The organism is Hafnia sp., from assembly GCF_036648275.1.
Classification (GTDB): Bacteria; Pseudomonadota; Gammaproteobacteria; order Enterobacterales; family Enterobacteriaceae; genus Hafnia; species Hafnia alvei.
In genome coordinates this window covers 288358-346028 of the sequence record NZ_JAVXIQ010000002.1, presented here as the reverse complement: position 1 = coordinate 346028, position 57671 = coordinate 288358, and the positions used below count along the sequence as shown (strand labels likewise).

General features: G+C 46.9%; 48 protein-coding genes (1 of these 48 running past the window's edge). 33 read left to right on the top strand and 15 right to left on the bottom strand.

Translation table 11 applies throughout. From position 1 onward, the window contains the following. The 22 genes from tssG to RSC70_RS03955 form a co-directional block, all read left to right on the top strand. Window positions 1–542 carry the 3' portion of a type VI secretion system baseplate subunit TssG gene (gene tssG, locus RSC70_RS04060; RefSeq protein WP_332541774.1) on the top strand. Its footprint begins 421 nt before the window's first position, so the window shows 542 of its 963 coding nt (coding positions 422–963); its start codon lies beyond the left edge, outside the window; the stop codon is at window positions 540–542. Between the two features lie 4 nt (window positions 543–546). Next, window positions 547–1830: a type VI secretion system-associated FHA domain protein TagH gene (gene tagH / locus RSC70_RS04055; protein ID WP_332541773.1), complete on the top strand. Its 1284-nt coding sequence runs from the start codon at window positions 547–549 to the stop codon at window positions 1828–1830. Further along, on the top strand, window positions 1830–2339 hold the full coding sequence (gene tssJ, locus RSC70_RS04050; RefSeq protein WP_332541772.1) for a type VI secretion system lipoprotein TssJ: 510 nt from the start codon (window positions 1830–1832) through the stop codon (window positions 2337–2339). Before tagH ends, tssJ begins: the two co-directional genes overlap by 1 nt. A 2-nt stretch (window positions 2340–2341) precedes the next feature. Then, window positions 2342–3682, top strand: a complete 1341-nt coding sequence (gene tssK, locus RSC70_RS04045; protein WP_332541771.1) for a type VI secretion system baseplate subunit TssK — start codon at window positions 2342–2344, stop codon at window positions 3680–3682. 5 nt (window positions 3683–3687) lie between these two features. Then, complete coding sequence (gene icmH / locus RSC70_RS04040) at window positions 3688–4491, top strand: type IVB secretion system protein IcmH/DotU (RefSeq protein WP_304185229.1); 804 nt, start codon at window positions 3688–3690, stop codon at window positions 4489–4491. Between the two features lie 65 nt (window positions 4492–4556). Continuing rightward, a complete protein-coding gene (tssH, locus tag RSC70_RS04035) occupies window positions 4557–7157 on the top strand; it encodes a type VI secretion system ATPase TssH (RefSeq protein ID WP_304185232.1) in 2601 nt (866 codons plus the stop codon). Next, complete coding sequence (locus RSC70_RS04030) at window positions 7157–8665, top strand: sigma 54-interacting transcriptional regulator (RefSeq protein ID WP_332541768.1); 1509 nt, start codon at window positions 7157–7159, stop codon at window positions 8663–8665. The genes tssH and RSC70_RS04030 overlap by 1 nt, the downstream gene beginning before the upstream one ends. Then, window positions 8662–9363, top strand: coding sequence for a type VI secretion system-associated protein VasI (gene vasI, locus RSC70_RS04025; RefSeq protein WP_063586603.1), 702 nt, complete (start codon window positions 8662–8664; stop codon window positions 9361–9363). Before RSC70_RS04030 ends, vasI begins: the two co-directional genes overlap by 4 nt. 51 nt (window positions 9364–9414) lie before the next feature. Further along, window positions 9415–10848 carry a type VI secretion system protein TssA gene (gene tssA, locus RSC70_RS04020; RefSeq protein ID WP_332541766.1) on the top strand — a complete coding sequence of 478 codons (1434 nt, stop codon included), beginning with the start codon at window positions 9415–9417 and terminating at the stop codon, window positions 10846–10848. Then, window positions 10845–14537 (top strand): type VI secretion system membrane subunit TssM, encoded by a 3693-nt coding sequence (gene tssM, locus RSC70_RS04015; RefSeq protein WP_332541765.1) that lies wholly within the window; start codon window positions 10845–10847, stop codon window positions 14535–14537. The genes tssA and tssM overlap by 4 nt, the downstream gene beginning before the upstream one ends. A gap of 54 nt (window positions 14538–14591) precedes the next feature. Continuing rightward, the gene (locus tag RSC70_RS04010; RefSeq protein WP_332541764.1) at window positions 14592–15944 is read left to right on the top strand and encodes a VasL domain-containing protein; all 1353 of its coding nucleotides are present in this window, start codon (window positions 14592–14594) and stop codon (window positions 15942–15944) included. 47 nt (window positions 15945–15991) lie between these two features. Continuing rightward, window positions 15992–16405, top strand: a complete 414-nt coding sequence (locus RSC70_RS04005; protein WP_332541763.1) for a molecular chaperone — start codon at window positions 15992–15994, stop codon at window positions 16403–16405. Window positions 16406–16413: 8 nt separating this feature from the next. Continuing rightward, a complete protein-coding gene (locus tag RSC70_RS04000; RefSeq protein WP_332541762.1) occupies window positions 16414–16554 on the top strand; it encodes a hypothetical protein in 141 nt (46 codons plus the stop codon). A 3-nt stretch (window positions 16555–16557) separates the two neighbouring features. Continuing rightward, complete coding sequence (locus tag RSC70_RS03995; RefSeq protein WP_332541787.1) at window positions 16558–18465, top strand: type VI secretion system Vgr family protein; 1908 nt, start codon at window positions 16558–16560, stop codon at window positions 18463–18465. Between the two features lie 13 nt (window positions 18466–18478). Beyond that, window positions 18479–18757, top strand: a complete 279-nt coding sequence (locus tag RSC70_RS03990) for a PAAR domain-containing protein (protein WP_282813879.1) — start codon at window positions 18479–18481, stop codon at window positions 18755–18757. A gap of 10 nt (window positions 18758–18767) precedes the next feature. Then, window positions 18768–19694, top strand: a complete 927-nt coding sequence (locus tag RSC70_RS03985; RefSeq protein ID WP_332541760.1) for a DUF4123 domain-containing protein — start codon at window positions 18768–18770, stop codon at window positions 19692–19694. Further along, a complete protein-coding gene (locus tag RSC70_RS03980) occupies window positions 19691–22126 on the top strand; it encodes a hypothetical protein (RefSeq protein ID WP_332541759.1) in 2436 nt (811 codons plus the stop codon). Before RSC70_RS03985 ends, RSC70_RS03980 begins: the two co-directional genes overlap by 4 nt. Window positions 22127–22225: 99 nt before the next feature. After that, window positions 22226–22780, top strand: a complete 555-nt coding sequence (locus tag RSC70_RS03975; protein ID WP_332541757.1) for a hypothetical protein — start codon at window positions 22226–22228, stop codon at window positions 22778–22780. 99 nt (window positions 22781–22879) lie between these two features. After that, entirely contained in the window at window positions 22880–23203 is a 324-nt protein-coding gene (locus RSC70_RS03970) for a hypothetical protein (RefSeq protein WP_332541756.1), read from the top strand. A 295-nt stretch (window positions 23204–23498) separates the two neighbouring features. Then, window positions 23499–24476 carry a hypothetical protein gene (locus tag RSC70_RS03965; protein WP_332541755.1) on the top strand — a complete coding sequence of 326 codons (978 nt, stop codon included), beginning with the start codon at window positions 23499–23501 and terminating at the stop codon, window positions 24474–24476. A gap of 207 nt (window positions 24477–24683) precedes the next feature. Beyond that, the gene (locus tag RSC70_RS03960) at window positions 24684–25955 is read left to right on the top strand and encodes a RidA family protein (protein WP_332541754.1); all 1272 of its coding nucleotides are present in this window, start codon (window positions 24684–24686) and stop codon (window positions 25953–25955) included. 459 nt (window positions 25956–26414) lie between these two features. Further along, on the top strand, window positions 26415–26933 hold the full coding sequence (locus tag RSC70_RS03955) for an Hcp family type VI secretion system effector (RefSeq protein WP_004096682.1): 519 nt from the start codon (window positions 26415–26417) through the stop codon (window positions 26931–26933). 89 nt (window positions 26934–27022) lie between these two features. Here the strand turns inward: RSC70_RS03955 and dxs are convergent, their stop codons facing one another. From dxs to xseB, 3 genes are all read right to left on the bottom strand, one after another. Then, a complete protein-coding gene (gene dxs, locus RSC70_RS03950) occupies window positions 27023–28888 on the bottom strand; it encodes a 1-deoxy-D-xylulose-5-phosphate synthase (protein WP_103010236.1) in 1866 nt (621 codons plus the stop codon). Window positions 28889–29056: 168 nt separating this feature from the next. Beyond that, complete coding sequence (gene ispA, locus RSC70_RS03945) at window positions 29057–29962, bottom strand: (2E,6E)-farnesyl diphosphate synthase (protein WP_332541753.1); 906 nt, start codon at window positions 29960–29962, stop codon at window positions 29057–29059. A 3-nt stretch (window positions 29963–29965) separates the two neighbouring features. After that, window positions 29966–30208, bottom strand: coding sequence for an exodeoxyribonuclease VII small subunit (gene xseB / locus RSC70_RS03940; protein ID WP_040044353.1), 243 nt, complete (start codon window positions 30206–30208; stop codon window positions 29966–29968). Between the two features lie 259 nt (window positions 30209–30467). On the opposite strand from xseB, the gene thiI reads away from it, so the two are divergent. Continuing rightward, a complete protein-coding gene (thiI, locus tag RSC70_RS03935) occupies window positions 30468–31916 on the top strand; it encodes a tRNA uracil 4-sulfurtransferase ThiI (RefSeq protein WP_332541751.1) in 1449 nt (482 codons plus the stop codon). 121 nt (window positions 31917–32037) lie between these two features. Here thiI and yajL read toward each other — a convergent pair whose 3' ends face one another. Together yajL and panE are read right to left on the bottom strand one after the other, a co-directional pair. After that, window positions 32038–32631 carry a protein deglycase YajL gene (gene yajL, locus RSC70_RS03930; RefSeq protein WP_040044355.1) on the bottom strand — a complete coding sequence of 198 codons (594 nt, stop codon included), beginning with the start codon at window positions 32629–32631 and terminating at the stop codon, window positions 32038–32040. After that, window positions 32594–33508, bottom strand: a complete 915-nt coding sequence (gene panE / locus RSC70_RS03925) for a 2-dehydropantoate 2-reductase (protein ID WP_234618592.1) — start codon at window positions 33506–33508, stop codon at window positions 32594–32596. Before panE ends, yajL begins: the two co-directional genes overlap by 38 nt. 187 nt (window positions 33509–33695) lie before the next feature. On the opposite strand from panE, the gene RSC70_RS03920 reads away from it, so the two are divergent. Beyond that, on the top strand, window positions 33696–34187 hold the full coding sequence (locus RSC70_RS03920; protein ID WP_282813885.1) for a YajQ family cyclic di-GMP-binding protein: 492 nt from the start codon (window positions 33696–33698) through the stop codon (window positions 34185–34187). 89 nt (window positions 34188–34276) lie between these two features. On the opposite strand, the gene RSC70_RS03915 is transcribed toward RSC70_RS03920, so the two are convergent. The 8 genes from RSC70_RS03915 to RSC70_RS03880 all read right to left on the bottom strand — a co-directional run bounded on the left by RSC70_RS03915 (window position 34277) and on the right by RSC70_RS03880 (window position 43499). Continuing rightward, window positions 34277–35647 carry an MFS transporter gene (locus tag RSC70_RS03915; protein WP_332541747.1) on the bottom strand — a complete coding sequence of 457 codons (1371 nt, stop codon included), beginning with the start codon at window positions 35645–35647 and terminating at the stop codon, window positions 34277–34279. A gap of 268 nt (window positions 35648–35915) precedes the next feature. After that, the gene (gene cyoE, locus RSC70_RS03910) at window positions 35916–36806 is read right to left on the bottom strand and encodes a heme o synthase (RefSeq protein WP_025800005.1); all 891 of its coding nucleotides are present in this window, start codon (window positions 36804–36806) and stop codon (window positions 35916–35918) included. Between the two features lie 13 nt (window positions 36807–36819). Further along, window positions 36820–37170, bottom strand: coding sequence for a cytochrome o ubiquinol oxidase subunit IV (locus RSC70_RS03905; RefSeq protein ID WP_004091690.1), 351 nt, complete (start codon window positions 37168–37170; stop codon window positions 36820–36822). Then, window positions 37170–37790, bottom strand: coding sequence for a cytochrome o ubiquinol oxidase subunit III (locus RSC70_RS03900; RefSeq protein ID WP_025800001.1), 621 nt, complete (start codon window positions 37788–37790; stop codon window positions 37170–37172). Before RSC70_RS03900 ends, RSC70_RS03905 begins: the two co-directional genes overlap by 1 nt. Beyond that, a complete protein-coding gene (gene cyoB, locus RSC70_RS03895; RefSeq protein WP_040044358.1) occupies window positions 37780–39771 on the bottom strand; it encodes a cytochrome o ubiquinol oxidase subunit I in 1992 nt (663 codons plus the stop codon). The genes RSC70_RS03900 and cyoB overlap by 11 nt, the downstream gene beginning before the upstream one ends. 3 nt (window positions 39772–39774) lie before the next feature. Beyond that, window positions 39775–40704 (bottom strand): cytochrome o ubiquinol oxidase subunit II, encoded by a 930-nt coding sequence (gene cyoA, locus RSC70_RS03890; RefSeq protein ID WP_025799998.1) that lies wholly within the window; start codon window positions 40702–40704, stop codon window positions 39775–39777. Window positions 40705–41322: 618 nt separating this feature from the next. Next, a complete protein-coding gene (gene ampG / locus RSC70_RS03885) occupies window positions 41323–42804 on the bottom strand; it encodes a muropeptide MFS transporter AmpG (RefSeq protein ID WP_234618594.1) in 1482 nt (493 codons plus the stop codon). Window positions 42805–42920: 116 nt separating this feature from the next. Beyond that, complete coding sequence (locus RSC70_RS03880; protein ID WP_025799994.1) at window positions 42921–43499, bottom strand: lipoprotein; 579 nt, start codon at window positions 43497–43499, stop codon at window positions 42921–42923. 499 nt (window positions 43500–43998) lie between these two features. Between RSC70_RS03880 and bolA the strand changes: the two genes are divergently transcribed. From bolA to RSC70_RS03835, 9 genes are all read left to right on the top strand, one after another. Continuing rightward, entirely contained in the window at window positions 43999–44328 is a 330-nt protein-coding gene (bolA, locus tag RSC70_RS03875) for a transcriptional regulator BolA (protein ID WP_172625154.1), read from the top strand. Between the two features lie 578 nt (window positions 44329–44906). Beyond that, window positions 44907–46211: a trigger factor gene (gene tig, locus RSC70_RS03870; RefSeq protein WP_332541741.1), complete on the top strand. Its 1305-nt coding sequence runs from the start codon at window positions 44907–44909 to the stop codon at window positions 46209–46211. Between the two features lie 244 nt (window positions 46212–46455). Continuing rightward, the gene (gene clpP, locus RSC70_RS03865) at window positions 46456–47076 is read left to right on the top strand and encodes an ATP-dependent Clp endopeptidase proteolytic subunit ClpP (RefSeq protein ID WP_025799989.1); all 621 of its coding nucleotides are present in this window, start codon (window positions 46456–46458) and stop codon (window positions 47074–47076) included. Window positions 47077–47353: 277 nt separating this feature from the next. Then, on the top strand, window positions 47354–48625 hold the full coding sequence (clpX, locus tag RSC70_RS03860; protein WP_025799987.1) for an ATP-dependent protease ATP-binding subunit ClpX: 1272 nt from the start codon (window positions 47354–47356) through the stop codon (window positions 48623–48625). A 190-nt stretch (window positions 48626–48815) separates the two neighbouring features. Further along, the gene (gene lon / locus RSC70_RS03855; RefSeq protein ID WP_040044362.1) at window positions 48816–51170 is read left to right on the top strand and encodes an endopeptidase La; all 2355 of its coding nucleotides are present in this window, start codon (window positions 48816–48818) and stop codon (window positions 51168–51170) included. A gap of 218 nt (window positions 51171–51388) precedes the next feature. Then, on the top strand, window positions 51389–51661 hold the full coding sequence (gene hupB, locus RSC70_RS03850; protein WP_008814266.1) for a nucleoid-associated protein HU-beta: 273 nt from the start codon (window positions 51389–51391) through the stop codon (window positions 51659–51661). A 319-nt stretch (window positions 51662–51980) separates the two neighbouring features. Continuing rightward, window positions 51981–53864 (top strand): peptidylprolyl isomerase, encoded by a 1884-nt coding sequence (ppiD, locus tag RSC70_RS03845; protein WP_332541739.1) that lies wholly within the window; start codon window positions 51981–51983, stop codon window positions 53862–53864. A 140-nt stretch (window positions 53865–54004) separates the two neighbouring features. Continuing rightward, entirely contained in the window at window positions 54005–54385 is a 381-nt protein-coding gene (locus tag RSC70_RS03840) for a ComEA family DNA-binding protein (protein WP_332541738.1), read from the top strand. Between the two features lie 146 nt (window positions 54386–54531). Beyond that, window positions 54532–54942 (top strand): YbgC/FadM family acyl-CoA thioesterase, encoded by a 411-nt coding sequence (locus tag RSC70_RS03835; RefSeq protein ID WP_025799978.1) that lies wholly within the window; start codon window positions 54532–54534, stop codon window positions 54940–54942. 191 nt (window positions 54943–55133) lie between these two features. On the opposite strand, the gene queC is transcribed toward RSC70_RS03835, so the two are convergent. After that, window positions 55134–55820 carry a 7-cyano-7-deazaguanine synthase QueC gene (gene queC / locus RSC70_RS03830; RefSeq protein WP_025799977.1) on the bottom strand — a complete coding sequence of 229 codons (687 nt, stop codon included), beginning with the start codon at window positions 55818–55820 and terminating at the stop codon, window positions 55134–55136. Between the two features lie 101 nt (window positions 55821–55921). After that, window positions 55922–57625, bottom strand: a complete 1704-nt coding sequence (locus RSC70_RS03825) for an SgrR family transcriptional regulator (protein WP_332541737.1) — start codon at window positions 57623–57625, stop codon at window positions 55922–55924. Window positions 57626–57671 lie beyond the last annotated feature (46 nt).

Sequence of the window (57671 nt, the reverse complement as noted above, 5' to 3'; positions counted from 1 at the left end):
TTTCGTTAGTTGGCTTAGGGAGCCGAACTTTAAGAGATGTTATCCCTGTTAATCACAGCAAAATGTTGGCCTATTCTGGCCTGCTTGCTGCACCGGGTCGATCACCTGACGTCGTGTCTGGGTTAATTTCTCATTGTTTTGATTTGCCTAATGTTGAAGTAGAAAGCTGGCAGTATCGCCGAGTCTCAATCGTGCCACATCAACAAAATCGTTTAGGCGAATTAAACTCGGATCTGCGTGGAAATTTTGTCATTGGTGATTACTCACCTGATGTTTGTGGAAAATTTACGCTGTGCATTCATGATCTTTCTCATGCTCACTTTTTGCGTTTTTTGCCTAATGGTGACCTTTTTCGCCCTCTAGTCACTTTTGTCGCATTTATTCTGCGAGACCAATTAGCTTGGGATCTACAGCTTGGCTTGGCGCCAAAGCAGTCAGTAAGAACCTGCTTGGGTCATGATAAAGGTTGCTTATTAGGATGGACGACATTTCTTGGTCAGCCTCCAGTCATTCCCCGTGTCATTATTAGCGTTCAGGAGTAACAACATGGATGGTTCTACATTTTCATCTGCGACATTAACTCTTTATATCAAAGATATTAAATCGTTGCGTGGAAGTATTGATAGGATGCATGTATTTACAACCGAAGGGGGAAGCTTTGGCTGTGAACCTATTAGCGTCGGTAACCATTGGTTATTGCAAGACTCGGCGCAGAAAGTTAAACCGCTAAATGCCAATATTATATGGAGTGATGGACAATTCTGTTTACAAGATCTTGTTGGTAATTGTCTTATTAATCATTCTAGCCATGGTTGCCCTTCTGAGACACTTATTGCTCTATCCCAGAGTGATTCTATCAGTATTGGAGAATTAAATCTTAGTGTTCATTTGCAATTAAATGAGCATTCCCCAGCGGCACCAGACTATTTACAGTTACAAAATATTATTAGCACTGAAGAGATGAATAATGTTAACCGTGTCATCAATGAATCAACAAATCTAGCTTCTTCTCAATATAATCTAAGCACATCAATAAAAGAAACAAATATGCAATCTTTTGAACCCAATACATTAGGTGTTAACCATAATTCTGTAGCCGATAACTCATCCTCCCATTTATTAGATAATCCATTAATGTCTCGTACAGAGCCAGTTGTTACTTCACAAGAAGAACATATGATGGATGATGAGTATCTTGATGTTCCATCCTCTTTTTATTCAGCGCCATTGAGTGAAAGCAATGCGGATATCTTTGAAAATGTTGCTTTGACGCCCGTACTGCGTGGTTTAGGTGAATTTTTACCTTTTAGAGATAGTCAGGCTGCAAATAGTTTTCTTGAGGAAGCGGGGAGAACATTGCATTCGACTATTCAAGGGTTATTAGATCTCCATCAAGCTCAAAAAGATACAAATAAACAGCTACAACCTATCGAAGATAATCCACTGCGTTTGGGACTGAACTATAAAGAAACGGTCGAGACTCTTTATGGAGATCAAAAAAGCCAGGTTCATCTTACTCCTTCAGCGGCAGTTGCAGAAAGTCTTACTCACATGCGATTGCATTATCAGGCTTCAAATCGGGCTATTGATGCGGCCCTTTCTTCTGTGATTCAGAGCTTTTCGCCTTCCGTTTTAATGGCTCGATTTCAACGTTATCGCAGAGACCATATAACGAGTATCAATGATCCAAATTGGGTCTGGGAAATGTATCAACACTATTTCAATGAGCTGCTCTCTGGGCGCCAAATTGGCGTAGAAAAATTATTTCATGAAGTCTATGAGCAGGTTTATGACCAGACTTTGCGTCAGCTTCAAGGTGAGGAATCTTGATGACTCTATGGCGAAAAATACCCGCAATTCTGCTATCGATATTGCTATTGAGTGGATGCGGAAAAGGGCCTTGGTTTGGCAAGGAAGAACCGGATGCAAGTAAGTTGTCATCTACTTTGGGATTAACATTGTTGGCAGACGATGACATAAACCCAAATAGTGATAATGAAGCCTCTCCGCTGGCTTTTCAGGTGATATTGATGTCTGAGGATTCGAAATTGCTAGCTGCGGATTATGACCAACTGACAGCAAAAGATATGAAAGAGGTTCTGGGGAAAAACTATATTGATCATCAAGACTTCACGTTATTACCGGGTCAGTACAAATATATTTATCCTACTGAGCTTGATAGCAAAGTTCACTACATCGGTGTGGCTGCTTATTACAGTAAGCCAAATGGCGCTCAGTGGAAGAAAGTATTAAAACTAGCTCCCATCGGACACAAATACCAAGTGCTAGTGCATTTGCGCAAGGCAGATATTGATGTACGCAAGGAAAGCGAGGATTAATTATGTTGACACGTAATCGTATTATTTGGAGTGAGGGCTTATTTATTAAGCCGCAGCATTTCCAACAGCAACAACGTCATATTGATTATCTATTATACAGCCGATTTTCTGCTTTAGGCGAGCACTTCTCGGGTGTTACCGAATTGAAAATCAATGATGATCATCTCAGCTTTGGCCGAATTACACTGAGTAGTGCCTCCGGTGTTATGCCAGATGGTAGTGTTTTTAGTCTACCCTATGACGATGTGATGCCTCTGCCGCTCGAAATTAATGATGCCAGTTTAGTCGGACAAACTGTTTATTTAGTGCAAGCATTGGCGAACGACCATGTTGCAGAAGTTAATCTGCAGAATCATTCTGGGCCAAACCACTCTCGTTATCAATCACACCAAGAAGATGTACGCGATCTCTATTCGCTGAGTGCTGATATAACCGAACTCCCGCTGGCAAAAGTGAACTTACGCCTTATGCTGGAGAGCCAAGATAGAAGTACCTATGCGGCGTTGCCAATTGCAAAAATTGCGGATAAACGTCCCGATGGCAGCATTCTGCTGGATAGTGAATTTATTCCAACGTGTCTTTCTATTAGTGCGACACCACGATTAAAAAGTTTCTTATCAGAAATTAGCGGGTTAATAACAGAAAGAGCCAAAAACTTAGCTGAGCGAATTGGCTCACCTAATCAACAAGGCGTTGCTGACGTTGCCGAATTTATGCTGCTGCAAATGCTAAATAGAGTTCAACCGCGGTTGCAGCATTTAACGCGTCGGGCAACGCTTCACCCTGAGCCCTTATTTCATGAATTGATCGGTCTTTGTGGCGAGATGATGACATTTACTGATGCTTCTCGATTACCCATAGATACGCCTGTTTATCGGCATGACAATTTACAACTTAGCTATACACCGCTGATGTTAGCGCTCCGCCAAGCATTGAGCACCGTACTTTCGCCGCGAGCGGTGTCATTGCAACTGCGCGAGCAGCGCTTTGGTGTGCTGGTTGCGGTAGTCGGTCAAGTTGAATTGTTGCAAGAGGCTGAGTTTGTATTAGCCATTCGTGCCAACATGCCGTTAGACATATTGAGCAAACAGTTTGTGCAACAAAGTAAAGTGGCCACGCCAGAGAAAATTATGCAACTGGTTAGCTCACATACCCAAGGTATCCAACTTCGTCTACTTACCTCAACGCCAAGACAGCTTCCTTACCACAGCGGTTATATCTATTTTTCTCTCGATCGTCAGAGTCCTCATTGGCCTGAACTGACTAAAGATAGTGGGTTTGCATTTCATATCGGAGGGAAATTCCCAAACATTGATATGCAGTTCTGGGCGATTAGGAGATGACATCAATGGATATCGTTAATAGCGACAAAGCGGGGAAAAATAGCGCTGAGTTTGTTGTGGGAGCGGCTGGTTTAGAGCATGCGACCAGCGACGATGCACTTTCTTGTCTCGTGCATCGAAACCCACTGATTGAAGCCTCTGCGCCGCTACTGGGTCTTATTAATCGGATTAAGTCATTGAATGAACCGCCGTTGATCCCTCCTTTGATTGCTCAAGTGGAGCAAGAAATTAGAAATACGCTCCAGAGGCTTGAGGTTGAAAACTATGAGCCAGGTATTTTGCTGTCTTGGAGTTACTTTTTTTGCACTTTCATCGACGAAATGGTGATGGCTAGACCGTGGGGGGTTGATGGTTGGGCGCAACATACATTATTAGTCCGTTTTCACAGCGAGACTTGGGGAGGGGAGAAGTGTTTTCAATTGATAGATCGGCTGCTTCTTGAACCGTCTCGGTATCGTGATTTGTTAGCGTTTATACATTTATGTTTGTGCTTGGGTTTCCAAGGGCGCTATCGGATGACAATGCAATATCAAGAAGATAGAGAAAAGATTCTGCGCAATATCCACCAAAAGCTACAGGTGTTAAATAAAATTGACCCAACGCGAGGCTCGGAGATCCTGAATGCTACCGTAGTGCATTTTGGGAAATCCAACGGTGAATCTCGATATCGCTTGAATCGATATTTAACCGGGAAAAAAGTTTTCTGGGGGCTGGTGACAATGGCCTTATTTGGCTACGGGGTTTTTGCGTGGGGCTTACACAATCAGACTCAAGACATTATTACTCGGTTAAATGATTTGTTGCCATAAATTGTTCATGGATGAGGAGAAGCGTGTATATCCCGCTTACCCCGTATTTTCACAAGGAGAAATACGTGATTAGAATCGATCTTCCTGCCTTAGTTGAGCGCCTTAACCCGGTAGCTCGCAATGCTTTAGAAAATGCTGCGGCTTCGAGTTTAAACCAGCAGGCTACGGAAATTACGGTAGGGCATTTTTTATATCAGCTGCTAGATACGCCTCTGTGTGATCTGTGGCTGATATTTGGTCAACTCGGCGTAAACATAGATTCCTTAAGGCAAAGCTTGTTAAATCAGCCGGTCGACCATTCACCATACCCACAAAGTTATCCGAGTTTTTCGCCTTTGCTTGTCGAGTGGCTACAAGATAGCTGGCTCCTTGCTTCTATCGAGCTAAAGCATGAAAACTTGCGTAGTGGCGTGCTACTTCTTGGATTATTGCACCATCGTCACCGTTATTTACCGATTGAAATTAGCTATCGTTTGGATGAATTAAATCGAGAGCAAATTGCGAAGGATTTTATTGCATTAACTCAAGACTCGGCAGAGATGCCGATGGTTAAAACTCAGGAAGAATCAACGCCATCATCTGTGAAAAATGGGAGCCCAGACGGCTCGCTTTTATCACGCTTTACCTTGAATGTGACTGAACAGGCTCGTACAGGAAAGTTGGACCCTGTGTTATGTCGTGATGCTGAAATTGATTTAATGATCGATATTTTGTGCCGCCGGAGGAAAAACAACCCTATCGTGGTGGGTGAGGCTGGGGTAGGGAAAAGCGCACTCATTGAAGGGCTGGCATTGCGCATTATTGCAAATCAGGTGCCTGAAAAAATACAAGGCAGTGAGCTGCTGAGTTTAGACCTCGGTGCAATGCAGGCAGGGGCATCGGTAAAAGGTGAATTTGAAAAACGTTTCAAAGGGCTTATGCAAGAGGTCCTAGAAGCTGAACATTCTATTATTTTATTTATTGATGAGGCTCATACATTAATAGGCGCTGGAAACCAACAAGGTGGGTTAGATGTATCAAACTTACTTAAACCAGCATTGGCGCGCGGCGAGCTTAAAACGATAGCGGCGACAACGTGGCATGAATATAAAAAATATATTGAAAAAGACGCTGCGTTATCAAGACGTTTCCAAGTCGTGCAGGTTAAAGAGCCTTCAATTGAGCAAGCAACGATTATTCTGCGAGGTTTACAGTCTCACTATGAAGAGGCTCATGGTGTCCTGATCAATGAAGATGCTATTCAGGCTGCAGCTCAGCTCAGTGCCCGTTATCTATCGGGGCGCCAGTTACCCGATAAAGCGATAGATGTATTAGATACAGCCTGTGCACGGTGTGCAATAAATATGACAACGCCACCTCGCAATATAAGCGCGTTGCAAACACAGCTATGTGAATGCCAGCTTGAAATCTCCAATATTGAGCGTGAACAGCGTATTGGATTAAACGATCATTCCAGTCGATTGAGCGATCTTTATCAACTTCAGCAGGTATTAAAAAATGAACTTGATGAACAGCATGCGGCTTGGCAAAAACAGCAAGCGTTGGTCATTGATATTATTCAACAACGACAAGCTATTTTAGCGGGTGAAAGCACGCCGCAGTTGGCTGAAAACCTAGTCAGGCTTGAGCATGAATTAGCTGAATTGCAGTCGCAAAACGTCAGCGTTTCTCCTCATGTTGACCGGCTTCTTATCGCCTCTGTTATTGCCGAATGGACTGGTGTTCCCCTAAATCAAATCTCGCGCAGTGAGCTTAAGGTTATTACTGAGCTACCTGACTTTTTGGGGGAAGATATCAAAGGGCAAAGTTTAGCCCTAAGTCATTTGCATCGTCACTTATTAACCGCGCGTGCAGATTTACGTAAAACGGGACGGCCTCTAGGCGCATTCTTGCTGGTAGGGCCAAGTGGCGTAGGCAAGACGGAAACCGTTTTACGCATTGCCGATCTGCTGTTCGGCGGGCGAGCTTGGTTAACCAGTATTAATATGTCGGAGTTTCAGGAAAAGCATACCGTCTCTCGGCTTATTGGCTCACCTCCAGGCTATGTTGGCTATGGAGAAGGCGGTATTCTCACAGAGGCTATTCGCCAAAAGCCATACTCAGTTGTATTACTGGACGAGGTTGAAAAAGCACACCCTGATGTTCTGAATCTTTTCTATCAAGCCTTTGATAAAGGGGAGCTTGCTGATGGTGAAGGTCGAATTATTGATTGCAAAAATATCGTCTTTTTCCTGACCTCAAACTTGGGATATCAGGTTATCGATGAATTGCACCATCGACCTGAAGAGATTCAAGATGCCCTTTATCCTGAACTCGCTGCATTTTTTAAACCTGCATTATTGGCACGCATGGAAGTGATCCCATATCTACCATTGTCTCCTGACGTCCTCAGGGAAATTGTTGCAAATAAATTGGCTCATCTGAATAAAACGTTGGCAGAGCGTTTTCATGCAGAAGTTGTCATTGACGAGGAGGTACATGAGGAAATATTGCAACGTGCTCACCGCAAAGAGAATGGCGCTCGTATGTTGGAATCGGTCATTGACGGCGTGTTATTACCTCCTGTATCGCTAGTTTTATTGCAGCGCCTGGCCTCCGGTGAAGCTATAACGAAAATTCATTTCGGTGTGAAAAGCGGAGAGTTCAGCATTGAGGTAGATAGCTGATGAATCTTTCAGTGCAGCAGGCCACGTTGGCACTGTTGTCATGTGAATGTTTAGAAACGTTAGGACAGGCGCTTTGCGAATGTATTTTGCAATGGGCGCCTGAGGCATATTTAATTGTGGGATATATATCGCCGAGTAAGCAAGATCTTGCGTGCTATTCAAATGGAAAAGGTGAATCGATATTAACGTTGCAGTTTGACGATTTTAGTCATCCATTCGCTCAAGTAATGCGTACGGGAAAGTCAGCTGTCTGGTCAACGTTAAACTATGGAGTGCGTATTGAGCATCCTGAGTTTAGAGCGCTAGTACAAAATATGGGGAAAGAGTGTGGCTTATCCGTTCAGCCTTTCTTTGATAATCAGCAGAGGCTCGTAGGGGTATTTGCTATTTTCGATATGCCTAAGGTTCTTAATACGTTAATGCAGCCAGAGCATGCGTTTCTCTATTTATTACAGGTGTACTTATTACAAGTTAAGAATTTAAAAAAAAACGCTGATTTAGTCTCAAAAAATAATGTCCGTTATGAAACTTCATATGTTCAACAGGTAGAAAAAAACAATATGTCGCATGTGGTGCACAAAGCATTCGTCGGCAGAAGTTCTTATGTTTGCCAATTACGCAAAAAAATCCAGGTGGCTATAACGCATGAAGCTCCTATCAGTATTGAAGGCGAAAGTGGCAGTGGTAAAAGCAGGCTGGCGGTTTTGCTACACACGTTATCTGGGCGGAAAGGCGCTTTGGTTATTGTCGATTGCAATAGCTTAGATGTACAGCAACAGGGTAGGCGCCTTTTTGGTGCAGATAATGTTAGTGAAAGTGCTTTGATAGAGGCAAACAACGGAACATTACTACTGGAGAATATTGATCAACTTGCGCCTTGTTGGTATGGCCGATTACAGCATGCTCTTGATTGTGGGGAGGTGCATTCAAGCCAAAAATATAATTTCGCTGTAAGCCAATTTCGCATGCTAACTACGAGTTGCCAATCCTTATCAGCTCTGGCAGCAACGGTTCCATCTTTTCACTCTTTATATTTACGACTTAATCACTACCCGCTGATGCTGCAACCGCTACGTTGTTGGCGTGAAGATCTCGAACTTCTGGTACCAAATATTATTTCAGAGCTTTGTCAGCAGCATCATAGACCGGTGTTTGTTATCCCTAACGAATGGCTTGCACCTCTTCATGGTTATCACTTTCCTGGCAATATCTTAGAGCTGAAAACATTGCTCGAAATTCTGATACTCGAATATTCGGATGCGGAATTATCAGCAGTTCACGAAATCCTCGCAGAACGATTAACTCATAGCCTGAGCACAGAGCCTATTGCCATGCCTGATTACACACAATCTGGCACTTTGAAAGAGGTGATTTCTGTTTTTGAAAAGGCCGTGATTAGTCATCGACTTATTAGAAAAAACTCAAATAAAGAGAGGGTTGCTAATAGTTTGGCAATTTCCCGCCGTTCATTAGATATGAAATGTAAGAAATTAGGGCTATCCAAATGACAATAAAACTAAGAAGAGGCCTGCTTTTTATTGCACTCATTCCGTGTTTGGTTTTTGCTGCGGAAAAACCTAAAAAGCCAGATGCCAACGCATCACTATCAGCGGATGTGCAGCGAGCAATGGAAGCGTGCCGTAATGAGCCTTTCCCGTTGCCACGTTTGCAGTGTTATGACCAAGCATGGCATCCCAAAATGCAGAATGTAGGTATACCCCTTGGTAAAACGAAAACAGATAAGCCTGATGAAACATGGCAGTTGGTGATGACTCAAGAACATCAACGCTCTGTAGATGCCCCTACCTTGCTATTGCGTGAGTTCAATAATACCAGTGGCGAGCCCGTTTTAATGATGACAACTCCGAGCCAAGAGGGAAGCACGGTGCCCGCTATTTTAGCCATAAGCTGCGTAGAGAATATTACTCGAATGCAGCTGGTATTTAGCCAGCCATTAGGCGATGGAGAAAGTCCTTTAACACTAAGAACCAGTAAGAATGACATTGATACCCGCTGGTTTTGGCGCTCGAGTGGCTATCGTCTCGAATCTAGCCGTGGACTTAGTGGCATAGCCGAAATTCAGCAGTTATTGGGTAGCACAACGCTCACTATCATTGCGGATAACAAGGCGCTAAACGGGCTCACCTTTCAACTCAATAATCTCCAAACAACGCTACAGCCGCTACGTAAGGCGTGTCACTGGTAATAACAAAATACTGGCAGGATAAGCCGGTAACTACAGGGATATGTAATAAAAATGACCACAATTGAAAATACGGTATTGATGGAGCATCCATGGCGTCAGCGGGTTTTGGCGTTATTACCAGAAGCAAATATCGTTGCTCGGATCCCTGATGATTTTCCTGAATGGGAGTTTATTGATACTGAGATAGCTAAGCTTGGATCATTGTCGCATGAGCAGGTAGATATTGCAGCGCTGCAAAATGGATGTTTGCGCTTGCTGGAGTCGGAATGTAAAGACATGCGGATCATGGTTCATTTACTACGGACGTTGCAGCATGGTGGTGAACCATCAAACATTGCCCTCGCTTCTACCTTGCTCGTTGATTATGTCAGTCATTTGGGGTCGCAAGCATGGCCTCAAGATAGCAAATTACGCCATCGCCTATTACTACAGGTTATTAAGCGCTTTGCGAGCAGTGCTGGGCATTTCTGTCAGCAGGCTGATGCCCATTCTCGTGAGCTGGTACGTAATGGCTTACTTCAACTGCAAAAGCTATTTGAGTCGACAGACCCTGCATTAGCAAATGAGGTCGATCATCTCATACCTCAGTTTGGACAGGTTGTGGCAGAGAAGGCCGATATGCCAGCACCGCAAAGCCAAAGTAACAGCAGCGCTGCGTCTTATACAGTCCAAAATGCTGCTACCTCACTGATGCCTAAAGTCGAAATTCAGCACGATTCAGATCGAGTTTGGAAACAAACATTGTTGAAAGTCGCCGAACTGCTTTGTGAAAACCAGCCTGATGATCCCGTCGGTTATAGCCTACGCCGACATGCAATCTGGTACACCTTAAAGACCGCCCCGCTGTGTAAGGATGGGCGGATTACTCAGCTTGCCGCTGTTTCTCACGACCGTGTTGCTGATTATCGAACTGCGCTAGTGAATGCTGGATTGCCTCTTTGGCAGCAGATAGAAACGAGTATCACGCTGGCTCCATATTGGTTTGATGGGCATTTTCTTTCGGCGCAGATTGCTCGCCAACTAGGGTATAGCGTCGTTGCTGAATCAATAAGGCAGTCGGTACAACGGTTGCTCGAAAAAATACCTGCGCTGAACGCCATGACATTTAGTGATGGAACGCCGTTTATTGGTGATGACACGCGTCAGTGGCTTGAGGAAAAACAGAAAAATACTGAGATTTCAGCGGGCTCTTATGAAAATGTTTGGGCGCAATATCGTGAAAATGGCTTAAGTGCGGCCTTAAAACAATTAGAAAATCAACAATCGCGTGAACAGGAACCTCGTGAGCAGTTTTATAACCAACTGACAATTGCACAACTGCTTATGGAAGCAGGGATGACGACATTATCCAACCAACATTTTGAGAATTTATGGCGTAATAGCCATGGTGTGACCCTTGCGGAGTGGGAGCCTTCATTGCTGTCACAGCTAGAAGAACACGTTGCTGAGCGCACTGTTGTTACCGCTGAGGAGTCAGTATCATGAATGTTCTTTCAATTATCTCGTCTATTTCCTCATTTGCCTCTAACGTGCTAACACCGGTGCGTTATTTACGTAATTTATTGCGTTTTCGGATTCCTTTTTCGTTACCACGCCCTACGTTTTCATTAACGATTCTCTGGGTATTATGGATTATTGGTCTATTTAGTATCTGGTGGTGGGGGCCTCGGTGGCATATCGGCGATATATCCCCGCTTAGCACGCCAAGCCGCCAAGTCGTTGCGACATTAAGTATGTTGTTGCTCGCGCTGGTGGTTATTCTTGTTTATCTCTATTCGCAAATTTCCAAAACGGTCTCTATTCATCAGCAGGATGAATCCGAACCCTATAAAAACAGCATGGAACAACAATCTGGATATTTGCAAACATGGTTAGCGCAATACCAGCAGCGAAGTCATCGTAGAAATGCAATGTATGCACGTCCTTGGTATATCGTGATGGGGGAAAGTTTAAGTGGGAAAACGAGCCTGATTCAAAAGTCTAATCAAATTATTCCCATTGGCACCGCTGATACACCCACTATTGCGAATAAAGAAGGCTCCGGCGTAAAAACATTACAACTTTGGCTAACACAGCAGGCCGTAATAATAGATCCTCCGGGTGAGTTTTTTGGCCAGAATAGTTCCGATGAAAAAAATAATGAAATTACTCGAGGGCATGCATTACGTTTGAACTTGCAAGACTGGTTAATGAAAGTGCGCCAGCGCCAGCCTCTCAATGGGGCGATTTTGACCATTAATATCCAAGAGATTATGGAGATGACGGCAGAAGCGCGACGTGAATGGTCCCAGAAATGGCAGGCTTATATTCTGGAAATGAGCGATCGTTTTGCTTGCCGTATACCGGTCTATTTAGTTTTCACTAAGTTAGATGTTATGACCGGTTTTGAGACAATTTATCCTGTTCTTGAGCGTTCACGACTTGATGAGACATTGGGGATCACGTTTGCATTAGACACGGTTGATGATGATTCGTGGCGCAAGGAACTGACTCAATTTTGGGGAGAGTGGCAGGAAAACTTTAATAATCTGATGCCGGATCAAATGGTGCATCGTACGTCGCTCGACCTTCGTTCTGCACTATTCAATTTTGTGGGGCAAATTGCGGGCGTGAAACTGGTTGTTGAAGAGCTAATTACAGGATTAAAACGACATTATAATCGTGACCCTGGCCGGCAAATGCTTATACGTGGCTGTTATTTTACCTCTAGCTTGCAGCAAAACAGACGCAGCGATTTTTTCAGTGACGCGGTATGCCGTCATTATAAGCTCCATGTTAGCCATAAAAACGTGTGGGCAAACCAAGATAATCAGCGCAGCTATTTCATACCTCAACTCTTTAATCAGGTTCTTTTTTCTGAGCCTAATTTAGCGGGGGAGAATCATGAGCATGTTAAAATTCGGCGTCATAACCTGACGCTTATTGCCGTGATTTCAGGTGGCTTTGCTCTGCTGCTACTGAGTGGCTGGTATTATTATTATTTGAAAAACTATCATGCTGGAGAAGTTGCGCTCAATAAGGTAAGTGAATTTCAGAAGCTAGGTGAACCGGTGAGCAAACTGCCACTGGGCGCCGATTGGTTACCTCATATGGATCTTATTCGTGATGCGACGATGTCTTACGGTGACTATCGTGAGAAAAATCAGTTCATGTCAGATATGGGGTTATATCAAGGGGCTAAAATTGGCCAATTAGTAGAGAAAACTTATTTACGATTGCTTGAATCGCGCTTCTTGCCCGTGCTGATGAAAGACCTCCAACAGCATCTTGATAGCGCTCCGGCAAATAGCGAAGAGAAGCTCGCTCTGCTGCGTATTATGCGCATGATTGATGATAAGAGTGGCCGTAATATCCCGCTAGTGGAAGATTATATGCGTGCGCGTTGGCAAACTGCATATACCGGTCAGCGTGATGTACAAGAGCGCCTGATGACGCATCTTGATTATGCATTGCAGCATACGGATTGGGCTCAGGATCGCAGCCAATCAAATGCAGAAGCTATCAAAATGTATGAGCCATTTGCTTCTTCAATTCGTTCTGCTCAGATTGAATTAAGCAAATTACCTCTGTACCAACGTGTTTACCAAAACCTCATTATTAAGGCGAAAACTCAGCTCCCTCAGGATATGGATTTACGCACGGAAATTGGCGCTCAGTTTGATACTGTTTTCGTTGCTGACAACGAAGATCTTCTTAAAGTACCTCAGTTCTGGTCTCGTTATGGTCTTAGCCGTTTCTTTGTAAAACAAACTGATAAGCTGGTTTCTATTACGGCGCTTGATTCGTGGGTCTTGGGCTTAACCGACAACGTCGATTATAGCGATGCCGATAAGGCCGAGATAGAACGTCAAATCACAGAGCGTTATGTCGGTGATTACACTAGCACCTGGCGTAATGCGGTCAATAATCTGAGTATTAGGCCTTTTGATGATGTTGAGCAGGCTTCAGATGCGTTAGATGCGGTACTCAACAACGGTCAACCGCTCTGGCGCACGCTTGTTTTGCTTGGTGATAATACTCAGCCTCATTTAGTGGCTGCGCTATCGAGCGAAGTCAAAACACCGTCAGTGGTGGTAGCCAAAGGGCAAAAAGACAACTCTGTTGCGAGTAAAGTTCTGAATTCAGCCCAAAAAGAATCGCTTAATCAGCTCGACAATCAGCCAGAGTACCTGCTACTCAATCGTATTAGCCGTTCGTTCTCCGAGCAAAATGCATTGGTCGAAAATGGGGATGATCAAAACGGTCAAGTCCAGCAGGCTTACAAAGCGCTCAATGAAATGAGCAATGAGCTGCATCGAATCAGTAATGCCCCAGAACCGGGTAAAGCAGCGTTGCTTCTGGTGCAGATGAGGTTGCAGCAGAATAATGCTGATGCCTTCTTTACCGCTCAACAACTCTCTAAGAATTTGTCTGATCCACTTGGGCGCTGGGTCGAGCAACTGGCAGAAAACAGTTGGAATACCGTAACCGCGTTGGCTTTAAAATCGCTCGAGGCCGAATGGTCTAAAACTGTTGTCACGCCATTCACAACGCAAATGGCCGACCGTTATCCGTTCGATCCTAAAGCAACTAAAGAAGTTGCATTGAGCGATATGGAGCGTTTCTTTGCGCCAAATGGGACTTTAGATAGTTTCTATAAAAACAACCTTAAAGTATTTATTGAAGACAGCGGTTCTTTGGATCGCGACGGTAATAGCCTTATTCGCCCTGAAATATTAACGGCGTTAGAACAGGGTGAAAAAATTCGCTCAACCTTCTTCTCTGCACAAAATGGTTTTGGTATCCAGTTTGCCGTTGCTCCGGTTGATTTGAGTTCAAACAAACGTCGTGCGGTGCTAAATCTGGACGGACAACTGCTGGACTACACCCAAGGAAATAGCCATACGGCGCATTTGGTTTGGCCAAATACTATGCGTGCGGGAAATGAAAGTAAGTTAACGCTGGTGCCTGACATCAGTGGAGGATCTCCGCGCAGCATGGGTTATGTTGGGCCATGGGCGATGTTCCGTTTGTGGGATAAAGGTGAACTGACCAACGTGCAGGATAGCAGTTTTGATGTCCGTTTCTCTGTAGATAGCGGCACGATGACCTACCGCGTATTTATGGATGCATCAAACAATCCGTTTGCTGGTGGCTTATTCAGTCAGTTTACCCTGACTGACCAACTTTACTGATGAGGAGAATATCAGTGTCGTTGGTGATGTATCGGCGGCACTGATGCTACGTATATGGCTAATATCGATTATCAACAAGTAGCAACAGGGAAAGATCCACGCGATTTTGATGAATTTGAGCGCATCCGAGGTGAGATTAATAAAATGACCCACCCTTTGCATCCTCCGGTTGATTGGAGTTTAGTGCAACGGCTTGGGGTTGCTCTATTTACTAAGAACGGCGTTGATTTACAAAGCGTGGTTTATTACTCGATGGCTCGAACGCGTTTAAATGGATGGAATGGGTTTGCCGAAGGGTGTGAGCTGATGGCGGTTCTTATTGTGTCTCAGTGGGATACTTTCTGGCCAAGCACGAGCGCGATGAGAGCACGTAATGAGATGCTTGATTGGTTTGCTGCCCGAGTGGGCGCACTGGTGCGGCAGCTCGTTCGTTCACCGGAAACGATGCAAGATGTATTTCGAGCCGAATATGCGCTTAAACGCGTGAGCGATAAATTACAACAACACAAAGAGATCAACGTTATGTTGATCAATAGTTTGCTCTATTTTTTGCAAGAGTGTGTTAAAGAAAGTAAAGCGGCAGCGAGTACGTATTCCAATGAACCCCCCGTTGTATTGCCGCTGGTTTACCTGCCTCAGCAAGAAGCCTCAACCAGCTCCTCTTTTTCCTCCTCGATACCGACCGCGGCAGATACCCAACAAGTCTTCACTTCGATTCATGCTCTGAAAACCAAAAAGCGTTTCCCCTGGATCCCGGTGCTATCCGGCGCGGTGGCGGGGTGTGTGCTAACGCTTGGGAGCGTATTGGCGTATCACATGTGGGAGCCGGAAGCGCCGGTAGCGCATTTTTTAGCGGCCGCACAGCCAGAGCCTGAGCTTATGCCAATTAATCAGGCTATGACATATAACGCTGAATTGCAGCAGCAAGAACAAAAGATTCTTCGTGTTTACCAGCAAAAATTAATGGATATCGCTCAAGCCTCTCCGGTGAGTGACTTACAGCGTGGACAAGAGATAAGTCAATTGCTACAAAAAGTTTATCCACAAAACAGCGTTTCTACTCAATGGCGACAGCAGTTAGATAACTTATCGGCAGTAGCCAAAGATACGGGTTATCTCTCGACACAGCAGGCCGTACAAGCCTTGCTTAATGAGCTCTTAGAATCAGAGAAGCTACACCGCGGTTATATGACGATCTCTAGCCTTAAAACAGGGCTATATAATATTCAAAGTCAATTAAGCGCCTCTCCACCGATTGCCTATTTACTCACGCAAATAGAACAGCAAAATCAGCAAGGCATTAAACCTTCTCCTGCCCAGTTGCATCAAATTGATGACCAACTGAAGGGACTACAGGCGCGTTATTTATTATTACAAGCGGTAAAAGAAAGAGAACTCCAAGAATAGAGTTTTAAATAATGTCACATAGCATATTTATTAACGAGGACGAGTTAATGAAAAAGAATACATGGATAAAAATAGGTGCACTGAGTTTGGCTATTTTAGCCAGCGCTAGCCAAGCGGAGAGCGGTACAACGCCATCCGTGCAAGAACAAATGAATGGATTGGCCGATTTAATCGGTAGTGCCGCTTTTCTGCGCGATCACTGTGGCGTGACAGATATACCCGCTAATAAATCCCTGAGCATGATTGCTATTGTTACCGCCATGGATATGGGATGGGATAGCCGCGAATACTACCCGAACGGTGAATCTACGGGGATGTATAATGCCAAGCTCGATCAGATGGGACAAAAGGTTGAGCAGAGTATAACCGTTGACGGCGTTGATGTTTCCGGCACCTGCCAATCGCTGGCAGCTAACCAGCATATCGCTGCATTCGTCGCCTTGGCTAAAGCCAGAGGCTAGGAGGTGATATGTCTGATAACACGGGATTACAGTTCACCTTCACCACTCAATCATTGCCTGAGCACACATTTAACGTAGTCAGCTTTGCCCTTAACGAAGGGCTTTCTCAGGTTTATTCATTATCGGTTGAGCTGTCGAGCATATTGTAGGAAATCAGTTTTGGTCGAATGCTAGATAATACCGCTGAGCTACAAATTTGGTTCAACGGCGTGCTTCAGCGGCGGATAAATGGGGTGATTAGTCGCTTTTCCCACAGCGATACGGGCAATGAGCGCACGCGATATAGCGTCACATTACGGCCTGCGATATGGATGCTGTCGTTAGAGCATTCGTCGCGTATTTTTCAGCAGCAAACGCCACAACAGATTATTACTACACTATTGCGCAAGGCTAATGTCATCCAGTTTAGTTTCCAGCTTCGTTATGAACATCCAATGCGTGAATATTGCGTACAGTACCGTGAGTCAACGCTGGCATTTATTGAACGATTAGCCGCTGAAGAAGGTATTTCTTGGTATTTTCGTTTTGAAAATAATAAACAGGAAATTGTATTTGTTGATGATTGTGCCTTTTTACCGATGGGAGAAATGCTTCCCTATAATCCACATCAGCGGGGATTGAATGAGGGCGCAAGTATTCAGCGTTTTAGCTATGAAGAAAACGTGCGTGCAGCGCAGGTATTGCTTAAGGATTACACCTTCAAAAATCCGGCTTGGGAAATGCTCTATCAAGAACATAGTCGGGGCGATCATCAGCGGAGTGAAGCGCTGCATTATGATTTTCCTGGGCGATATAAAACGGATTTCAATGGTCAGGCTTACACTGGATATCGTCTAGATGCGCTGCGTCAAGACGCGATGCAAGCGCAGGGGCGTTCAGACAGTCCTGCTCTGATGGCGGGTCAGTGCATTGCCATGACGTCTCACCCGCATGAGTCATTCAATCAAAAATGGCAAATTGTTTCACTTCAAACTGAAGGGCGACAACCACAATCACAAAAAGAAGAAGCCGGCGTCTTGGGGACTTTTCTGGAAAGCCACTTGGTCATGATTCCCGATGGTCAAACGTGGCGGCCTTTACCCAATGCGCGTCCGCGTGTTGACGGACCGCAGATGGCGGTGGTGGTTGGGCCTGAAAATGAAGAAATCTACTGCGATGAAGTCGGGCGAGTCAAAGTTCAGTTTCCTTGGGATCTTGAAGGCAAGGGCAACGAAACCAGCTCTTGCTGGATCCGTGTCGCCCAAGGTTGGGCCGGAAGTCGTTATGGTGCCATGGCGGTGCCACGTATTGGGCACGAGGTTATTGTTGATTTTCTTGAAGGTGACCCCGACCAGCCGATTATTACTGGTCGCACTTACCACGTGGTTAATGTTCCACCACACGCCCTGCCGATACATAAAACACGCACCGTGCTGCGCACCGCTACCCATAAAGGAGCGGGTTATAACGAGCTCTCATTTGAAGACGAGCAGGGGCAACAGCTTGTTTATCTACACGCGCAAAAAGATCAGCAGACTGAGGTTAAAAACAACCAATACCTCGTAGTAGAGCAAGATCGCTCTAAAACGATCAAACACGATCAGGTTGAGGAAATTGGTAACGATAAAACCAGCGACGTTACTCACGACCATATCGAACGCATCCATCACGATCAGATGATAAATGTGATGAATAATCAACAAATACAAATAGATAATCAGTATTTGTTTCATGTTCTTAATCAGCGTAAAGATAAGATGGGTGCTGATTTTTCCGAGGAGGTTGCGGGCGATCATCACCACACGGTAGCGGGAACCTATGAATTACTGGCCAATAAAAAGGTGCTGATCAACACCAATGATTTGGTGTTGCAGGGGGCAAAAAGCGTTGTACTGCAAGGCCCCGGCGGCAAGATTGTCATCGATAGCTCAGGTATTTCGCTATCGTCGAATTTGGTCAATATCAAGGCCGTTATGCATATTACCAGTGGAGGGAGCAGTTCAATGTCGGCCCTAAGCGCCACGGCGATGAACGGCGATCCGCTTTCAGAAATTTGTCCAATTTGTTTACAGTCATTGTGATAGGGAGAAAACAATGGGCGTACCCGTTGCACTACTTGGTCATCAACATGTTTGTCCGATTCCTTTTCATGTCGGCGGGCCAATCATACAAGGCGATCCTGCACTCACGGTTAATGGCATACCGGTTGCGCTGGTTGGTCACAAATGTGTCTGTGTTGTCGGCGGCCCTGATGTTATCGCTACTGGCAGTCCGTTACTAACGGTAAATGGGATTGCAGTAGCCGTTATGGGCTCATCAACAAAGCACGGCGGTGTGATCGTACAAGGCGATCCGGGTTTAATCATCGGCTAGGGACAGCGTGATGGAAAAGAAACACTGGTATTTGAATGCGCAGGATCAAGAAAACCTTCAGAGAGGACGCGAGAGAACGCTGATATGGAATGCGTTGCGTACGGTGATGGCCATACAGGATATTCCTCCCATATTGCTCGGAGAGGAGGGGGAAAGGTGGCTAGAGAGCATTATTACTTTGGCTCAACGCTACAAGGTAATGGATGATTACCGGCTCCCAATTTGGATTGAAATATCACACCGAGGTGGTGAGTTATTTTGGCAACTTGATGATGTGCGAGAGGTGCTACATACAGGGGAGATGGATAGCGTACGGCTAAACACGTTGCTACAAATGGCAAAGCTAGAACAGCTTAATACGGCTAAACAGACACCAACGGTATTAGATGTGACTCGCAGCGCTATCTATCGCTGGTGTGAGGCTGGATTGCCGCTGTGGGCCATCATTGACGGCGCATTAGATGCGGCTCCGCAAGGTTTTGCTAGCGGTTTGGATGTGGCCCATTATTCGTTGTTCAATGCGGCAGACCGCTCCTTGGAAAGCCATGGCCCGTGGCTGATAGCTGCATGGACTAAACCACGCATGGTGCAATACCTGCTATCACGCCCAAACTATGCAATTAATACCTTATGGCTGGTCGCAGACGGTGATGCCAACGACCTTGTTACCCATCTGCAAGGCCTGCTCTATGTCAAACAACACGATGACCAGAATAGTCGGTTTCGTTTTCACGATCCGCGCGTATTCTCTCATTGGCTTAATACGCTCGCCCCTCTCCGATTAACGGATTTCTTTGGCCCAATACAGCGCTGGATAAGCCCAGATCCTAATCCCTTGTGGTCACATCAACGACTCCATCGTTACAGTTTGATTGACGAGGCACTGGAGCATCAAACCTTAATGATGTATCCGCAGGACAAGGAGGTAACGGTATGAGCGATCATGAATGTCGCGGCGAATGCCAGTGTAAGAAAGTGGTTATTCCGGTGATTTTTGTGCCGGATATTTTAGGCACGCGTTTATCTAATGCCAGAGATCATAAGACGGTGTGGGATCCGATGGCGGGAATGGGCAGTTATCACACGCCGCTAGGGACCGCCGCGATTGATTTAAGCGGGATGATCACCAAACAAACAGCGATGGCTAATGCCTCCCCTTTGGTCAAAAAGCTGCTGGCGCTGCAGGAAAAATTGACCAAGTTACACGGTGCGTTGATGGCGCTGTATCAGATGAGCCAGAAAATTGCCAAGGCACTCGGCCTTAATAGCCTCAGTAAGCGGCTTGAGGGCGCTAGCACCGATGCGGTGGGAGACACCAAAGAAACCACCACCAAGCTTAAAGCTCAGCTCGCAGAGATAAAAACCAAAATTGCCCATATCGAAAAAGAGATCACTCATGTGTTCGAGGCGATGGGGAAAACTGAAGATATATTACGTATTGGGCGTAACGTGTGGGGAGCCATTTCGGTATTGGAATGGATGTTTCGCGATGCGAGCAAGCGGCGCGAAATGTTGGTTGGAGACAGCAGAAAAGTCATTGGCCGCGATGATAGCCTGCTTGAAATCAGCCAAGATGCAACTAAAGGCAGCGCAGATACCCTCTATTTCAGCACCATGACCTCGGTGCGCGTGCAGGATATTGACCAGCGATTTAAGCAGGGATGGGGAGAAGTGTGCTGGCATCAATACGGTGAATTTTTGATGACGCTGCAGCGGCATTTGGATGCGCGTTTTAATATCAAAGACGTTAGCGTTGCGGGGCAGAATTTGCCGGGTGATATCCCCCAGCCAGTGATGCCAACGGGAAAAGCGCTTAAAGACTTGTTGGCTGCCATTGAAGCTCTTTTTGATTTCGGCGATAAACCGGCATCCAAGCCTGCCGCGGCGGCCACTCCTAAAACGGTCACCTCCGTGTCAACGCCAACGCCAGCCCCTTCGGCAGAGCCTACGAGCAACTCAAGCAAACAATCGGCCCTGCCTTGGGGAGCGGATGCCAACTTTGCCAAGGTGATGGGAGGCTACGCGTTTCCTTTACACGTGGTGGGGTTTAACTGGATGCAAGGCTGTGCCGACGGTGCTCAGCGACTGACGACCCGTATTGCACAGATTATGGCGATGTACAAAACCTCAGATGACGGCGGCGACGGTACGTGGATGACCAAAAAGCCGGTTGAAAAGGTGCTGATTATTTCGCACGGGGCGGGTGGGCAAGTGGTGCGAGCGATGCTGGCGGATTTATCACCGGAGACGTCGGGTGGGAGTAGTTCCGGCGAAAATTCGTCTCCGAAGGATTCAAACTCGAAGGGGAATTTTGATAATGCTGATAGCCAAAATCACCCGGCGGCAGCAGCCAGTGATAAAAGCACACCGCGTGGCAGTACTGCTGTTATCAAAAAGGCTATTCCCCCTTTCAATAAGGAAAGCCTGCTTAAAGCAGTGCATGTTGGCCTGCCGATAAATGGTATGCCAGATATCTATTGTTGGTTCCGGGCAGGGATGCAAACGCCGGTATCGGTGGATTGGAGTAAGCCCGCTCAGGCTGCGAAAGACAAGACCTTAGCCTATATCAGTAATCAAGTGCTCGGTGCTAACGCGGCAGAAATTACCATGGTACTGAGCTATAGCCAAAGCGCGCTAGAAGTGTTGCCCAATAATAGCTATGAGAAGGGATGGATTTGCTATCAACCGCCGTCCATTTCGTTGGTGGAGGGCGAAAAAGCGCCAGCTCCCGTGGCGATGTCTGTGGAAGAGGATATTTATTCGGAGTATCAGAACAATAAACATTGGTATCAAACTATTAATGGGGAGTTACTCTGTCGCGATCCAGCTTCTATAAAACATAATTTTTCATCTGTGGCTGATTATTTTAAAAGAGCTTCATCATTTTATTCTATGTTGGGCGCTGGTGGTTTAGATAAAACTCAGCAACTGAGTGGTAAAAACAGCAAACCAATGTCGCGAGATAAAGCGGTTTGGCAGGCACAGAGCGTGACTCCACCGGGAACGCCGGATAGCTGGCAAAAGTTTGGTCAACGAGTGGCTAACGCCAGCTTTCTGCTCAACGGCATTGACTCCGTGTTAGGTACGCAACTGTTTAGCTCATTGGCAGATAGCGGGCAGGGTACGATGTATCTTACCGGAGCAACGGCGAGTTTAAGCGTGTTGCCAACCGAGTTTGTATTGCAAAAAGGCAGCAGCATCGGCGACGGCGAGCTGCCGCTGTCGGCGGCGAAAGGGGCTACGGAAGTCGAATGCAGTGAATATCACGACAGTCTGTATCAAGACGAGAAAATCCGCGCAGCGGTATATAAGGAGCTGCAAACCGCCAGTTGGGCCTATAACGCTGAAATTAGCGCGCCTAAAAAATAAAAGGAATTAGCTATGCGGCATTTATCGTGGTTATTACTTGGCACTTTGGTGTTATCAACAACCGGCTGTGGGCCACACTCTCTTCGTAAGGATACTGCTATGAGTACTCAACTTCCTACACAGAAGCACTGCTTTGGACGTTATGAAATTGAGTTGCCTAACTTTATGTATATGAATAGTGGAAGTTATTCATTTGAAAATTTTAATATTGAAATTGTAAGGGCTGTAAGAGCTGATTATCCCACTATTGAAAAAGACTGGGTTAATTATATTAATGGAAAAATTGCAACGGACGCAGTATCTCGACCTGGAAGTCGATTGGTTCATCAGAATATGAAAATTAATCCAAGAGTAATATTAGAATATTTTGATACATCAAAAGATATCTCCACTATGCTAAATGGGTTTTATATGTTTAGTCCATTTTATTTGAAAGCCTTTCCTGAACGAAATGAGTGGATGCTAGCGACAGGGGCATCCATTGAAATTCCACGCCCACAGCCTTCAGATAAACTCGATACTGAAGTCAAACGCCGGATGGATGCACAAATGCGTGATGTGGCGAAAATTGCTTACCATGCCTACCCGCACTATGAGCAAGGCTATTGTCTTGACAACGAGTATCAATATTATCCGGGGCGTCTTGAGAAGTAGGATAGTTATGGTATCACATGGCGTGGAACAACAGGACATGCCGATACAGCGAGCCGTATAACTATTGATGTTCAAAGTCTTAATAAAGATGAACAATCAGTGTTAGAAGACCGCACTTCTAAAGGCAAATTACTCAGAACCTTCTTCCCTAGCACCACGGTTGTTGTCGGTGGGATTAAAGGGGAACTCTATACCAGCCATGACAAACTTAACCCAACCGCTCGAGAGTTTCAGTGGCTGCCTAGCGGCACCGAACTGGGCAATCGCCTCAAGCCGCTGATTATGATCGACGGCAGAATTGATACTCGCGATCTTCCTGCTGAATACCGCGACAAAATCAGCGGCGAGGAGCTGATCCTATGGATACTGGAAAGCATCAAAATGCGGGTGGGTGGTGATGAAGATATACTGTCTCATCGATAAATAGTCTGCTTTTAGATAACGCCATTGTTTATATACATGGCGTTAGCGACTCAAACGTATATTTTTCTTTAATAGCTATATGACTAATGAATTTGTCGGATTGTAATATAAAATTGTATCGAACAGTCTTCTTATAGAGTCCATGCAAACCGCCAGTTGGGCCTATAACGCTGAAATTAGCGCGCCTAAAAAATAAAAGGAATTAGCTATGCGGCATTTATCGTGGTTATTACTTGGCACTTTGGTGTTATCAACAACCGGCTGTGGGCCACACTCTCTTCGTAAGGATACTGCTATGAGCACTCAACTTCCCACGCAAAAACACTGTTTTGGTCGTTATGAAATTAAATTGCCAAATTTTATGCATATGGATAGCGGTGTTTATTCATTTGAAAACTTTGATATAGAAATTGTTACTGCAGTAAAAACTACTCGTCCAACTATTGAAAAAGACTGGGCGAATTATGTTAATGGGAAAATATCTAAGGATAGTGAGTTCAATGTAGGTAGCAGGATTGTGCAAAAAAATATGGAGAGCAATCCTAGACTAATATTGGAGTATTCAAATACAGAAAAAAATCCCGATATTGAGATGAGCTCTTTATATCGCTTTCACCCGTATTATTTAAAATCACTTCCTGAACGAAAAGAGTGGTTCCTTGCAACAGGGAGAACAATAGAAATACCTCGCCCGCAGTCAGCCGAGAAACTTGACCGGGAGTTAAAAAGCAGAACTGATTCTCAAATAAGGGATGTGCAAAAAATAGCCTATCATTCATATCCCCACTATGAGCAAGGCTACTGTCTTAACAATGAGTATCAATATTATCCGGGACGCCTTGAGAAACAGGACAGCTATGAAATTACGTGGCGCGGTATTACAGGCGGAAAATATACCTCGAGCTATATCACCATCGATATTCAAAGTCTTAATAAAGATGAACAATCAGTGCTAGAAGAGCGCACTTCCAAAGGTAAATTACTCAGAACCTTCTTCCCAAGCAGCACGGTTGTTGTTGGGGGGATTAAAGGGGAACTCTATACCAGCCACGATAAACTCAATCCGACAGGGCGTGAGTTTCAGTGGCTGCCAAGCGGCACCGAGTTGGGCAACCGCTTAAAACCGCTGATTATGATTGACGGCGAAATTGATACGCGCGATCTACCTGCTGAATACCGCGACAAAATTAGCGGCGAGGAGCTGATCCTATGTATACTGGAAAGCATCAAAATGCGGGTGGGTGGTGATGAAGATATACTGTCTCATCGGTAATGATTAGCTAAGTGAAAAACTGAGTAAAAAATAAATGTCATGAGCTTCAACGTATGGCATTTATTTTGCTTGAAATAAAGGCTTCATTTTTTATGAAGCCTTTATGTTTGTTACGTGGATACAACTGCAGCAATGATCGATAGCGCTGTAGAGTCTGTGTTTGCCACATAACCCACTAAACTCTAATCTTTAACGGTGAACATTACTATGAGCGGTTACAATGAGGTCTTAGCAAGAAACACGCAGAATGCACCAAGCGATATCGGACTCTATTCACAAACTGTCGCATTTTCTCATTATAATAATTTTTCAGTTCAGCTACCTATTGATCCAAAATCAGGCGAATTAGTCGCTGGAGGTATAAACGAGCAGGCCGCGCAGTGCTTTAAAAATATTAAAGCCGTTGTAGAAAGCATCGAACATGTCATGAGTGATATTGTTCGCATCACTATATTCGTTAAGAATATCAAAGATGCTGACGCCGTGGGTGTAGTTTATAAATCATTCTTCCAAACCTATGTTCCCGCGCTAACGGTTGTTGCCGCTGATGCTTTGCCTATGGGGGCGTTAGTGCAAATTGAAGCACTCCTCTCAAATGGTGAAGGTACAATTCCAAATGCACCACAAGCTGGTGATCTTATAAAACTTATAAATAACACGGTAAATGCGCCAATCTGCTCCCTGTCTTCACAAACTGTCGCTTTTTCTCATTATAATAATCTTTCAGCCCAATTACCTATTAATCCGATAACCGGCAGAGTGGTCGAGGGAGGGATAAAAGAACAAACTAAGCAGTGTTTAAAGAATATCAAGGCCATTGTCGAGAGTATTGACGTGCCCTTTGATGACATAGTGAAGATAAGTGTTTTCCTGACCAACCTTGCGGATCTTGAAGCCGTCAACGAGGTTTATGCCACATTTTTCCCTGATTCGGCGATTGCCCGGACCATAGATTATGTCCCTGCACGGACAGTGATTGTTGCATCAGGCTTACCTATGGGGGCTTTGGTGCAAATAGAAGCCGTGGTGTCACACGGTGACGGTACACCGCCGCAGGCCGTTGAAGACAGACATGGGCTCATTATAGAACCACACAATACGGATAATGCGCCAAAATGTCCTCTATCTACACAGACCGTCGCTTTTTCTCATTACAATCATTTGTCAGCTCAGCTACCTATCGATCCTAAAACCGGTAAATTGGTTTCTGGTGGTGTAAAAGAGCAGGCTGTGCAATGCCTTAAAAATATTAAGGCAATTATAGAGAGCATCGAGCACGCAATGGGAGATGTCGTTAAAGTTAATATCGCCCTTAAAAATATTGCAGATATTTCCGCAGTAGATAGCGTTTACACAACATTCTTCCCCGGTGGTATTCCTGCACGAAGAATTATTGGCGTATCCGCGTTACCTAAAGATGCGCTAATCCAGATAGAAGTTGTTGTAGCAAATGAAGAAGGAACACCACCGAAGGCATAACACCTGAAACCGTTATTTCTGCGTGGGCTATCTTTACTCATCTGAATGACTGACTTAAATAAAGTTGTTCTGGATGCAGTCTCTTAATACCTTATTTCAATGAAGCCTCGCTCTGCAAAGGGCGAGCGCACGCTGTATTTAAAAGAAAAAATTCTATGGTTATGCAATGCCATCTACTGGGGCGAGGATGTTTTTTCTCTAGTGTAAAAAAACTTAGAATATTCATTTTGTAGCCGATTAATCTGTCTATTAGGATTTTTTAATCAAACTGGTCAGGATGGAAAATTTTTTCTAGTTTATGAATGATGTAATTAATATCTTCTTACATTCGTTTTAATGGTTGGCAACAAATTTCTCAGAGAGACAGATAGCATGGAGAAAGAAAAAGACGTACTCCTCTTTTTCTTTTAAGGAACACCCCTATTAACTTCGGTTCGATTTATTTATAAGGATATTGCAATGCCTACTCCATGTTATATCGCCATCCAAGGTAAAACTCAGGGAAATATTACGTCTGGCGCATTCACTTCTGATTCTGTGGGTAATATTTACGTCCAGGGCCATGAAGATCAAATGCTGGTGCAGGAATTTGAACACATTGTGACTGTGCCAACCGATCCACAGTCAGGTCAGCCTTCTGGTCAACGTGTTCATAAGCCGTTTCGTTTCACCGTTGCGTTGAACAAAGCCGTGCCTTTGTTATATAACGCATTAGCTTCAGGTGAGATGTTGCCGAAAGTTGAGCTGAAATGGTATCGCACCTCCATTGAGGGGAAACAAGAGCATTTCTTCTCAACTATTCTGGATGACGCCACTATCGTTGATATCGATTGCCACATGCCACACTGCCAAGATGCCGTAAAAGCTGAATTCACGCAGTTAGTTAAAGTGTCTTTGGCATATCGTAAAATTACTTGGGAACATACCGTTTCCGGTACTTCCGGTGCCGATGACTGGCGTGCACCAAGCGAGTCTTAATATTGGCTTAGCTTGTTTGGTAAGCATAAAAAATCAAAGCTACCGAAAGGTAGCTTTGTTATTGGTAGCTTTGTTATTTGGGAAGAAGTTTAATCTTGTAACCAGCGCGAGATCTGGCTAACGATGCCTGCTGAATCTAGCTCGATTTCATGCAAGGCTTCAGCCTGAGTCCCCTGTGGGATAAATTTATCCGGTAAACCAAGATTAAGCACAGGAACGACTTGGCGCTTCGCCATCAGCAGTTCATTCACGCCGCTGCCAGCACCGCCCATAATTGCGTTTTCCTCTAGCGTCACCAGTACGTCGTGCGTGGCGGCCAGTTCTAGCACTAATGCTTCATCGAGTGGCTTAACAAAGCGCATGTCAGCAACGGTGGCATTTAACTGTTCGGCGGCGACTAAGGCATCTGGCATTAGCGTGCCGAAGTTTAATATGGCGATTTTCTCACCCTGACGACGAACAATGCCTTTGCCAATCGGCAGACAGGCTAAAGGCTCTAACGTTGCGCCGGTGCCTGAGCCGCGTGGGTAGCGTACCGCCGTTGGGCCATCCTGATATTGATGTCCGGTATGCAGCATTTGGCGGCATTCATTTTCATCACTTGGCGTCATGATGACCATGTTAGGGATGCAGCGCAGGAATGAGATATCAAAGGCACCCTGATGCGTTTGCCCGTCAGCGCCCACGATACCGCTGCGATCGATAGCAAACATCACCGGCAGTTTTTGCAGTGCCACATCGTGAATGACTTGGTCATAGGCACGTTGCAGGAACGTGGAGTAAATGGCAACAACCGGTTTATAGCCACCAATGGCTAAGCCAGCGGCGAATGTCACTGCGTGCTGTTCGGCAATAGCAACGTCAAAGTATTGCTGCGGATATTCTTTAGAGAACCGCACCATGCCAGACCCTTCGCGCATGGCTGGCGTGACCGCCATCAATTTGCTGTCATCGAGCGCTGTTTCACACAGCCAATCGCCAAATATTTTGGAATAAGTGGGTAAACCACCGGCGTTTTTGGGCAACGTGCCGCTGGCTGGATCGAATTTAGGTACCGCGTGCCAGCTGATCGGATCCTTTTCGGCAGGAGCATAGCCTTTGCCTTTTTTGGTCATAATATGCAGCAGCTGTGGGCCTTTTAAATCACGCATGTTTTTCAGCGTGGCGGCTAAGCCTTGCACATCATGCCCATCAACGGGACCAATGTAGTTGAAACCAAGCTCTTCGAATAAGGTTCCAGGAACAACCATGCCTTTAAGGTGTTCTTCGGTACGTTTTACCAGCTCTTTGATTGGCGGCAAGCCTGAGAGTACTTTTTTTCCACCTTCACGCAGGCTGGAATAGAGTTTGCCTGAGAGCAATTGAGCCAGGTGATTATTCAACGCGCCTACGTTCTCGGAGATCGACATTTCGTTATCATTCAGAATAACAAGCATGTCTGCTTTGATATCACCTGCGTGGTTCATGGCTTCAAAAGCCATACCCGCCGTGATAGCGCCATCGCCAATAACACAAACCGTACGACGGTTTTTGCCTTCACGCTCGGCGGCAACGGCCATCCCCAATCCAGCACTGATGGATGTCGAAGAGTGGCCCACGCTGAGCACGTCGTACTCACTTTCATCGCGCCATGGGAACGGATGTAAACCGCCTTTTTGGCGGATGGTGGCAATGCGATCGCGGCGCCCGGTCAGGATTTTATGCGGATATGCCTGATGGCCGACATCCCAAATCAGTGAATCGAATGGGGTGTTATAGATATAGTGCAGCGCGACCGTGAGTTCTACGGTCCCTAGCCCTGAGGCAAAGTGTCCGCTAGAGCGGCTAACGCTATTGAGCAGATACTGACGAAGTTCGTCGCACAGCTTTGGCAGGCTTTCTTTTGGCAGTAGGCGAAGATCGTTAGGATCTTCAACCAGTGCGAGTGTCGGGTATTTGGCTATATCAAAACTCATTAGCGGCTCATGTCTGAATTACATTTTTCAATATATACCCGGCATATTTCGAGCTGCACATGCGTTGTCTAAGGCGTTGGCCTGACTGCAACTCGGATTATTTAGGGTATAGACTCCAATCCATCGGCGTTTTAACCTGCACGAAGGGCGGTTTCTATTTTTATTGGCTTAATTATCGCGCTCAATGATGAAACTGGCTAAGGATTTTAATGCCAGAGTATCAATGCTGTGGTGTTGCTCAAGCTCTTCAAGAACATGTATTGCATCTTTGTACAGAACGAGCGCTTTATTTTGGGCCTGTTCGAGGCCGAGCAATGCAGGGTAAGTACTTTTCTCTAATTCTTGATCTGAACCCTGAGGTTTACCCGTTTTAGCGCTGTCGCCGATCACATCTAAAATGTCGTCTTGTACTTGGAATGCAAGCCCGATGGCGTGAGCATAGCGATCTAACAACGGTAGCGCAGCGCGTCCGGCATCACCAGCGGCCAAAGCGCCCATTCGAATCGCACAGCGGATTAATGCACCCGTTTTGTGGCTGTGAATTTGCTCAAGCGCCTGCAAATCAACGTGTTTGCCTTCGGCTTCTAAATCTAACGCTTGACCACCGCACATGCCTGCCACGCCGCTGGCCTGTGCCAGTTCGCTAAGCATTGCCAATCTATCGGTAACGGCAACCGCAGGCATTGGGCTATCGGCCAGAATGGAGAACGCCAGCGTTTGCAGGGCATCGCCGGCCAAAATCGCGTGGGCTTCGCCAAATTTAATATGACTGGTGGGCTGACCACGACGAAGATTATCGTCGTCCATCGCGGGTAAATCGTCATGCATCAGTGAATACGCGTGAATGCATTCAACGGCCGCAGCGGGGGCGTCTAGATTATCTAATGAAAGGCCGAACATTTCGCCGGTGGCATACACCAAGAAAGGACGAAGACGTTTGCCGCCGAGCAGCGCGCCATAGCGCATCGCAGCAACCAGCTGCCCATCAGAAAATGGCAGTGGGTCAATATAGTGTATTAACGCGGCATCAGCGCGTTGATGATAGGTTTTGAGTAACTGTTCAAAAACAACCATGTTTTATTCTTGATCCGCGTTAAAAGGGGATAAAGGGGCGTCCTTATCGTCATTGAGTAGGATCTGTACGCGCTGTTCAGCCTGTTGCAGCGTCTGCTGCCCTTGACGCGCGAGCTGAACGCCACGTTCGAACTCATTGAGTGCGTCTTCTAATGGCAGTTCGCCAGATTCTAAATGAGTCACAATCTGTTCTAGTTCGCTCAGAGCTTGTTCAAAGCTAGGCGCGGCGGGTGCTTTTTTTGCCATAGTCTTCTTTTCTTCGCTGTTCTGTAATGGTGTTCTGCAATAAATAGCGGTTCTGCGATGGAGTGACAGAATTTTTTGCCACGTTACCGGAGTCTGTAGGACTTGGCAAATTACGGATTTTAAACTCGTGAGATGAGGTTCAGTGCGCCAGTGAGCAAGTTAGTGCTATACTGCGCGCCTTGTACATTGCGTCCTCAATTTCTAAGCATGCAGTGTAAGCCCTTTTAACGTAAATCACGACGAAATAGCCACTGCCATCATGAAGTTTATCATTAAATTATTCCCAGAAATTACTATCAAAAGCCAATCAGTGCGTTTGCGCTTTATTAAGATCCTGACCGGGAACATTCGCAACGTTCTGAAAAAACAAATTGATGAAGTGGCTATCGTACGCCATTGGGATCATATCGAAGTTCGCGCTAAAGATGAAAGCCGCACTGAACAGGTTCGTGACGCTTTAACGCGAATCCCTGGGATCCATCACATTTTAGAAGTTGATGACTGTCCTTACACCGATATGCACAACATTTTTGAGCAAACGCTCGAAATGTACCGTGACAAGCTGGAAGGCAAAACCTTCTGCGTGCGTGTTAAACGCCGTGGTAAACATGATTTTACGTCGATTGAAGTTGAACGCTACGTCGGTGGCGGTCTGAATCAGCATATTGAAAGTGCTAAGGTCAAACTGTCCCATCCTCAGGTGACCGTTCATCTAGAAATTGAAGACGACCGTCTGCTGCTGATTAAAGGTCGCTACGAAGGCTTAGGTGGCTACCCAATCGGTACGCAGGAAGATGTGCTGTCGCTGATTTCTGGTGGCTTCGATTCTGGCGTTTCCAGCTATATGCTGATGCGTCGTGGTTGCCGCGTACATTACTGCTTCTTCAATCTGGGCGGTTCCGCGCATGAAATTGGCGTCAAACAAGTCGCTCATTATCTGTGGAATCGTTTTGGCAGCTCTCATCGTGTGCGCTTTGTTGCCATCGATTTTGCCCCGGTAGTGGGTGAGATTTTAGAGAAAGTCGATGATGGCCAAATGGGTGTTATCCTCAAGCGTATGATGATGCGCGCAGCGTCAAAAGTAGCAGAGCGTTATGGCGTTCAGGCTTTGGTCACCGGTGAAGCACTGGGACAAGTTTCAAGCCAAACGCTAACCAACCTGCGTTTGATTGACGGCGTAACCGACACGCTGATCCTGCGCCCGCTGATTTCACACGATAAAGAACATATCATTGATATGGCTCGTGAAATTGGGACTGAAGATTTTGCCAAAACCATGCCTGAATTCTGCGGTGTGATTTCAAAAAGCCCAACCGTAAAAGCCGTGAAGTCCAAGATTGAAGCCGAAGAAGAAAACTTCGATTTCGAGATTCTTGAACGTGTGGTGGCCGAAGCGCAAAACATGGATATCCGTGAAATTGCCCAGCAAACCAGCGAGCAGGTTATTGAAGTTGAAACCATTGATGCATTAAGCGGTGATGAAGTAGTTCTAGATATTCGTTCTAACGATGAGCAAGAAGACAAACCGCTGAAGATTGAAGGGTTAGAGGTGAAAAGCCTGCCATTCTACAAACTGGCGACCCAGTTTGGCGATCTCGATCAGAATCGCAACTATGTGCTGTACTGCGATCGTGGTGTGATGAGCCGTTTGCAGGCGTTGTATCTGAAAGAGCAGGGGTATAACAACGTTAAGGTGTATCGCCCGTAATTGAACCCCCTCCCGGCCTCCCCCTTCGCAGGGGGAGGGGCAGACCGAGCACTGAAGTTAACGTAGAGCTAGGTTCGGCTCCCTCCCCTGAGAAGGGGAGGGTTGGGGTGGGGATTGCGTGCTACCACTCCTGATAGTCATAGATTCCCGATGCGGGAATTAACTGGGCTGCCACTTCGGCGGCTTTTTCTTTGCCTAAAAGTACGTCGATAATTTTTAGCGCAAAGTCGATACTGGTTCCTGGTCCTTGGCTGGTTAGCAGGTTAACGCGTTCATCGAAGTAAGCGCGTTTGTCGATCCACTGATTCTCGGGGATCTGATCTTTTAGTGTTGGGAAACAGGTGATATTCCCTATTGGGAATAGATTATGATGAGCTAAGACTAATGCGGGTGCTGCGCAGATTGCGGCGACCAGTTTTCCTTCAAGATGCATTTGGCGCACTTTCTCTACGACCAATTCACTGTCTCGAAAACACTCTGCGCCTTGCATTCCACCGGGCAAAACAATCACGTCATAAGACTCATCGGCAACCTGAACCAACGGTTTATCCGCTAACAGTTTTACGCCACGTGAACAGGTTATAACTAATTCGCCATCGCTGGCGGCACTTGCCGTAGTGACTTTAATGCCCGCGCGAACAAGCAAATCAATGGTCGTTACTGCTTCGGTTTCTTCGCTACCAGGAGCCAGACACACCAGAGCCGATGCGCTCATAGGTTTGTTCCTTTCGTTTAATGGTTTCAAAAATATGGGCATTCTCAGTGACGCTAAGTCCATGCTTGCGTGCTGCCCTGAGCAGATAGCCAGTGATGTAATCAATTTCAGTATGTCGCTGAGCCTGCACGTCTTGGTACATAGAAGAGTAATTATCGGCGGTCATGCACATCACGTTGGTCACGTAATGCAGCAAGCTTTCGGGAGATGTTCGATACCCTTCAGCCTCCATTACCTCGGAGATTTCTTTTACAATGGCTTCTACGTGTGGCATGTATTTTTGCAAATCGCCGTTGCGGCAGTTATAGATAACTGACAATGGATTAATGACGCAGTTAACGGCTAATTTTTTCCAGATAGCAGGCATGATATTGTCATGCCATGCCACATCAGGAAGCGCCTGATGCAAGACTTCAGCAACGTTGCTTTGCCCAATAGCCGCTGAATTCGTTGGGCCGATATGTGTTGTGCCCGCGGCAACGTGGATAATCGTATTGCCATCACGGCGCGCCGCATGGGTGGTTACCCCTTGAAACAGGGGCTGTTCAATCAGGTTTGGAAACTCATCCTGACTGCCCATCCCATTATGTAGCAAGATAATTCGGCAGTGAGGCGGAATTTTCGCCAGCAATGGAACCAGACCGTTGTAAACCTGCCAGGCTTTTAGCGTTACTAATAAGATTTGGCTTTCCGCTAAATGTAGAGGGTCGTTCGCCGCTAGGTTTTTATTGTATGACTGTCCGTTAAGTTGGATGATGTTAACCGGACAATAGGGCTGAGGTACGCGTAACCAGCCTTGAACATCGTGCCCAGCTTGTTCTAATGCCGATAACCATAGCTGCCCTAGCGCCCCGCAACCAAGAACTGTTATTTTCATTTGGCCTCCTTCCCGATACATCAGGCGATTTGCGCGCAAAGCAGAAATATTCAATCTAATCAGTATAAACTTTTATGACGCAGATCGCAGTGAGAAGCATCGGTTATGGTGTAAGGACTGTGGCTGATCTTGCATCGCCGGAGGAAGCCGCTATTATGCTCGGCATTCAACCGAGAGGAGATTTAACATGCCTTCATTCGATATCGTTTCTGAAATTGATATTCAAGAAGTTCGTAACGCCGTAGAAAACGCTTCACGTGAGCTAGGAACTCGTTGGGATTTTCGCAACGTTGAAGCCAGCTTTGAGCTAAATGAGAAAAATGAAAGTATCAAAATCTCCAGCATCTCTGATTTCCAAGTTAACCAGCTCGTGGATATTATGCGCGAAAAACTGGCGAAGCGTGGCATCGATGGTGCTGCATTAGAGATCCCAGAGCAGATCGAACACAGCGGTAAAACGTACAGCATTGAAGCCACGCTGAAAAAAGGCATTGATAGTGCAATGGCGAAAAAAGTCATTAAGCTGATTAAAGACAGCAAGCTGAAAGTGCAGGCGCAGGTTCAGGGTGAACAAGTGCGTGTAACGGGTAAATCACGTGATGATTTGCAGGGCGTGATGGCGCTTATTCGCGGTGCTGAATTGGGTCAACCATTCCAGTTTAATAACTTCCGCGATTAACGCTTGGTTTTGAATCAGATACTCGATCTGCTCCTCCCCCTGCGAAGGGGGAGGCTGGGTGGGGGTCATGGAAGAGAACAACATCAAAACTAAACTGTCTGCCCCGCAACAAACAGCTCAATATCGCCACGGTTGGTGATTTTAGAATCAATCTTCACATAAGCCGTTTTCTCTTCAGGAATCAGTACTACATCGGCCACGCCGTGCAACTGTTTAAGCGCCAGTTCTAATGCTGGTGTTGCAGGAATTGTGTCTGGAATGACGATGCGCAAACTGCTGACGTAAGGAGGCTCTTTCATCGTCATGCTAACTGCGAGCCAGATCACGGCTAACACTGCGCACCCGGTAAACACGGTTGCCGCGCCGTTATGCGAATACAAGAATCCGCCTAAGCTCCCGCCGATGGCCACACCGAGAAATTGGCTGGTGGAATAAATTCCCATTGCCGTGCCTTTATAGCCCGCGGGCGATTCTTTGCTGATCAGCGAAGGCAATAATGCCTCCATCACGTTGAAGGCAATAAAGAAGACTTGGACGCCAAAGATAATGCCCCACAAATGTAAATCGGCGTACCAAAGTATCACCTCAGCGGCGAGCATTAAAATAACGCACACCTGAAACACCTGCTTCATACGACGTTGTTTTTCAGCATAAATGATGAAAGGGATAACGCAGACAAACGCGATCAGCATGGTAACTAAATAGACTTTCCACTGATTATCTCGTGCTAGACCGGCTTCTTCCATCAGCGGTGGTAGTGCCACAAAGCTCGACATCAGTAAAATATGTACGCACATAATTCCAAAGTTAAGCTTAAGCAATCGGCTGTTTGCCAGCACTTTGCTAAAGCTTCCCTTTACCATGCTGGATTCACGGTTCAGCACATGATGGCGCGGCGTTGGAATGCAAAATAGCGTGATGATAACGCCACCTAATGCTAACAGCGCGATCATCCAGAAAAGGCCAGAGAGGCCAACGGCGTGGGTAATAATCGGGCCTGCGACCATTGCAATGGCAAAAGTGACGCCAAAACTGACGCCGATAAATGCCATGGCCTTAGTGCGATTTTGCTCACGGGTTAAATCGGACAACAGCGCCATAACAGCCGCAGCAATCGCCCCCGAGCCTTGTAATGCACGGCCAAGGATCACGCCCCATATTGAGTCTGTTATGGCCGCAATGGCGCTGCCGAGAGCAAATATCAGTAGCCCGCCGACGATGAGCGGTTTACGTCCAATTCTATCAGAAAATAGGCCAAATGGGATCTGGAAGACAGCCTGTGTTAAGCCATAAATCCCAATTGCAATTCCGATCAACGTTTCGGAAGCGCCCGCCAAAGACATGCCATAGGTGGTGAGCACCGGCAAAACCATAAACATCCCAAGCATACGCAATGAGAATACGGTTCCTAGACCCCAGGTGGCTTTCCGTTCCTCTGGTGTCATCTGAAAATCATTCATTACAACCTCAGTTTCTTTTAGTGCGGGAACAACCCAGCGTTTTCACTGCGTCGAAATTATTCTTGTTATTGGTGCTTTCTGATGAGCACTGCTCTGGTGGCAGTTGGTGGAAAGCATTCCCGAGGAATAGTATCTATTGTTATTACAGCCGAGCTAGATTACTTGACCTTACCCGTTTTGAACAGACTCAGGACGAAGTGGGGGAGGGGAAAAAAGAAAGCCGGATGAGATATCCGGCTTTTCACGATTAATCATTAAGACTCAATGATCAACGCAGCATCGTTAGCAGGCTTTCTGTTGCCGGAGACTGGAAGTCAACCGACATCATGACGCTCAGGCAAGTGATAGTCACGATGGAGAACACAAACAGTTTGCGCGCCCATACGCGATCGTCAACCGCTTTCTTATAGCCAGAAAGTGCCATACCTAACCACCACACGCTTACCGCTGCTGCAACAACCAGATATTTATAGCCAGCATACCCGCCTAGAGACAGCATCAGCGTGGCAACCATAAACGCGACGATGTACAGCGTGATGTGGTTTTTGGCTACCGAAATCCCTTTAACCACCGGCAATACAGGAATATTGGCGGCTTGGTAATCCTTGAAGCGGAAGATGGCAATCGCATAGGAGTGCGGCATCTGCCACAGGCTGAAAATAGCCAATAGGATCAGCGCGCCAGCGTCGAACTCATTGCTAACGGCGCAGTAGCCAATAACCGGTGGAGCGGCGCCGGACAGGCTACCAATCAGCGTGCCGTATACGGAATGACGCTTCATATACAGGCTGTAAACGCCAACGTAGACGATGAAGCCAATCACTGCCAACAGTGCGGCTAACGGATTAGCCGCAACATATAACAGTGCAACACCGGCAAGGCCCAACAGCGTAGCGTAGGTCAATGTCACTTTAGGCGCGATTAACCCTTTCACCAAAACACGGTTTTTGGTTCGCTCCATAATTTTATCTATGTCTCGGTCAATGTAGTTATTAAATACACAGCCCGAGGCGACAACCAGCGACACGCCTACCATGGTCGCGATGAACAGGGGAACATCTAAGCTCCCCTTCGAGGCCAGGAAGAATCCACCGATAACCGAAATCAGGTTACCGAAGATAATGCCCGGTTTTGTTACTTGCAGGTATTGCTTCATCATCACAGGCAGCTCTTTAGTGGACCATCATATTGATGTTGAGGTTGTACATAATCCAAAGTGAGCCAACGACAACAATGGCGATAATCAAGGCGGTAAATGCCAGAGCTATCAGGTTCCAACGTTCTTCAGACGAGGTGTTCATGTGCAGGAAGTACACCAGATGAACAAAAATCTGAATCACGGCCATCGCAACCACGGTAATCAAAATCGTTTGGTGCGAAGCGGTACCTTCCATCACCATCCAGAACGGAATGACCGTTAGGATGACAGATAGAATAAAGCCAATCATGTAAGACTTTGCGCTGCCGTGGCTAGCACCGTTGTTGTCTGTAGAATGGTGACCCGTTGTAGGTGAGTGACTCATTACATTGCCCCCATCAGATAAACTACGGTGAATACGCAGATCCACACCACGTCCAAGAAGTGCCAGAACAGGCTCAGACACATCAGGCGAGTACGGTTACGCGCGGTCAGGCCTTTTTTGCCTACCTGAATCATCATCACGATAATCCAGATCAGGCCGCTGGTAACGTGGATACCGTGCGTGCCAACCAAGGTAAAGAAGGCAGACAGGAATGCACTTTTGTCTGGACCAAAACCTTCGGCAATCAGGTGATGGAATTCGTAGATTTCCATCGCGATGAAGCCGGCACCAAACAGGAAGGTCAAACCTAACCATGTATTTACGGTGCCTACTTTACCTTTGTTCATCGCCAGCATGGCGAAGCCATAGGTGATGCTGCTAAATAACAGCAGGAAGGTTTCAACCAACACAAACGGCAGTTCAAAAATATCTTTGCCGGATGGGCCGTCAGCGGTGCCGTTGACCAAGACTGCATACGTTGCGAACAAGCTCGCAAACAAAATACAGTCGCTCATCAGGTAGACCCAGAAGCCGAACACTTTCGTGTCACCGGCGTCGTGGTGCCCATGCTCCGCATGGGCCTCCTGACCGTGAGTATGATGTAAAGTATCAGTTGTCATATTTCACGCCTGCTTTGCTAATTTGTTCAAAGTGTTGGTTCTCAATACGTTCAATTTCAGGAACTTGAACGTAGTAATCAACATCATCGTTGAAGCTGTGCACGATCCACGTGGCAATCATGCCCAGGAAGCAGACAATCGCCAGCCACCAGATGTCCCAAATCATGGCAAAACCAAAGACGAGGCTGAAGCCAGCAATGATGACGCCTGCGCCAGTGTTACGTGGCATATGAATTGGTGCATATTTCTCTGGTTTCTTATAAGCGATACCTTCTTCTTTCAGCTCCCAGAATGCATCACGCGAGTGAACCTGTGGCTCGATAGCGAAGTTATAGAACGGCGGTGGAGAAGACGTTGACCACTCCAGCGTGCGGCCGCCCCATGGATCGCCAGTCAGGTCGCGGTTCTGATCGCGGTCGCGAACAGACACGAAAATCTGAATCAGCTGGCAGGCAATACCACATGCAATCAGCGCAGCGCCGCCCGCAGCAACCATCAGCAGAGGATGGAATGCAGGGTCAATTTGCTGGCTCAAGCGACGAGTCATGCCCATGAAGCCCAAGCCGTACAGCGGCATGAAGGCAACGAAGAAGCCGATGATCCAGAACCAGAATGCGCGTTTGCCCCAAGTTTCGTTTAGCGTGAAGCCAAATGCTTTCGGGAACCAGTAAGTCATACCGGCGAAGCAACCGAATACCACACCGCCGATGATCACGTTATGGAAGTGCGCAATCAGGAACAGGCTGTTATGCAGAACAAAGTTTGCACCAGGAACAGCCAGCAGAACGCCGGTCATACCACCTACGGTAAAGGTGATGATGAAGCCGATAGTCCACAGCATCGCAGAGTTAAACACGATGCGGCCTTGGTACATAGTGAACAGCCAGTTGAAGATTTTTACCCCGGTCGGAATCGAGATAATCATCGTGGCTATACCGAAGAACGCATTGACGTTCGCGCCAGACCCCATGGTGAAGAAGTGATGCAGCCAAACGATGAACGACAGAATGGTGATACACACGGTCGCCCATACCAGCGAGGTGTAGCCAAACAGACGTTTCTTACAGAAGGTTGCCACTACTTCGGAGAACACACCGAAGACAGGCAGAACCAAGATATACACTTCCGGATGGCCCCAGGCCCAAATCAGGTTGATGTACATCATCATGTTGCCGCCCATATCATTGGTGAAGAAATGGGTGCCGAGGTAGCGGTCAGCCGTCAGTAAAGCAACGGTAACGGTTAAAATCGGGAAGGCAGCAATGATCAGAACGTTGGTGCACAGTGCGGTCCATGTGAAGACCGGCATTTTCATCAGCGACATGCCAGGGGCACGCATTTTGATGATAGTGGCAAAGAAGTTAACACCCGTCAGCAAGGTACCTAAGCCGGATATCTGTAGACTCCATATCCAGTAATCGACCCCTACGCCAGGGCTGTACTCCTTACCTGACAGCGGTGGATAGGCCAACCAGCCGGTTTGAGCAAATTCGCCCACACCCAGCGACAGGTTGATCAGAACCACACCGGCAACGGTGAACCAGAAGCTCAGGTTGTTCAGGAATGGGAATGCCACGTCGCGAGCACCGATTTGCAACGGTACAACGACGTTCATCAGACCTACCACGAACGGCATCGCCACGAAGAAGATCATGATAACGCCGTGAGCGGTGAAGATCTGGTCGTAGTGATGCGGTGGCAGGAATCCGGCTTCACCGGCGGACGCAAGCGCCTGCTGGCTACGCATCATGATGGCATCGGCAAAGCCGCGCAGCAGCATGACAAATGCCACGATGATATACATGATACCCAGACGTTTATGGTCAACCGAAGTTAGCCACTCCGTCCATAGGTATTTCCATTTTCCAAAATAGGTAATCAAAGCCAGAAGGGCCAGACCGCCTAAGATAATGCCGGCAACCGTAACCATAACAATCGGTTCATGGTACGGGACGGCGTCGAGTGTTAGTTTTCCAAACATCTGTTATTCCTCGGCTCCTGCGTGAGCGTGCTCACCCATGTCCATATCCATATGCTCGTCTTTCTTCATGTCCATCTTCTTGCTGCCCATGAATTTGTTGATCACATCGACAAACAATTCAGGATTAGCGCTAGAGAAGTATTCAACCGGATGGTATTCACTTGGCTTCGCTAATGCGTCGAACTCTGCCATGGTAGTCAGCTGATTAGGTGCTTTCTTAACGTTGGCAACCCACTGATCAAAGGTGGCATTATCGGGCGTTGCGATGGCGGTGAACTTCATTCCAGAGAATCCTGGACCGCTGTAGCTGCTGGAAATCCCGTTATATTTACCCGGTTCGTTGGCAATCAAATGCAGTTGGGTCTGCATGCCTGCCATCGCGTAAATCTGCCCACCTAAACGCGGAATGAAGAATGAGTTCATCACCGAGTTTGACGTGATGCGGAAATTAACCGGAGTATTGGCTGGGAAAGCCAGTTCATTAACGGTTGCAATCCCCAAGTCTGGATAAACGAATAACCATTTCCAGTCGAGTGAAATTACATCGACACGGATCGGTTTAACGTCAGAGACCAGTGGTTTATACGGATCCAGTTCGTGAGTCGTTTTCCACGTTAATGTTGCGAGGATAGCGATAATGATAATTGGCACTGTCCAAACGACAGCTTCAATTTTATTAGAGTGAGACCAGTTGGGAGTGTATTTGGCATCGGTATTTGACGCGCGGAATTTACGCGTAAATACAATTGTCATTACGATTACTGGAATCACCACGATTAACATCAGCCCAAGGGCAGTCAGTATCAGGGATCTCTGCTCTAGACCTATTTGTCCTTTAGGATCCAGAAGCGCCATATCACAACCGCTCAGCAAGGCTGAGGCTGCGATTAAAGATAATATCCCAAAGCTTTTATTTAATTTACTGAGTCTCATCTAACGACCTCAATCGAAGGCTCTCTGTCGTCCCAAATGTAGGGGCATTTTACGGGAAGGTTGCAGATCTGTAAACATTCTTAAAGGTCTGTCACTCCATTGTTTAAAAAGTCCAGTTTGTTTGTTCAAAATGTCGCATTCCATGATGGATTATAGTCAGAATGTAGCTATTAAATCAGAGGTTTAATTTCACTTTGTTGTAACAAACTAAATGTAACAAAAGATATTTTCCTACCTCTGAAAATCACGTTTTGTCACTTTTAGACTAGCCCCTAATCTGTGGTTAGCCCATGTATTAACAGCTTAAAATAGGAATATGTGACACAGATCGTAGGGGCATGTAACTCGTTACATTTAGGCTTATTTCTTCTTTTAGAAGGCACGAAACGTGAAAGAGATCTCTATTTGTTAATTTTTTGTTCTTCATTTTTCTGACGACTAAATGAATTTAGCGTGAAAAATGAGCAGCTATTGAGGCGTGAAAATACAGAGAAATATCAGTAGAAAATTATTTAATGGATAATTAAGCGGCAAAATTGAAGAATAAAAAAAGCACTGTCTAAAATACAGACAGCGCTTTTTTATTATTTTAAGACTTAAATTAATTTAGCTACGGAATTAAATTGGCTGCGGTAGATCGCGTTGGCTGCGATAATCCAAACCTGCGCCAAGTAAAATGCCAAATAAGCTCAGCAATAAGCCAATATTTAACAGCCAAGCCATGATGACTTCAGCACTTAAACCAGAGAGGCTCTCTGCGAGCAGCCCAAGCAGCCATAATGCAATCAGAATGCATCCGATCAACAGTGATTGAGAGGCCAGCTTGTAGGCTCGAGCAAAACGGGTTCGGCGTGAGAATTCACCGGTTGTTTGCGTGTACTCCAAGGTTTTGCGGCAGGCGACTAGCAGCAAGAGTCCAGGAACAGCGGCGACGATTGAGAAAAGATAGAACAACGGCCAGCCATGTAATTCAACAAACCAACCCGCAACCGGCCCTACATAGACACGACCTACGGCTGAAAGCGCCGAGAGCAGGGCGAACTGCGTTGCTGAGAATGACTTGTTACACAACGTCATTAACAATGCGACAAACGCCGCGGTGCCCATTCCCCCGCAGAGGTTTTCGAGAAAAATGGCGCTGCCCATGGTAAGCAGATTTTTATCGGTCACCGCCAGCAGCCAGTAGCCAAAATTGGACACCCCTTGCAAGATACCAAATAGCATCAATGCGCGGAAAAGGGATAAACGCTGCATCAGTACGCCGCCAAACAAAGCACCTACGATGGTGGCAAATAATCCCAGCGTCTTATTGACGATACCAACTTCACCCGCGTCGAATCCGACACCGCGAATCAGAAACGTCGTGCTTAAACTGCCGGCGAAAGCATCACCCATTTTGTACATCACAATGAGCAATAAAATTAGCCACGCATTGTTTCGGCCAAAGAAATCTTTGAGCGGCTCAATTACTGCCTGTTCAAGCGTGCGTGGTGCAGGTGCTGATACCTGAGGTTCTGGCGCAAATAACGTAGCCAATATGCCGATCAGCATTAAGCCCGCCATCAGCCAATAGGTACCTTGCCAGCCAAAATAGCGATCGGCTAACCACAGCGCTAACCCACCGGAAACCAGCATGGCAAGTCGATAACCCAAAACGGAAACAGCTGCGCCGGTTCCACGTTCTTCGGCGCTAAGCAAATCGGTTTTATAAGCGTCGAAGACAATATCTTGGGAGGCTGAGCAGAATGCGACAATGACGGCCAAACCAGCGAGCCACCACAGATGCTGGATAGGATTGAGTAATCCCATGGCAAAAATAGTGATTAGCAGCAGGATTTGCGTGACTAAAAGCCAGCCACGGCGGCGACCAAGGAAAGAAGGCGTATAGCGATCCATCATCGGTGACCAAAGGAATTTAAACACGTAGGCCTGGCCAACCAGTGAAAAGAAGCCAATCGTTTTGAGATCGACGTTGGCAACGGTCATCCAAGCCTGAAGTGTACCGGAGGTTAATGCGAGAGGAAGGCCTGAGGCAAAACCCAACAGTAATAAAATGACCGTGTTACGTTGGGTGAAAATAGCTAAGTTTGAATTAGACATTCAATTGATTCCCATGCACTGCCCAAAGTCGGGCAGTGCGGGGTGAAAACGGTGTATGCCCATTATCATTCGATTGCGCTTTTATCCAACGGTTCGAATGACTCTGAGCATAGAGATTAACGTGCGTTGGCTTTGATGAAGTCGCTGATACTAGTGTCTTGCGCCATGTTAGACACGATATCCGACATAGTATTGTTGACGGCATTAGTGATTTTGCTGTTTGACGCGGTAAATGCACCTTGCTCGTTGTAAACAGAGCGATAGTTTTTCACCTGCTTATTGCCATTTTTCGCCTGTGCGATAATGGAAATATCAGCATTGGTGGTGATGTTGTAACGCAGGTTGCCTTCTTTTACATCGGCATACAGCTGGTTGACTACGATCTGCAAATCAACGGCACCGCTTGGCCCCACCATATAACCGCGCTGGGTCATTTGGTTTTCCAGCACTTCTTGCAGCAAGAAACGCAGGTCGCGTGAAGGTGTTAGCGTGACTAATGCGCCATCGCGATTCACTTTTGCCAGCGCTTTATCTTGGCGAACGTCGGCACCGTTAATGCTGATCGTAATGCCTTGCAAGGTTGGATCCTGCTGCGGCAACGTCATCTTAGGGTTAACGTCTATCGTATTCGAGCTGGTTGCGCATCCGGCCAAAGCGAAAACGGCCAAAAGCGGGAAAAACAGTTTTGTGATCATATTCATCGAGTTAATAACCATTTTTACGTGGGAAGATGCCGTGCTCATCCTTCATCTATGACCGAGTTAAGACTGAGTATGACTAACTGAGTATGACTATGATGAATCAACGGACTTTACGGACAAAATATCCGCCATCATAGCATTGCCATTAGGATGTTGAAGCCCCCAATAAATATTTTTATCTTAAGGATAGTTAAATCACTATCACGGTGGCATTTTGCCTATCTGCTTAAACATTAAACTGACTTTCCATGCCACCCATTTGAATGATAGACAGAAATTTTTTATAAGTTACGCTACGCAAAACACGATAAAAATGTTTCGTAGCGGCGTTAGTTGCGAAAAAACAGCTACGCTTAACGTTAAGATGTGTTTTTCAATTGGGCGTTTGTCCGCGCCTAATACGGGTTGTCACTGATAAATAACGGTGACGGCTTAGCGGTTCCGAGAGGGAAATACATTCCATTAAGAGCAGCGCTCTTTCTGCCGATGCAGTATGAGGGGATATCTTATGATGAGAGAACAGATAGAAGCAAAGTTACGCGCCGCGTTTGAACCTTTCTATCTTGAGGTGGTTGATGAAAGCTATCGCCATAACGTACCGGCAGGTTCTGAAAGTCACTTTAAAGTTGTCATGGTTAGCGATCGTTTCCAAGGTGAGCGCTTCTTGACGCGTCATCGTTCTATATATGGCGTTCTGTCAGAGGAACTGGCTGACGGTGTGCATGCGCTAGCCTTACATACCTACACCCATAAAGAGTGGGAGGCGTTGCAAGATACGGTTCCTGCATCTCCGCCCTGTCGCGGGGCTGGCACCCTAGCCTAAGCTAACTTGCTTAAATAGGCGGCGAAAAGGCAAGTAAATTACCACGAAGGTGGAACTCTTAGCCGTTTTTGCTGTATTAATAGCGTGTTTGACGAGAAACGGCCCGAGTGGCCGTTTCTTTTTGCGTAGCAACTTTATGACTTAGGTGCGCACGCGATTTCGTGACTTTGGCCCGTGGACTTGGTGCTACAACGCTCTAATTTTGTACCCGAGTTGCTGAGGTATCGCTCGAAACTGTGAATCACGCCGCGGACAGTTGGCGTGCGGTTCTCGACTCATTGCTCATGCATCGCTATAATGTCGCGTCTATTTTTTCCTGAATGTATTCGGGACGCTTCTACGCCCAAAGTACTTGATGTTGTTGCTAAGCGGCCAGCGAGTGAATCCCGATGAGCTTACACCGGTAAGTGATTAGGGTGAATAACCGCAGCCAGCACCGTAGCGGCTTCAAGTAAGAAGGGATAAACAGGGAACACGGTTCTGCTGAAAGCGGCCGTCCCGGTTCTGTGAAGTCTGGTTTTCTTCGTTGAAAATGACTTCTGGAGTTGACCGAGCACTGTGATTTTTTGAGGTATAAGATGCAAGTTTCTGTTGAAACCACCGAAGGCCTTGGCCGCCGCGTAAACATTACTGTTGCAGCCGACAGCATTGAAAAAGCAGTAAACAGTGAGCTGGTCAACGTGGCTAAAAAAGCACGTATCGACGGCTTCCGTAAAGGTAAAGTGCCAATGCACATTATCTCTCAGCGTTATGGCGCTTCTGTTCGCCAGGACGTTCTGGGCGATCTGATGCAGCGTAACTTCGTTGATGCGATCATCAAAGAAAAACTGAACCCAGCTGGCGCGCCTAACTATGTACCAGGCGAATACAAACTGGGCGAAGACTTCTCTTTCGCAGTTGAATTCGAAGTTTACCCAGAGATCGAACTGAAAGATCTGGAAAGCATCGAAGTTGAGAAACCAGTTGTTGAAGTCACTGATGCTGACGTTGACGCGATGCTGGACACTCTGCGTAAGCAGCAGGCGACTTGGACTGCAACCGAACGTGCAGTTGAAGCTGAAGACCGCGTCACCGTAGATTTCACCGGTTCTATCGACGGCGAAGTTTTCGAAGGCGGCAAAGCCTCTGATTTCGTTCTGGCAATGGGCCAGGGTCGTATGATCCCAGGTTTCGAAGAAGGCATTCTGGGCCACAAAGCGGGTGAAGAATTCGCTATCGAAGTGACCTTCCCAGAAGATTACCACGCTGAAAACCTGAAAGGTAAAGCGGCTAAATTCGATATCGTTCTGAAGAAAGTTGAAGAACGTGAACTGCCAGAATTCACCGAAGAATTCATCAAACGTTTCGGCGTTGCTGATGGCTCTCTGGACGGTCTGAAAGCTGAAGTGCGTAAAAACATGGAACGCGAACTGAAAGGCGCGGTACGTAACCGTATCAAGTCTCAGGTTATCGACGGTCTGGTTAAAGCAAACGACATCGACGTTCCAGCTGCACTGATTGACGGTGAAGTTGACGTTCTGCGTCGTCAGGCTGCACAGCGTTTCGGTGGCAACGAGAAACAAGCTCTGGAACTGCCACGTGAACTGTTCGAAGAGCAGGCTAAGCGTCGTGTTGTTGTTGGTCTGCTGCTGGGCGAAGTTATCGCTAAGAAAGAGCTGAAGGCTGACGAAGATCGCGTTAAAGCGCTGATCGAAGAGATGGCTTCTGCATACGAAGATCCAAAAGAAGTGATCGAGTTCTACAGCAAAAACAAAGAGCTGATGAACAACATGCGTAATGTTGCTCTGGAAGAACAAGCTGTTGAAGCACTGCTGGCTAGCGCTAAAGTGTCTGAAAAAGCGACCAACTTCAGCGAACTGATGAACCAGACTCAGGCTGCGTAATATTGCTCTGAACGGCTTATTCGTTCCGAAGTAATAAAAACCTTCGCTCTTGGGCGAAGGTTTTTTTATGGGAAAAGGTTTATTTCTTTGATTACTGTCCCCAAATATTGGCTAAGTGTCTAACCTATAACAACAGACACAGACAGTTGGGCATGGTCAACGATGGTCAACGATGGTCAACATAGTTTATCTACAGTAGAATCAAAGCAAATAATGCCAAAGTGATTTCTATAGGAGACGGTTAATGTCATACAGTGGCGAGCGTGATTTAGCACCGCACATGGCTTTAGTGCCAATGGTTGTTGAACAGACTTCGCGTGGCGAACGTTCATACGATATTTTTTCCCGTCTGTTGAAAGAACGAATCATCTTCCTGACTGGTCAGGTTGAAGATCACATGGCAAATCTGATCGTGGCTCAGATGCTGTTCCTCGAAGCAGAAAACCCAGAGAAAGATATCCATCTTTATATCAACTCACCGGGTGGCGTCATTACTGCGGGCATGTCAATTTATGACACCATGCAGTTTATCAAACCAGATGTGAGCACCATCTGTATGGGACAAGCGTGTTCCATGGGCGCGTTTCTGCTGACTGCTGGGGCGAAAGGTAAGCGTTTCTGCCTGCCAAATTCACGCGTGATGATTCACCAGCCGTTGGGTGGTTTCCAAGGGCAGGCGACGGATATCGAAATCCACGCCAAAGAAATCCTGAAAGTTAAAGCTCGTATGAATGAGCTGATGGCAAAACATTCAGGTAAATCGCTCGAAGAGATCGAGCGTGATACCGAACGTGACCGCTTCTTGTCAGCGGACGAAGCTGTAGAATACGGCTTGGTTGATTCGGTAATGACTCACCGCGGCTGATTGTGTCAGACTACGGCCTAGATTCAGGACGTCTGTGGAACCAAACGCATACGCTATTATCTCGTCCAACCGCCGATAGCGTGACTATCATGTTACGGCGGGTTGCCGATATACTATAGTGAATATAAAGCGTGGAGCGATGCTCGCATCGCGCTAATGGGTTGCATAGACTACGCTGATAGACCGTTTTGCGCAGATTGGTCGCACTGCCGTTGAGCGGTCTTAGCCGTAATAGGCTGATTCGACGGGACAGATACTTAATGAAAGAGGTTTACTGATGACAGATAAGCGCAAAGACGGTTCAGGCAAGCTGCTGTACTGTTCTTTTTGCGGCAAAAGCCAGCATGAAGTTCGTAAGCTGATCGCCGGGCCGTCAGTGTATATCTGCGACGAGTGTGTCGATCTGTGTAATGACATCATTCGCGAAGAGATTAAAGAAGTTGCTCCGCATCGCGAGCGCAGCTCTCTGCCAACGCCGCATGAAATTCGTAACCATTTAGATGATTACGTCATTGGTCAAGAACAGGCGAAAAAAGTCTTGGCAGTAGCGGTGTATAACCACTACAAACGCCTGCGTAACGGCGACAGCAGCAACGGTGTAGAACTGGGCAAAAGTAATATTTTGCTGATCGGTCCAACCGGTAGCGGTAAAACTTTGCTGGCTGAAACGCTGGCACGTTTCCTTGATGTGCCATTTACCATGGCTGATGCGACGACCCTAACCGAAGCGGGTTATGTGGGCGAAGACGTTGAAAATATCATTCAGAAGCTGTTGCAGAAGTGTGATTACGACGTTCAGAAAGCACAGCGCGGTATCGTGTATATCGATGAAATCGATAAGATTTCTCGTAAGTCTGATAACCCGTCTATCACCCGCGATGTTTCAGGTGAAGGCGTACAGCAGGCATTGCTGAAGCTGATTGAAGGTACTATCGCTGCGGTTCCACCTCAGGGCGGCCGTAAGCATCCACAGCAGGAATTCTTACAGGTTGATACCTCTAAGATCCTGTTTATCTGTGGTGGTGCTTTTGCCGGCTTGGATAAAGTGATTGGCCAGCGTGTGAATACCGGCACCGGTATTGGTTTTGGCGCAACGGTTAAAGCATTGTCTGAAAAAGCGACCGAAGGCGAGTTGCTGGCTCAGGCAGAACCAGAAGATTTGATCAAATTTGGTCTGATCCCTGAGTTCATCGGTCGTTTGCCGGTTGTTGCTACCCTGCGTGAGCTGAGCGAAGACGCGCTGATTCAGATCCTGAAAGAGCCAAAAAATGCCCTGACCAAACAGTATCAGGCATTATTTAATCTGGAAGGTGTAGATCTGGAGTTCCGTGACGAAGCCCTGACGGCTATTGCGAAAAAAGCGATGGCGCGTAAAACAGGTGCTCGTGGTCTGCGTTCTATCGTTGAAGGCGCGCTGCTGGAAACGATGTACGACTTGCCATCAATGGAAAACGTCGAAAAAGTGGTTGTCGACGAAAATGTCATTGAAGGTCAGGCGGAGCCAATGCTGATTTATGGTAAACCAGAAGCACAAGCTTCTGGCGAATAATTAGCCAGTAAACTGATGGGTTATCAATAAAATGGGGGATTTTATCTCCCATTTTTTTTTCTGTTGTTGTTTGCGTTGAATCCCTGGTAAACATCCCCATATACTCAGATACAAACTGGGTGAAGCAACAACGTAAAACGGGTTGTAAGATTCCCATAACCTGGCGGAAGCTAAACTAAGAGAGAGCTCTATGAATCCTGAGCGTTCCGAACGCATAGAAATCCCCGTATTGCCTCTGCGCGATGTGGTGGTTTATCCGCACATGGTGATTCCATTGTTCGTGGGCCGAGAAAAGTCTATCCGGTGCCTAGAAGCCGCAATGGATCACGACAAGAAGATCCTGCTGGTCGCACAGAAGGAAGCGTCGACGGATGAACCTGGAGTAAATGACCTTTTCTCTGTAGGTACCGTTGCCTCTATTTTACAGATGCTGAAATTACCCGATGGCACCGTCAAAGTGCTGGTCGAGGGGCTTCAGCGTGCGAAAATCACTACGTTATCTGACAGTGGTGAGCATTTTGCTGCACAGGCTGAATATTTAGAAATTCCAGAAATGGACGAGCGCGAACAAGAAGTGCTGGTTCGTACTGCCATCAATCAGTTTGAAGGCTATATCAAACTGAATAAAAAGATCCCACCAGAAGTGCTGACATCGCTCAACAGTATTGACGATGCGGCTAAGCTGGCAGATACCATTGCTGCACACATGCCGTTGAAGTTAAACGACAAGCAGGCCGTGTTGGAAATGTCAGACGTGACTGAACGTCTGGAATATCTGATGGCGATGATGGAATCTGAAATCGATCTGCTGCAGGTTGAAAAACGTATTCGTAACCGCGTTAAAAAGCAGATGGAAAAGAGCCAGCGCGAGTACTATCTGAATGAGCAAATGAAAGCGATTCAGAAAGAACTGGGCGAAATGGACGATACGCCAGACGAATTCGAAGCGCTGAAGCGTAAAATCGAAGCGGCAAAAATGCCGAAAGATGCGCGCGAGAAAACGGAAGCAGAGCTGCAAAAGCTGAAGATGATGTCGCCGATGTCTGCTGAAGCAACCGTAGTGCGCGGCTATATCGATTGGATGATTCAGGTTCCATGGAATGCGCGCAGCAAGGTCAAAAAAGATCTGAATAAAGCGCAGGAAATTCTGGATACCGATCATTACGGCCTTGAGCGCGTCAAAGACCGTATTCTGGAATATTTAGCGGTTCAGAGTCGCGTTAGCAAAATTAAAGGGCCTATCCTCTGTCTGGTAGGGCCTCCAGGGGTCGGTAAGACCTCTTTGGGTCAGTCTATTGCTCGTGCTACTGGGCGTCAGTATGTGCGTATGGCGCTGGGTGGCGTGCGTGATGAAGCCGAAATTCGTGGCCATCGCCGTACCTATATCGGTTCTATGCCGGGCAAACTGATCCAGAAGATGGCAAAGGTTGGGGTGAAGAACCCACTGTTTCTGCTCGATGAGATCGACAAAATGTCTTCGGACATGCGTGGCGATCCGGCTTCAGCGCTGCTGGAGGTTCTGGATCCAGAACAGAATATCGCGTTCAACGACCATTATCTGGAAGTTGATTACGATCTGTCTGACGTTATGTTTGTGGCAACATCGAACTCGATGAACATTCCTGCGCCGTTGTTGGATCGTATGGAAGTGATTCGTCTGTCGGGTTACACCGAAGATGAAAAACTCAACATTGCGAAACAGCATCTGCTGCCAAAACAGTTGGAACGCAACGCACTGAAAAAAGGTGAGTTGACGGTTGATGACAGCGCGATAAGCGGCATTATTCGCTATTACACTCGCGAAGCGGGCGTGCGTAGTCTGGAACGTGAAATCTCAAAACTGTGCCGTAAGGCGGTAAAAAACCTGCTGATGGATAAATCCGTTAAGCATATTGAGATCAACGGCGACAACCTGAAAGACTTCTTAGGTGTGCAGCGCTACGACTATGGCCGTGCGGACAGTGAAAACCGCGTGGGTCAGGTTACTGGCTTGGCATGGACTGAAGTGGGCGGCGATCTGCTGACGATTGAAACCGCATGCGTACCAGGTAAGGGCAAGCTGACTTATACCGGTTCTTTAGGTGAAGTTATGCAGGAGTCCATTCAGGCTGCGTTGACCGTGGTTCGCGCTCGTGCTGAGAAATTGGGCATCAACCCTGATTTCTACGAAAAACGCGATATTCACGTCCATGTGCCTGAAGGTGCAACGCCGAAAGATGGCCCAAGTGCAGGTATCGCGATGTGTACCGCGCTGGTTTCATGCTTAACCGGCAATCCTGTGCGTGCTGATGTTGCGATGACCGGTGAAATTACGCTGCGTGGTTTGGTGTTGCCTATCGGTGGTTTGAAAGAAAAACTGCTGGCGGCTCACCGCGGTGGAATTAAAACCGTGCTGATCCCAGACGAAAACAAACGCGATTTGGAAGAGATTCCAGACAACGTATTGGCCGATCTGGATATCCATCCGGTGAAACGAATTGATGAAGTTTTAGCCTTGGCGCTGCAAAATTCACCATTCGGAATGGAAGTGGTTACCGCGAAATAGTGATATATCGCATAAACCGCTGATAAAACCTATGCTGGCAGTCTATTTCGGACTTGCCAGCATTTTTTTGTGCAGCTAACTTAGAGCCCTGTCAAATTAGGAAAAGCCGCATCTCATGTGTCTTGCCATGAACTGACAGGATTGATATAACAGCAGCGCAGCCGTACCCTAAGGACAATATTCCAGTACGGCATAAGATTTCTAAAGGGGATGAAAGAGTGAATAAGTCACAACTGGTCGATAAGATTGCCGAAGGCGCAGATATTTCTAAAGCAGCAGCTGGCCGTGCATTAGATGCGATTATTGCGTCTGTTACTGAGTCTTTGCAGAGCGGTGATTCTGTTGCTCTGGTCGGTTTTGGTACTTTTGACGTGCGCGAACGTTCAGCACGTACTGGCCGTAACCCTCAGACAGGTAAAGAAATCAGCATTCCTGCTGCCAAAGTACCTGGCTTCCGTGCTGGCAAGGCTCTGAAAGACGCTGTTAATTAATAACGCGTCCGACTCAACCGTCTGAATTTGTTTGTATGTTATGAACCCACGTGAGTGGAAACAATGAAACATTAGACTGACGTGGCTGAGTTGCTAGGGTAAAATACAAGGCGCATCATAACCGATGCGCTTTTTTTATGGCTAAAGTTTCATGGAAACAGAGCCTTTCCCAGTAGGTCGATTCGGTTAATGGGATAGGTTTTTGATCTTATAGCCCAATTTTATCGTATTACGTGTGCAGTGTTGGCTACGAATCAGATAGACTGAGCCGACAAAAATTACTGTATTACCCACAATCACAGCGGAGTGTTGCCACACTATGATGGACAATTTACGCGCGGCCGCTAATCACGTCGTGCTCAAAATCATCCTGGGCCTAATCATCGTGTCATTTGTTTTGACCGGGGTAGGGGGTTATTTGACCGGCGGTTCCGGTGACTATGCGGCGAAAGTCGATGGTCAGGAAATTAGCCGTGGTCAGCTTGAGCAAGCGGTTCAAAGCGAACGTAGTCGCTTACAGCAGCAATTGGGCGACCAATTTTCAGTGTTGGCAGGTAACGAAGGCTATATGAAAGAGCTGCGCAAGCAGGCTCTTAACCGCCTAATTGATGACACTCTGCTTGATCAGTACGCCAAGAAATTGGGTCTGGGAATTAGCGATGAGCAGGTGAAAGAAGCTATCTGGGCAATGCCTTACTTCCAGACTAACAACCAGTTCGATAATGCTAAATATCTGAACATTATTGCCAATATGGGATTGAGCCCAGATACCTATGCGCAGTTGGTTCGCCAGCAGCTCACCAGCCAACAGCTGATTCAGGCTTACACCGCAACGGGCTTCACGCTGCCGGTAGAAGTTGAAGCGATGGCAGCGCTAACGATGCAGCAACGCGATGTGCGTTTGGCAACGATTGATATCAAAGCGTTGGAGAAAGCTCAGCAGGTTACTGATGAAGAGCTGAAATCCTACTACGAGCAAAACCGAAATAGTTTTATTGCGCCGGAAGAAGTGAAGGTTAGCTATATCGAAATGGATGCCGCGGCGATTCAGGACAAAATTGCCGTTTCTGATGAGGATATCGCAGCTTATTACGATCAGCATAAATCCAGCTACACCCAGCCGGAGCGCAAAGATTACAGCGTTATTCAGGTAAAAACTGAAGCTGATGCTAAAGCGGTATTGGATGAACTGAACGGCGGAGCCGATTTCGCCAAAGTCGCTGCTGAGAAATCTACTGACATCATCTCGCGTAAAAACGGCGGTGAGTTGGGATGGTTAGAACCGGGTACAACGCCAGATGAAATTCTGGGTGCCAAGTTAACCACCAAAGGTCAGCTGTCAGGTGCAGTAAAATCAAGCGTTGGCTACCTCGTTATTCGCCTGAATGACGTGAAACCAGAGCAGGTAAAACCGCTGGCCGAAGTCCGTGCGGATATTGCTACTCAGGTTAAACAGCAGAAAGCGCTGGATGCTTACTATGCGTTACAGCAAAAAGTGAGCGATTCTGCAACCAGCGATAATGAATCACTGGCTGGCGCAGAAGAAGCCGCTGGCGTGAAGGCGACTGAAACTGGCTGGTTCACGCGCGACAGCGTTCCTGCTGCGCTGAACTTCAAACCAGTTACTCAGGCAATCTTCGATGGTTCTCTGATCGGTGAGAATGGCGCACCAGGAAGCAACTCTGATGTGATCAGCGCTGAAGGCGACCGTGCTTTCGTGATCCGTATTTCTGGTCATAAGCCAGAAGGCATTAAGCCGATGGATCAGGTTAAAGATCAAATCACCAATATGGTGAAGCGTCAGAAAGCCATCCAACAGGCACGTAATGAAGGCGACAAGTTACTGAGCGCCTTGCAGTCTGGCAAAGGTGATGAAGCGCTGAAAGCGGCGGGGATTAGCTTTGGAGCAGTACAGACGTTGACGCGTGCCTCTGAGGATCGCCAGTTAGCCGATACCGTGTTTGCCATGGCGCAGCCAAAAGATAACAAACCGGTTTATGGTTTGGCTCAGGATCGCCAAGACAACATCGTTCTGATCCAACTGGACGCGGTTAAGTCGGGTCATTTGAGTAATGAAGAGCTTAAAGCCTTCTCTTCTCAGATGTTGACTGGTGCAACCGGGATTACCTTCGATTCACTGATGGATAATCTGCGTTCAAATGCCAAAATTAAATTAGGCAGCGCAGCGAGCGAAATGCAGTAAGCATCGCAATAAATTTGCATCCTGATGCAATCACAAAAGGCCGCTTATGCGGCCTTTTCCATATCTGGAGAATGGTGTTTGTCATGTTTTTTATCCTGCTGCACTCTGTGTTCGCTGACACACAACAGGAGAATTTCAGCATGAAAAAGCAAAAAATGATGGTGCAATTAATCGGGGTATGGGCTGTGCTTACAGGGGCCTTACTGCTGCCGTTACAGGCTCAAGCGGCGACGACCGCTAAACCAACAACCCCTAGCGTTGAACAAACGCAAAAAGCCACAGATCCTCAACCGGTAAGTAAAGATGCCTCACCGGGTATTGTGGGAACCAGTATCAATATCAATACGGCCAGTGCGGAAGAAATAGCGACGGTGCTCAACGGTGTTGGCCTGAAGAAAGCACAGGCGATCGTGGAATATCGTGAGAAAAACGGGGCCTTTACCCAGATCGAACAGTTAGAAGAGGTGAAAGGAATTGGCGCAGCATTAATCGCACGTAACCGCGATCGTTTAAAATTGTGATCGAGCACAAAATTCAGTGGTCTAACCAGTTTGGTTTTTTAGCGCTCTGCTACTTTCAATAGTGCGCTAAGAATTAAAAATAGCTGAGCAGGCGACTGCAAACATGCAGTCGCTTCAGTCAAATACTGGAAAAGGCCACATGAACGATGAGCAATGCAACCATCATTAAGGTTCGAGGATATCATTTAGATGTCTATCAGCATGTTAATAACGCCCGTTACCTTGAGTTCCTTGAAGAGGCGCGTTGGCAGTGGCTTGAAGACCACGGTGCTTTTGATTGGATGATGAAGGAGGCCATCGCGTTTATGGTGGTGAATCTCAACATCAACTATCGTCGCGGCGCGGTGCTAAATGATGAGCTGGTGGTGGAAAGTAAACTGCATCAGCTTAATGGCCGTAGCGGCGTGTTAAACCAAATCATCACTCGCACTTCGGATAATGAAATTATCATTGATGCTGCTTTAACGTTTGTTTGCACCGATCTTAGAACGCAAAAAGCATTGCCTTTGGAAGGCGCATTACGCGATCGTCTGCTGGAATTGAGCGGAGATAAGTGAAAATCATAAAATGAGCCGCCAATACGAGAATATAGCGGCTCATTGAACGTGATCTTACAGGTTGATGCTGATCGTTTGAGAGATCGAGATACACGGGGCTAGCACACCGCGGGGCGCTCCGGCAGCTAAAGCTGCTACGACCCCATCGGTGTACTTCCCCTAAAATCAGGCTTAAGTGACCAACATTGATCTTACAGACCGGTTTTTTCTTTCAGGCTTGCAGAAACCGCCGCGCGGTTTGCTAAATAATCATTTAGCCCGTGCGAACGCAAATGGCAGGCAGCGCATTCGCCGCAGCCGTCACCTTGAATACCGTTGTAGCAGGTGAGCGTTTCCTGACGAACCAGATCAAGTTTTTGGTAATGATCGGCTAACGCCCAGGTTTCTGCTTTATTCAGCCACATCAATGGGGTTTCGAAACGAACGTCGCGCGCCATGCCTAAGACGATCGCTTTATTTAACGCTTTCACAAATTCGTCACGGCAGTCTGGGTAGCCGGAAAAATCAGTTTCACATACGCCGGTAATTACGGCCTCGGCCTGTACTTGATAAGCATAAATGGCTGCTAAGGTCAGAAACAGAATATTGCGGCCAGGGACAAAAGTATTTGGAATGCCGTCTTCACTTTCGGTTGGAACCGGAATGTTGTCGCGGGTAAGGCTGCTTATCGCTAGTTCGTTAAGCAAACCAACATCGAGTACTTTATGCGCTGATGCGCCAAGCTTAATGGCGAGATCGCGTGCGACGTCAATTTCAGCACGATGGCGTTGGCCATAATCAAAAGTGATGCAATGCACTTCGTCATAACGCTCCAAAGCTTGAATTAGACAAGTTGTGGAGTCTTGACCGCCACTGAATACTACCACCGCGCGTTTCATTGCCTTACCTCTATCAGTCTAAAAAAAAGAGAGGCAGACAATAAATTGTCTGCCATAACGTGGTCTATGGTAACGGCTATGGGAGGAGATGAACAGCTTGACTATTCATCCGTGGGGGCGGGAACCCATGCCCGGCAGAAGTCGAACCACCCATAGGCGGTAAGCGTCACGCCTTCTACGCGAGGAGGCGCACTGATTTGATACTGGTAATTAAACAGCGGCATGATGATGCTTTGCTGCATGAGGTGGGTGTAATAATCTCGCAGGGCATGATGGCGATCCGTTTCATCCGCTAGCTGCTGCACACCATCTAGTACCCTACGGCATTGCTGTTGCTCTTCATCGCTCAATATTGCCTGCCAGAGAACATCAATACGCAGCCAATTCTCCAAGGCCACTTCCGGTGATTCACCGATTAATCTATCGCCTAAAATAATATCGACTTCGTCAAACTGTTCGCTAGATTCCCAACGTTTACCGTCATAAAAACGGACTTCTAGCTTACATCCGGCCTGTGCGAGACGTTCCTGTAGCCGGTCGGAAAGCGCGGTGAGCTCGGCCGGTGGATGGTAAAGCAACGTGAGTTTTGAGGGCAACGACATCGGCTCAAGGGTAGGTTCCGGCAGCGGCCATCCAGACAACATTGCGCTGCTGCGCGCAATCAAACCATTTTCAATCGGGAGATGATTGAGCGTATTTTCTTCTCGAATCAGCGTCGTGAGGTAACGCCTCTGAGCCACTGTAAGTTTTCCGCGCTTCTGGTTGAGAGCGATATAACAAAAACCAACGCTGGTGCTGCGTTGTACCGGACGAACGCTGTCTAATTCTTCATACTGCCCGATGGTTATTTTTACCGGATGCTGGCTGCTGGGGGCTGCTGATGTTTGTTCTGGACTGGATGTAATCCAATATTCAATCGCATGCAGGTAAGGGCGGTGCAGATGATAGCTGCTGTGCTGCTCAAGCCTAATGAGCATGTCTGAAGAGCTGATCTGGCGGAAAGGTCCCGCGCCGATTTCAGGATAATCAGGATGAGGCAAAAGACAGAGTAAATCAGCCAGACGGTGAGCAAGCCAATAGTCGGCACACTTTAAGGTAAAACGAATGCACAGCGCATGAGGCAGAGAAATATCCGCGATGCTGCTCAGAAAACTACCGCAGCGAGGGTGATGGCACAGTTGTTTTAGCCGCTGAACCAACTGTTCTGCAGTGATCGGTTGCCCATTGTGCCAGCGTAAATCGCTGCGCAGTAAAAACTGCCACCGCAGACCATCGGCGCTGATTTGCCAATGATGCGCTAAATCGGGCTGTGGATGTGGATTACCGGTTTCAAAGCGAGTGAGCCCCGCATGGATGGTATGGGCAAGATGTTGTTCGGCGCGTCCGGTTAGTGCTAACGGCTCGATAGGTTCAAGAGTTCGATAGTACGGAATACGTAGCGTAGGAAGATCTGAATCCCATTGCCCACCCAGATGTGGCATAAGCAGTTCATTGAGATGAATGGGATCTCGTTCAGCCAGCTTTAACGCATTTTGATGATCGCCTGCGTTGAGCAGTTGCTGCATCAGATTAGCCCGAAGCTGCTGTTCAGGAATGACGCAGTGCAACCGCGCGCGTTTCCCACGTCCTGCTGTGGCATGCCATTCCAACCATTTCAGCGCCTGAAGTTGGGCTAACAATGTACGCACATGGCGTTCACTACAGCAGAAAACCCCCGCCAGTTCAGCCACGGTTGTTTGAATTGGATCGTCACCAGCAAACTGGTTTAAACGTTGGTATTGGCTAAGCCTCTGTAGCAGACGCATTGCTAAATCCTGAACAATTTTCTTTAATTGTTCACTATTAGTTCCG

Bases quoted from the DNA above. Each gene is read 5' to 3' on its own strand.
- RSC70_RS03840 (WP_332541738.1), top strand. From the start codon at position 54,005: ATGAAAAAGCAAAAAATGATGGTGCAATTAATCGGGGTATGGGCTGTG.
- RSC70_RS03960 (WP_332541754.1), top strand. From the start codon at position 24,684: ATGAGCGGTTACAATGAGGTCTTAGCAAGAAACACGCAGAATGCACCA.
- queC (WP_025799977.1), bottom strand. From the start codon at position 55,820: ATGAAACGCGCGGTGGTAGTATTCAGTGGCGGTCAAGACTCCACAACT.
- panE (WP_234618592.1), bottom strand. From the start codon at position 33,508: ATGAAAATAACAGTTCTTGGTTGCGGGGCGCTAGGGCAGCTATGGTTA.
- RSC70_RS04010 (WP_332541764.1), top strand. From the start codon at position 14,592: ATGGCTAATATCGATTATCAACAAGTAGCAACAGGGAAAGATCCACGC.
- RSC70_RS04030 (WP_332541768.1), top strand. From the start codon at position 7,157: ATGAATCTTTCAGTGCAGCAGGCCACGTTGGCACTGTTGTCATGTGAA.
- cyoE (WP_025800005.1), bottom strand. From the start codon at position 36,806: ATGATGAAGCAATACCTGCAAGTAACAAAACCGGGCATTATCTTCGGT.
- vasI (WP_063586603.1), top strand. From the start codon at position 8,662: ATGACAATAAAACTAAGAAGAGGCCTGCTTTTTATTGCACTCATTCCG.
- RSC70_RS03955 (WP_004096682.1), top strand. From the start codon at position 26,415: ATGCCTACTCCATGTTATATCGCCATCCAAGGTAAAACTCAGGGAAAT.
- clpP (WP_025799989.1), top strand. From the start codon at position 46,456: ATGTCATACAGTGGCGAGCGTGATTTAGCACCGCACATGGCTTTAGTG.
- RSC70_RS03915 (WP_332541747.1), bottom strand. From the start codon at position 35,647: ATGAATGATTTTCAGATGACACCAGAGGAACGGAAAGCCACCTGGGGT.
- tssK (WP_332541771.1), top strand. From the start codon at position 2,342: ATGTTGACACGTAATCGTATTATTTGGAGTGAGGGCTTATTTATTAAG.
- tagH (WP_332541773.1), top strand. From the start codon at position 547: ATGGATGGTTCTACATTTTCATCTGCGACATTAACTCTTTATATCAAA.
- RSC70_RS03980 (WP_332541759.1), top strand. From the start codon at position 19,691: ATGAGCGATCATGAATGTCGCGGCGAATGCCAGTGTAAGAAAGTGGTT.
- dxs (WP_103010236.1), bottom strand. From the start codon at position 28,888: ATGAGTTTTGATATAGCCAAATACCCGACACTCGCACTGGTTGAAGAT.
- bolA (WP_172625154.1), top strand. From the start codon at position 43,999: ATGAGGGGATATCTTATGATGAGAGAACAGATAGAAGCAAAGTTACGC.
- RSC70_RS03905 (WP_004091690.1), bottom strand. From the start codon at position 37,170: ATGAGTCACTCACCTACAACGGGTCACCATTCTACAGACAACAACGGT.
- tssJ (WP_332541772.1), top strand. From the start codon at position 1,830: ATGACTCTATGGCGAAAAATACCCGCAATTCTGCTATCGATATTGCTA.
- tssM (WP_332541765.1), top strand. From the start codon at position 10,845: ATGAATGTTCTTTCAATTATCTCGTCTATTTCCTCATTTGCCTCTAAC.
- tig (WP_332541741.1), top strand. From the start codon at position 44,907: ATGCAAGTTTCTGTTGAAACCACCGAAGGCCTTGGCCGCCGCGTAAAC.
- RSC70_RS03920 (WP_282813885.1), top strand. From the start codon at position 33,696: ATGCCTTCATTCGATATCGTTTCTGAAATTGATATTCAAGAAGTTCGT.
- RSC70_RS03985 (WP_332541760.1), top strand. From the start codon at position 18,768: ATGGAAAAGAAACACTGGTATTTGAATGCGCAGGATCAAGAAAACCTT.
- yajL (WP_040044355.1), bottom strand. From the start codon at position 32,631: ATGAGCGCATCGGCTCTGGTGTGTCTGGCTCCTGGTAGCGAAGAAACC.
- RSC70_RS03835 (WP_025799978.1), top strand. From the start codon at position 54,532: ATGAGCAATGCAACCATCATTAAGGTTCGAGGATATCATTTAGATGTC.
- RSC70_RS03965 (WP_332541755.1), top strand. From the start codon at position 23,499: ATGAGCACTCAACTTCCCACGCAAAAACACTGTTTTGGTCGTTATGAA.
- RSC70_RS04005 (WP_332541763.1), top strand. From the start codon at position 15,992: ATGAAAAAGAATACATGGATAAAAATAGGTGCACTGAGTTTGGCTATT.
- ampG (WP_234618594.1), bottom strand. From the start codon at position 42,804: ATGTCTAATTCAAACTTAGCTATTTTCACCCAACGTAACACGGTCATT.
- ispA (WP_332541753.1), bottom strand. From the start codon at position 29,962: ATGGTTGTTTTTGAACAGTTACTCAAAACCTATCATCAACGCGCTGAT.
- cyoB (WP_040044358.1), bottom strand. From the start codon at position 39,771: ATGTTTGGAAAACTAACACTCGACGCCGTCCCGTACCATGAACCGATT.
- thiI (WP_332541751.1), top strand. From the start codon at position 30,468: ATGAAGTTTATCATTAAATTATTCCCAGAAATTACTATCAAAAGCCAA.
- RSC70_RS03900 (WP_025800001.1), bottom strand. From the start codon at position 37,790: ATGACAACTGATACTTTACATCATACTCACGGTCAGGAGGCCCATGCG.
- lon (WP_040044362.1), top strand. From the start codon at position 48,816: ATGAATCCTGAGCGTTCCGAACGCATAGAAATCCCCGTATTGCCTCTG.
- clpX (WP_025799987.1), top strand. From the start codon at position 47,354: ATGACAGATAAGCGCAAAGACGGTTCAGGCAAGCTGCTGTACTGTTCT.
- tssA (WP_332541766.1), top strand. From the start codon at position 9,415: ATGACCACAATTGAAAATACGGTATTGATGGAGCATCCATGGCGTCAG.
- RSC70_RS03975 (WP_332541757.1), top strand. From the start codon at position 22,226: ATGAGTACTCAACTTCCTACACAGAAGCACTGCTTTGGACGTTATGAA.
- cyoA (WP_025799998.1), bottom strand. From the start codon at position 40,704: ATGAGACTCAGTAAATTAAATAAAAGCTTTGGGATATTATCTTTAATC.
- RSC70_RS04000 (WP_332541762.1), top strand. From the start codon at position 16,414: ATGTCTGATAACACGGGATTACAGTTCACCTTCACCACTCAATCATTG.
- RSC70_RS03990 (WP_282813879.1), top strand. From the start codon at position 18,479: ATGGGCGTACCCGTTGCACTACTTGGTCATCAACATGTTTGTCCGATT.
- xseB (WP_040044353.1), bottom strand. From the start codon at position 30,208: ATGGCAAAAAAAGCACCCGCCGCGCCTAGCTTTGAACAAGCTCTGAGC.
- RSC70_RS03825 (WP_332541737.1), bottom strand. From the start codon at position 57,625: ATGCGTCTGCTACAGAGGCTTAGCCAATACCAACGTTTAAACCAGTTT.
- RSC70_RS03880 (WP_025799994.1), bottom strand. From the start codon at position 43,499: ATGATCACAAAACTGTTTTTCCCGCTTTTGGCCGTTTTCGCTTTGGCC.
- ppiD (WP_332541739.1), top strand. From the start codon at position 51,981: ATGATGGACAATTTACGCGCGGCCGCTAATCACGTCGTGCTCAAAATC.
- icmH (WP_304185229.1), top strand. From the start codon at position 3,688: ATGGATATCGTTAATAGCGACAAAGCGGGGAAAAATAGCGCTGAGTTT.